The organism is Cognatundibacterium luofuense (assembly GCF_018139685.1).
Classification (GTDB): domain Bacteria; phylum Pseudomonadota; class Gammaproteobacteria; order Burkholderiales; family Burkholderiaceae_D; genus Undibacterium; species Undibacterium luofuense.
Genome location: NZ_JAGSPN010000007.1, coordinates 1 through 57,671, shown reverse-complemented (window position 1 = coordinate 57,671; position 57,671 = coordinate 1). Strand labels below are relative to the sequence as shown.

Sequence of the window (57,671 nt, the reverse complement as noted above, 5' to 3'; positions counted from 1 at the left end):
CTCCATTTTCCAGTTGATGGGCAATTGACGCCTCCATCGGAAACTCTTCTCCGTCTGAGCGACGGCCGGTAATGTAGAAGTCTTCATAGTGACTTCCCATTTTGCGTCGTGTGGAGCCGGTTTCGCCAAATTTCTTCAGATGAGTGCCATGTCCGGAACGATGACGTTCTGGGATGAGTAGTGTCAGACTTTTTCCAGGTAGAAAATCTGCGTCATAGCCGAAAATAGCTGCCGCTGCAGGATTAATCATCAGAATAGACTGATGTTCATCGACGGTAATGATGCCGTCAATAGCAGTATCGATCATGCGGTGCAAGCGTTCGCGCTGTGCAGCGAGTTCGCCTGCAGCACGTGCAATTTCAATCGTTTGTGTTGCCAGCCGGGTGTAAGGTTTGTGAATGTTAATTGCCACCATGCTGCGGTAAATGGCAACGGCAGCAGCTAGTTGCAAAAAGTGCCCTATAGCAACATTGACGTCACTGCGTTCCGCATACAGTGAAAAATAGACTTCCGAAATACCCATCAGCCAGCTCGCCAGAAACAGAGGAATGCGGGCAATTTCCAGACGATCTTCAACCTGTTGATCAGTACCTTTGACACCATCCCTCAAAAACAGTGCTGCAGATGCAATATTAATGACGATCAGAATAATTTCGCAGCCTATTTTGAAGTTAGTCTGGCCGCTTTCTGTGGAATACATCAGTGGTATCGCATGCGGGAAAAAGAAAATCACGCTGCAGATAATGGCAGTCAGCGCGAGGCCCACTCCCAGAAAGATATCGGACTGCTTTTGAGACAGGTTCGGATCTTTCGGGTTCAGTGACAAGCCGAGTAGCGTCATGGCGATGATCGCTCTGCACGCAATCCAGGCTGAAAACGACTTGTGCATGTCGGAGGGGCCAGTAAATTCCGGCATGCCCTGAAAACTGATCGCATGTACAAAACCCAGAATCGCAGCACTGAGAAAGGTGACTGCGAGAACGACACTGCTGCGGCTGCGGTGTCCGCCAAATGCGTTCCAGCAAACGATAAAGACGGAAACAAAAATGGTGATCGTAATCGTTTCCAGAAGCGTATGAACCAGCAAAGGCGACAGCATGAAGAAGCGCGAGACGTGTTGCTGGTTGGTCCATAAAATCAGGGATGCTATGAATGCAAAGGCTGCAGCTGTCATTGCCTGGCGCAGGGCAGGTGCAGTTGACCGGGGCGTGCTGGTCATATCGATGTTCCGGAAATCAAAAGTTTGCATTGTAGCGAAAAATTGTTATCAAAGCGCTTAGTTCGGCACGAGGGGGCTCATCGGAGCAGGATCATCTGTTCTCAGAGCCTGTTTTTGGGTTATTTGCGGTGTTCTGCATAGCGAAATGCCGCTCGTCGGCAGAAAGTCCGGCTCTCCGAAAAATGTAAATGCTGATTTCAGCACAATCTCTTTGTTCTGCCGCTGGTGGTAAGTTCGTTTTTTTGCAAAGGACTGGTTGCAGCGCTATTTTTTGTGTCGTAAAAAATAAAAGTCCGTTCACTGAAAATCAGTGAACGGCTCAATAAATACGCTTTGTTTTGTCAGCGCAGGGTCAGTGCGACATGAGTACCGGAATCGTCATACTTTCCAGAATGGTACGTGTTGCGCCACCCATAATCATTTCGCGGAAACGGGAATGTCCATAACCACCCATGACCAGTAAGTCGCTGTCCAGATCATGTGCCAGTGACAAAATGGCATTACCAATATCCGTTTTGGTTTTGTGAACGGACACTTCCACTTTGACGCCATGTCGGGCGAGGTAGGTTGCAATGTCGGCACCAGGCTGGTCACCGTGAGCATCCGGATCCGCTTTGACATTAAAGATCGCAACTTGCACCAGATCTGCTTCTTTCAGCAAAGGCAGTGCATCGGTCAATGCGCGGGTGGCGGCACGGCTTGCATCCCATGCAATCATCGGACGCTTGCCTATGGTCGGAAAGCTGCCTGCGTAAGGAATAACCAGTACCGGACGACCTGTGTTCAACACCAGATATTCTGGAAAATCCGGCAAAACGCTTGGCGATGGCTCATCACGGTTGGTTTGGCCAATGACCAGCAAGTCGCTGTAACGTGCCAGCAAACCCATGCCACCACCGGCTTCATCGTTGACAACCGCAAGCTCAGACGAGCGCACGCCCAGTGCATCAGTGCGCACGCGGAACTTTGCCGCTGCTGCTTCAGCACGTTCTTTCAGATAGTTCAGGTGCAACGACAGATTCGGATCTGCAGCGCCCAGGTTGCCGTCCTGATAGATAAATCGTGACACACCGGTAATCGCGGCGCCAATCAGATGAGATTCTGATTTTCTCGCGATATCGGCAGCAATATCAACACGCAACTGGCAACGCTCTGATTCATCGACGTGGACGAGGATGGTTTTGTAAGCCATGTTAATCTCCCGAAATTGCAGGTGACGGAAATGTACTCTTTTTTGCTTTAAATACCAGTATCAGGCTGCAACTGCGTCGCCACTCCATTGCGGCATCAGTTTTTTGCCGACCAGTGCCTGTACTTTATCTGTTACTTTTGCACGTGCTTTCGCAGGTGGCAGACGACGCAGTGTTTTCAGTGCATTCGTGTCCAGCAGGGTGATTTCGCGCTGATCAACCTGAATCAGCCCCATTTCATTAAACGCAGACAGTGTACGGCTGACGGTTTCCAGCGTCAGACCAAGATAGCTGCCGATTTCATGGCGGGTCATACGCAGGTTGAACGATTTGCCGGAATAGCCCAGCATACTAAAACGTTCACCCAGATTTGTCAGGAAGCGGGCAACTTTGGCTTCTGCACTCAGCGCACTCAGCATGCCAATCATAATCTGTTCGCGTACCAGTTCGCGGCTCAGCACAGAGAACATCGCATGTTCCAGCTCAGCATGGCTGCGGCCCAGCGCTGCAAATACTTTGTATGGAATCAGGATAATGTCACAATCAGATAATGCAACCGCTTCTGAAGCATGATGTTGCGAATGGATGCCATCGATGCCCAGCAAGTCACCTTTCATCGGGAAGCTCAACACTTGCTCATTGCCGTATTCATCGATCAGCACAGTTTTCAGGAACCCGGAGTTCACCAGATACAGCGTATCGAATGTCTGGCCGATAGTATGAACGCGCTGACCTGCTTTGAAACGTACGTGCTGAAACAGAACTTCGTCATCCTGACAGGCTACCGGAGCCTGAATATGCAACAGATCACATATTTCGCGCAGATTTGACCAGAGATTGCCGTGGCAGCGCCAGCCGGCTTCATTCGATCCGCCCATGCTGACCATACGTTTTGTTGTGCCGCCTTGGCTTTGAAATGCTGCAGTCGTCATTTTGAGTCTCCGCACGAAAAAGTTAGTTAATCTGAGAATTGAAATCCGGTCCTTGCCAGCGCATCAGATAAGCAGGGATTTCGCCGAAATCCCGGGACTTATCTAAAAAACCATCAGCGCCGGCACGTAATGCCTGTGCGCGGTAATCCTCAGTTGAATGATTGGTCAGTACGACAACTTTAATTTCCGGACGGGTTTTTTTGATTTCCCGCAGCAGAGTCAGACCACTTTCTTCACCAAGTTGCAGATCGAGAATCATGGCGTCAGTGTTGTGACGCATAACACCTTCATACGCAGAACGGATGTCAGCGCTTACGCCAACAACATGCATGCCAGGGATTTCTTCGATAAATCTGACAAGCCTGTTCTGAATCAGAATGGAGTCTTCAACGATAAATAAATTCATGATTTCTTGATACACATCACCGCTTGTTGCGTATGAGTATTATCAGGAAATGCAGGCTTGATTTAAATCAGGGGGATGCTGAATTGAAATGTCAGATTCCGCGTCGCTGTTATAGGAATATTCCTACAAGCGCAGAGTCAGGATTGCAGCAGGTTATGTGTGATTGCGTACTGAACCATGTCTGAAAGATTACTCATGTTCATCTTTTGCATGATACGCATTTTGTGTGTGCTGACCGTTTTTACGCTGAGATGCAGCATGTCACCAATTTCGGTAATCGATTTTCCTTTCACCAGATGGCAAAAGACTTCGAATTCACGGTCAGACAAGGCAGTGTGCGGCATATCGTCGCTTGCCGGCATAGCATTCATGGCCAGTTGCTCAGCGACTTCAATACTGATGTAAGGGCGGCCGGAAGCGACTTTGCGCAAGGCAGTCACCAGCTGCGTACCTGCACTCTCTTTCGTCAGATATCCGCGTGCACCGGCGCGAATGGCGCGGACTGCGTACTGTTCTTCCTCGTGCATTGTCAGAATCAGAATAGGCAGCTTGGGAAATTCATCTTTAATCTGGCGAATAAGGTCAACTCCGCTACGACCTGGCATGGATAAATCCATCAGCAGGACATCAAATTCATTGTGTCGTACCTTGTCCAGCGTATCAAATCCATCCACTGCTTCACCGATAACCTGAATATCTTCAATACCGTCCAGAATACGCTTAAGGCCTTCGCGCATAATGGTGTGGTCGTCAGCAATCAGAATTCGGATCATAGTCAGGCAGTCTACAAAGTACGGAGTCGAACAATACAGACGTGCATTGTATCGGGTTTATAAGAAGGAAAGAAGTTTTCTGACCGGAAAGATATTCATCATTTCATCATGTAAAAAAACAGCATGATGATGAGGCTGCTGGTTAACTTAACATTCGTGGGTAAGTCGATACTCAGAAGGTATACCGGCGCCGTAACGTATGCTTTCGCAACCATGCCATGACGCCATTTCCGTGAGTTTTTTGTGAACATCAGCAAATAAAGAAGCAGATTGCCGGATGCTTTGCTCAGGATGTAAAGACTTTATTTCGAAAATCTTTTGCTGGCGATGCGCTTTAGCATCAAGGCGGGCCACGAACTGACCATTTCTCAGAACGGGCAAACAAAAATAACCGTAACGACGTTTGTGCTCAGGCGTATAGCATTCGAGGCGGTAATCAAAACTGAATAATTCCTTCGCCCGGCGTCGGTCCCACACAACAGGATCAAATGGAGAAAGAATACGAGTCCCTTTCATTGTGCTTGAAAGAGCCGGCGGGTTGATTAAGAGGGAGGCGAATTGCTGATGGACGAAAAAACGACGCGTATCATCCTCAATTTTTACCGCAAGCAAATTACCTGAACTGACTTGCTCTTCAAGGAAGTTTTCCAGGTTAACGTGCTTCAGGCGCATCCTGAAATAGTCTGGTATCCACTCTGCGCATGCTATTCCGAGCGCTTCAATTGCTTTGTGCAGCAAGTGTTTTTCACTGTCTTTGGGAGAGTAGGGGTTGTCCGTGTCGCGCCAGTCTGGCAGTACGCGCGATGTAAGATCATACACGCGCTGAAACTGGTCGCGTTCCCGGATCATTAACTGCCCCGTTGTGAGCAGTACTTCAAGTGATTTTTTTTCAGGTTTCCAGTCCCACCAGCCGCTTGTACTATTCCTGCGATGTTCGAAGTCTTTTGATCGCATCGGGCCCGTCTCAGAGATTTTTTCTAAAACCTGACGAATGTTTTCTGACTGTTCGCTCAGCCATCGGTGATTAAAACGCCATCCAAGATGGGCGGGGTCAAGCATTTGGTGTCGGAAATGCGCAAATTCTTCAATAGGAAGAAAACTTGCCTCATGCGCCCAGTACTCAAAAAGCTTTGTTTCTGCCAATAACTCGTTCAGGAAATTCGGCTTGTAATTCCCGAGTCGTGACCAGAGTACCAGATACGGACTGCGTGCCACTACATTGATCGTGTCAATTTGAAGTACACCCATCTGGCGTATGCACGCCAGCACATGAGTCTTTTCAGGTTTTCCTTGCGGGTAGCGCAGCAGACCCTGCGCGTTCAGGTGCAGGAAACGGGCATGTTTTTGCGAAATTTCCTGCACCGTCATGGTCAGAAGTACTTCAGGCCAATTGCAGATTTCACTTCATCCGTCGTGCGCGCAGCAACTTCACGTGCACGCATTGTTCCCTGACGAAGTATTTCCATTACTTGCCCTTTATCTTTGGCAAATTCTTCACGTCGCTCACGAATCGGGCCAAGTAATTCTTGCATTATGCCTTCCAGACGCTTCTTAACAACGGAGTCACCCAGGCCGCCGCGTACGTAGTGATCCTTCATTGCCTGCAGGCCTTCTTTGTCAGGATCAAACGCATCCAGATACATAAATGCGACATTGCCTTCCAGATGGCCGGGGTCGCTGACTTTCAGATGCAGCGGGTCGGTGTAGATATTACGTACGGCAGCTGTTACTTCCTGTGCAGTGGAGCAGAGATTGATCGCATTACCCAGCGATTTACTCATTTTTGCCTTGCCGTCGATGCCTGGTAAGCGGCCAATTTCCGGAACAAACGCTTCACATTCAACCAGAATGTCTTTGTTCACCAGACGGTTAAAACGACGCACAATTTCGTTGGTTTGTTCGATCATCGGAATTTGATCTTCCCCGACAGGCACCAGTGATGCTTTGAATGCTGTGATATCAGCGGCCTGGCTGACCGGATAGGTCAGGAAACCAGCAGGGATATCGCGTTCAAAATTGCGCATGACGATCTCCTGTTTGATCGTCGGATTGCGTTCCAGGCGTGAAACCGTGACCAGATTCATATAGTAAAAGGTCAGTTCAGTCAGTTCCGGAATCTGAGACTGGATAAAGATGGTAGTTTTGGACGGATCGATACCAACCGCAAGATAATCGAGTGCAACTTCGAGCACGTTATTCAGTACCTTTGTCGGATTATCCATGTTATCGGTCAGTGCCTGTCCATCGGCAATCATGATGTACTGTTTGTACTGATGCTGGTAGCTGACACGGTTTCGCAAACTACCTACGTAATGACCAATGTGCAGTGGGCCGGTAGGGCGGTCGCCGGTCAGAATCAGGTGTTCTTTTTTTTCTGTTTGAATTGTTTCTTGCATAAAAATTATTGTGAGCAAAAATGCTCAGTCTCATTAAGTACAGTAAGTAAATCGACCGACGGTGCATACATTGATTATTATCGGAGCACACATCCACGCTGGTCTTTGATCTGCAAATTGCAAAACCTGTCTCAATTTTAACCTGAAACTTTGATCAAAACGGGGGGATTGTCAATGCTGCCAGTGTTAGAATGCGCCGCATCCGGTTTTATCCGACATTTGTTTTGATTTAGGAAGCCTATCTTGAATTTTTCCGTACCTGAAAAGCTCGTAATCGCATCGCGTGAAAGTCCGCTTGCAATGTGGCAAGCTGAACATGTCAGAGATCGCCTGAAAACTTTGTACCCGACATGTGATGTACAAATTTTAGGAATGACGACGCGTGGTGATCAGATTCTTGACCGCGCATTGTCAAAGGTTGGCGGTAAGGGCTTGTTTGTCAAAGAGCTTGAAGTGGCGATGAGTGAAGGGCGTGCAGATCTTGCTGTTCACTCGCTGAAAGATGTTCCGATGGAGCTGCCGGAAGGATTTGAGCTTGCAGCCATACTGGAGCGCGAGGATCCGCGCGACGCATTCGTATCTTCAGCTTTTGCGCATTTATCAAAATTACCTCCGGGCAGTGTCGTGGGCACCAGCAGCCTTCGTCGTCAGGCAATGATTGCACAACGCTATCCGCATTTAGAAATTCGTCCGCTGAGAGGTAATCTCGGTACCCGTTTGCGTAAGCTGGATGAAGGTGAATATGCGGCAATCATTCTGGCGGCAGCTGGTTTGAAACGATTGCGAATGCCGGAGCGTATTCGTGCAGTTCTGGATCCGGAGGATAGTTTGCCCGCAGCTGGGCAGGGTGCGATGGCAATTGAAATCCCTGCGGGACGTCCGGAACTTGCTGCTTTGCTGGCGCCGTTGAATCATACTGATACAGCAATCAGTGTTAATGCTGAACGCACTGTCTCCAGGGCTTTCGGAGGTAGTTGCCAGGTTCCGTTGGCTGCGCATGTGCAAATTGCAGATGGGAATGTACGTTTCAGAGCAATGATCGCTGATATTGACGGGGCAAGGGTTGCAAAGGCTGATTTGTCGGCCAGCGTTTCAGAAATAGATCAACTTACCAGTTCGGTTATTCGGTTACTGACCGAACAGGATGCTGCTGCAATTCTGGCGGCATGTCGTGCGGCAACTGAGTAAAAATAAAACAGCGCTGCACATGACTTCTTCAACAGTTATTGTGACACGACCGTTTGCGCAAGCGCAGGTCATGTGTGAATCGCTCTCTGCTGCCGGTTTCCGGGCAGTTGCTTTTCCAATGCTGGAAATTACGGCGTTAGAGGATAAATCTGAAATTGATTCTGTTTGGGCTGACCTGGAAAAATACGCTTTAGTTGTATTCGTCAGTCCAAATGCAGTCGATACTTTTTTCGATGGGCATGAAAGAACCTGGCCGCTGCAGACCGTTGCTGCTGCAGTTGGTTTTTCCGGAGCTGAGGCAATACGCAGGCATTTGCATGGGCAGGTTTTTGAGGTGATTGCACCGGGCGTTGAAGACAGGATGGATTCGGAGGCGCTGCTTGAATTGATCGATGCATCGCGTTTCGACGGTAAGAAAGCATTGATAGTGAGAGGGCAGACCGGACGTGAATTACTTTTCAGCCAGTTGACTGCCCGTGGTATGGAAGTGGTGTCGCTGATAGCGTATCACCGACAGCCGCCAGTGTTTGATATCACCCGCGCGAAATTGCTTGCCTCTTTGTTGTCAGAACAAAACGAATGGGTCATAACCAGCTCGGAATCACTGCGTTTCCTGATAAGCTTTGCGGAAAGACTCGGTGAAGATCGCGCATTCGTGGCAAAATTGCAATCGCAGCGGCTTTTTGTCCCGCATGTCAGAATTGCAGAAACTGCCAGGCAGCTCGGGTTTTCCCGAATTGAACTGACAGGCTCTGGTGATCAGAATTTAATGATCGCACTTTCAAGCATAGTATGAACGAACAGGAAAATCCAAACGGAGTATCAGCTCCGACTACCGCGTCTCCGGTTGCGACGCCAGCAATCGTCCACTCTCCGCAGGGTGGGTGGGTGCATCCGGCATATGTTGTGTCCGGTGTGCTGGCAATTCTTTTGGCAGCAAATTGGTGGACTTCTCAAAACCAGATTTCTTCGTTGCGGGAGGAAGTTGCACGTCGCTTGCAATCCTCTGATCTGAGCGGTAATGAAACCCGTGTGCTGGCTAAAAGCGCACAGGAAACCGTGAAAGAAATGCAAGCGAAAATCATTTTGCTTGAAGGAAAGCAAACAGAGGCGCAAAGCCAGCAGCTTGCACTAGAGCAGGTTTATCAGGATTTATCCCGTAATCGTGATGAGTGGGCGCTGGCTGAAATTGAACAGGTCCTTTCTACCGCAAGTCAGCAGCTTCAGCTTGCAGGCAATGTGCCGGGTGCACTGATTGCATTGCAAAATGCAGATAACCGATTGGCGAAATCAGAGAAACCGCAGTTTATTGCTATCCGGAGAGCCATCGCCAAAGATATTGAGCGGCTTAAATCTTTGCCAGCCCTGGATTTGCCCGGGATTGCACTGCGGCTTGATAGCGTAATTGCGCAAGTCGATCATATTCCTCTGTGGTCTGCAGAGAAGACTGTTCCGGTGGCTGCTGCACCTAAGGCACCACTGCGGGTGCTGCCGAAGTCGAACAGCATGAAATCAGGTAAGAATGAACAATCTGTGTCCGAAGAGCTGACTTTTTCAGCAAAATTGCAGGACGGGTGGCAGAGTTTTTCTACTGAAATGTGGGCTGAGTTAAAACAGTTGGTTCGCGTACGTAATGTTGAGCATCCTGATGCATTATTGCTTGCGCCGGAACAGGCATATTTCGCTCGCGAAAATCTGAAGTTGCGTTTGTTAAATGCGCGCCTTGCCCTTTTGTCGCGTAATGAGGGTGTTTTTCGTAATGACATTATCCTTGCACAGGATGTGCTTGGTAAATATTTCGATAGTCGTGCAAAACAAACGCAGACAGTGCAGACATTGTTAAGGCAAATTCAGGGCAGTAATTTATCGATTGAAATGCCAAACTTATCAGAGAGTCTGACTGCAGTTCGTAATTACAAAGTGAAGCCTTGAAATTATGCGTATTTTTATTCGCCTTCTGGTTTTATTCACTTTTGCTGTCGGATTGGCAATCGGAGCACGGTATAACCCGGGTAATATTGTTGTCTTTTTCCCTCCTTACAGGATAGACCTTTCATTGAATCTGGCGATAATTGCCTTATTACTGCTGTTTGTTGCGTTCCATTTAGCATTGAATGCAATCGAGTCCGCGCGGAGAATGCCGGCTAAAGTAGCTGAATACCGTCAGGGAAAAAGAGAGCGGGATGCAAACAAGGCTCTTCGTGAATCGATTCGTACTTTATTTGAAGGGCGGTTTGGTTATGCAGAGAAAGCTGCCAGCCGAGCAGCTGAGTTGCCTGAAAATGGCAGTATCGCATCGCTTATCGGTGCGCGTGCGGCCCATCATATGGGACAGTTTAGTCGTCGTGATCAATGGTTGGAGGATGCGGCGACAGACAATAGTCACAAGGTTGCCCGGCTTGTAACGGCGACGGAATTGCATGTTGATCAGCATGATTCAGAAAAAGCACTTGAATCGATTAAAGAACTCCAGGCAAACGGGAGTCGCCACATTCAAGTGCTTCGTTGGGCTCTCAAGGCAAATCAGCAGGCACGCCGTTGGCAAGATGTTTTAAAGCTGGTGAAGACCCTCGAGAAGCATCACGCAATTCATCCCGCGCTGGCAGCGCGCTTGAAAGACTTGTCATATGAAGATCTGCTGAAAGATCACGGTCATGATGGCGAATCATTGAAGCGCGTGTGGTTTGAGATTCCGTCATCGGAAAGAAAGCGGGTGTCGGTTGCATTGCATGCAGCAACCGCATTTAACGAACGCGGCTTATTTGATGAAGCTCGAGCGGTTGTTGAAAAAGCGATGGAAGAAAAATGGGATGAGCGCTTGCTGAAACCATATCGTGACGCAGCGGCTCCTGAGGGATCAGCAGCGCTTTTGGCGCAGATCGAGAATTGTGAGCGTTGGGTATCAGAGCATCCGTCAGATGCAGAGCTGGCATTGACGTTGGGGACTCTGTGCCATCGCCAAAAACTTTGGGGTAAGGCCCAACGACATTTTGAGCAGGCAATTGATGATGCAATTGCTGGTGATACGGTGCGTGAAGCGAATCTTAAGCTTGCTCAGTTATTTGATTCGCTTGGACAGGAAGAGGATGCTGCACGTTGCTATAAACGCTGCGCACTGGCGTCCACGCTGTAAAAGCTTTTGTTGCGATGCGCCAAATACACTTAAATCCCGATATAATCGTTAATTGTCTGTTTTGTTGACTAAAATTTTCTATCAGAAAGAATGCAATGAGTCTGAATAACGTTCCTGCAGGGCGCGATCTGCCAAATGACTTTAACGTCATTATCGAAATTCCGATGAACTCTGATCCAATCAAATATGAAGTGGATAAAGAGTCTGGCGCAATTTTCGTTGACCGTTTTATGGGTACAGCGATGCATTATCCGTGCAACTACGGATATGTTCCGCAAACTATTGCTGGCGATGGTGATCCTGTTGACGTACTGGTAATTACTCCATTCCCGTTGCTGCCAGGCGTTGTTGTTCGTTGTCGTGCAGTTGGTATGCTGCGTATGACTGATGAAGGCGGTTCCGATGCTAAAGTGTTGGCCGTTCCGGTTGATAAACTGCTGCCAATTTACAGCAACATTCAGAAACCTGAAGATCTCAATGAGCTGACTCTTCGTCAGATTCAGCATTTCTTCGAGCATTACAAAGACCTGGAAAAAGGTAAGTGGGTAAAAGTTGAAGGCTGGACTGGTGCAGAAGAGGCTAAGCAGGAAATTCTGGATGGTGTTAAGAATTTTGATGCTGCTGAGAAGTAATATATTCCTGCAATAATAAAAAAGCGCGATGATTAACTATCGCGCTTTTTTTATTTTACGGTGCCTGACGAGCTATCGAAGAATGTAGTAAGTTCCGATGCATGCAATGGCGATAACAATGGCGACAATACTAACCCACGGCAATGCAGGATTTTGCACTGGAGTTGTGCCACTCTCGCTGGTTTTACGCTTTCGCTTAAGTTTTTTATCGCGCTCTAAAAACAGCGTAAGTGCAGCAGACATTTCCCCTGCATTCTGATATCGCTGTTTTGGATCTTTTTGCATTGCTTTTACAATGATTCTGACCAATTGTTCCGGTACATTCGGGGCATAGTTTGCAATTGGTTTCGGTGATTTGTGGATAATTTGCTGAAGCAGTTTGTCCATGTCCTGACTTGGAAATGGTTTTACGCCTGCAACTAATTCATACAAAACGGCACCGAGGGAATATATGTCTGTTCTTTCGTCGACATTTCGTCCCATCGCTTGCTCTGGCGACATGTAGTTTGGTGTGCCCATAACATTGTTATGGAACAGCGTTGCGCCACCGGTATTTCCCGGCATATGGATACGGTTAGGTGCACGCGCAATTCCAAAATCCACGACTTTGGGCTGCCCATTTGGCAAAACAAAAATATTCCCCGGTTTGATATCCCTGTGAATAACACCATTCTGGTGTGCGAAAAACAGTGCGTCTGCAATTTTCTGAACAATGTTTGCTGCTTCGATGATATCGAATTTTTTGCCAGAGTTCAGTTCTCCGCGTAAATCGCGTCCCGGCAAAAATTCCATTGCAATAAATGTGGTCCCGTTTTCAACAGATGTATCGAAAATGGTCACAATATTCGGGTGCGATAATCGGCCAGCAGCACGGGCTTCATTAATAAATTGTTGCTCCCGTGACTTGCGTTCAGCGGGGTTTGCTGGTGGTGTCAGGATTTTGATTGCGACATCCCGGTCTATGACCGGATCATGCCCTTTGTAGACTGTGCCATCGGTCCCGCTTCCCAGCTTTTCAGTAAGCAGAAAGCGTCCGGCCCGTTTATTCAACGGAGTGAGGGAATTCGGGTCTTTTTCAAAGTTTGATTCTGATTGCATGTACGGAGGATGCACTGAAGCTTACAAAATTTCAAGTCTGCATGTGATTCAATATGTGATTTGTTAATTCAATGACACATGGTCGGGCATCTTTCTTCAAATTAGGAAGTAAAAAAGGCTGCCTCAGCATTCTGAATGGTCTCTCGAGCATGATTGCAGTCAGTGAGCCGCTTCTTTTCTAACGTCTTTTGTACACCTCGATTCAGCATGCGATAATGCCAGCTTCTTGCTGACCGGAATTTTTTGAATTAGTTATGAATTTGAAGATAGCAATTGCACAAATTAACAGCCTTGTTGGTGATTTGGCTGGAAACGCCGATAAGATATTTCAGGCAGCAATGCGAGCATCGGCATGTGGTGCGGATGTAGTAGTAACGCCCGAACTGAGTATTGCCGGTTATCCACCCGAAGATTTGCTGTTGCGGCCCGGTTTTTATAAACAAACGGAGCGACAGCTTGCCGATCTGGCTGGAAGATTAGCAGAGTTTTCAGACCTTCATGTGCTGGTAGGTTACCCTGCTGCTTTTGACGGTAATTACTTCAATGCAGTTTCCGTACTGGTGAATGGAGTAGTTAAATCTACCTACTTTAAGCGAAACTTGCCGAATAACATGGTATTCGATGAAGTACGCTATTTTTCTGCAGGCACAGCCGCGTGTGTTTTCGAAGTCAAAGGTGTAAAACTCGGGATCAATATTTGTGAAGATACGTGGTTTCCTGAAGCGCCAGCAATGGCAAAGGCAGCCGGTGCCGAAATTTTACTGGTTCCGAATGGCTCACCGTATCATATGGGTAAGCAATCGCAGCGCCTTGATGTGATGCGCAAGAATGTCTCCGAACAGGGGATGGCGTTGGTGTATTGCAACCTGATTGGTGGTCAGGACGAATTGGTCTTCGACGGGAATTCATTTGCGTTGAATGCGGAAGGTACGATCGTCTCGTCGCTCTCGCATTGTGCAGAGGATTTTGCTTTGATTGAATGGAATGGCCATTCGTTCAGCAGTGATGTGCCAAATTCACCTGCGCAGTCGCAAGAGGCTGAGATATACCAGGCACTGGTTTTGGGTGTGAAAGACTACGTACGCAAAAATGGCTTTCCCGGCGTTCTTTTGGGATTGTCCGGCGGAGTGGATTCTGCTTTAACACTCGCCATTGCATGCGATGCACTCGGAGCTGAAAAAGTCCGTGCTGTCATGATGCCTTCGCCTTACACCGCAGATATCTCGCTGACAGATTCGCGTGATATGGTTCAGCGACTGGGAGTTCGCTATGATGAAATTTCCATTAATCCTTGTTTTGAGGCATTTAATGCGACACTTGCGCAAGAGTTCGATGGTTTGAAGCCAGATACGACCGAGGAGAATATTCAGGCGCGAATCAGGGGTACGATCCTGATGGCGATGTCAAATAAATACGGCTCTATTGTTCTGACTACTGGCAATAAAAGTGAAATGGCAGTCGGATATTGCACCTTGTACGGGGATATGGCTGGTGGCTTTGCGGTGATTAAAGATATTGCAAAGACATTGGTGTATAAATTATGTCATTACAGAAATAGCTTATCCGATGTGATTCCTGAGCGGATTATTACGCGCCCGCCATCTGCTGAACTGCGACCTGATCAGAAAGATCAGGATTCCTTGCCGGAATACGAAATTCTTGACGCAATTATGCGTATGTATATGGAAGAAAATCAGTCGCGCGAAGACATTGTTGCGGCAGGCTTTACTTTCGAAGACGTCGAAAAAGTGACACGTCTGATTAAATTAAATGAATATAAACGACGTCAGGCGCCTGTTGGTATTCGTATTACCCACCGTGCGTTTGGACGTGACTGGCGCCATCCGATTACATCTAAATTCAGAGACTGAGTAGCGAAGGAGTGCAACATGAAACAAATTACAGCAATTATCAAGCCGTTTAAACTGGATGAGGTTCGTGAAGGGCTCGCAGAGGTCGGCGTCACTGGTTTAACTGTCACCGAAGTAAAAGGATTTGGCCGTCAGAAAGGGCATACAGAACTCTATCGGGGAGCCGAGTATGTCGTTGATTTTCTACCGAAAATCAAGGTTGAAATCGTTGTGGATGACAAAATTGCCGATCATGCTGTTGATGCAATCATTAAGGCAGCACACACTGGAAAAATTGGCGACGGTAAAATTTTTGTACAGAACGTTGAGCAAGTGATTCGCATCCGTACGGGTGAAACCGGTCCGGACGCCGTCTGATCCAGTATGTTTTCAGTCAGGCGTCAGCTATTCCGGACTATGCTGGCATTCGTGGTGCTACTGCCACGAATCGGCATTGGCGCGGATGTGCCCGGGGTGACGCCGACTCAAATTGTAGTGGGGCAATCTGCAGCGTTTTCAGGACCAGCTGCTGAACTGGGTACGCAATACCGCGCCGGTGCGCAGGCTTATTTTGACTATGTAAATACACTCGGTGGTATTCATAAACGTCAAATCCGGTTAATCACTCGTGATGATCAGTATGAAGCTGACTACGCCGCAGCAAATACACGTATCCTGATTAGTAAAGAAAATGTCTTTGCATTGTTCGGATACGTGGGAACGCCGACAAGCAATGCTGCAGTTCCCATTGTTAATTCGGCCCAGATTCCTTTTTTTGCTCCACTAACGGGCGCATCATCGATGCGCGAACCATTTAATCGTTATATTTTTAACATCCGTGCCGGATACAACGATGAAACAGAGTTTCTGATTGATCGCTCTGTTCGTATGGGCGTAAGGAAAATAGCTGTTTTTTATCAAAACGACGCGTATGGCAGAACGGGACTCAGTGGTATTGAAAGTGCTCTCAGAAAACGCAATCTGAGCATCATTGAAACAGCAACTGTTGAGCGCAACAGTACGGATGTGCGTGCAGCAGTGCAAAAGCTGGTTAACAAAAAACCCGAAGTAATTGTTCAGATCAGTGCTTACAGTTCATCTGCTGCATTGATACAACAAATGCGAGAACAAGGATACAGCGGACAGTTTTATAACGTGTCGTTTGTAGGTGGTCAGGCTTTAATGGATTTACTTGGAAAAGATGCACATGGCGTTGTGATATCTCAGGTAGTTCCATTTCCCTGGGGAACTTCGAATCCTTTGGTTGCTGAATGCGCGACCGTGATGAGGAAGGCCGGATATAACTCGCTGAACTTCTCCAGCCTCGAAGGGTACATTGCCGCAAAAGTGTTTGTGGAGGGTTTAAGGAGAGCAGGCCCTGGTCTTACCAGAGAGAAGTTTATTTCTGCACTTGAGACAATAAACACACGTACTTACACCTTGGGCGGGTTTGATATTCAGTTCTCGCACGCCAGTCATAACGGTTCAAAATTCGTTGAAATGACTGTTATCGGTAAGGACGGTAAGTTCAAAAACTAGTTTGAGAGTTGAAAGAGCGTAGCTGCGCTTTCAGACTTTCAGAGTCATTTGCAAACTGAGTTTTGAATCAGGACTGCAGTAACACAATCAGGGCGCCCGATCCGCCGTCGGCCGCAGTTGCCTGAGAAAATGCAAGCACCTCTTCCTTTTGTACCAGCCAGTTACGGACTTTGTGCTTCAGTACCGGTTCTTTATTCACCGATCCGTTACCTTTTCCGTGAATAATGCGGACGCAACGGGTTCCGTTTTTGCAGCATCTTCTTAAAAATTCACCCAGACTCTCTCTTGCCTGATCACGGCGCATGCCATGTAAATCCAGTTGCGCCTGAATCACCCAGTTTCCCTTGCGCAACTTACGAACGACATCGGGACCAACCCCCGGGCGGGCGTAGCTCAGTGACTCGTCCGTTTCCAGCAGAGATTCTGCGTCGAATTCATCAGAAAGCGACTCCATCAGCGCCGCTTGCTCGTCAGCAATATGCTGGAACGGAAGCGGAGCAGGGCGCAGTGCCTGTGGTACGTGCCGCTCTGCAGCACGTACCGGTGTTACGCCGGATAGGGCAGTTCTGAAAATATTGGCTTCCGCGGCTGCTTTGCGCAATTCTTCTTCACGTATCGCTTTTTCCCGCGCCTTTTTCTCACTTTCGGCTTTTAGTTGGGCAGAAAGTGATTTAAGGTCTGCAAAATTTTTCAGATTTGCCATAACTGCTTGCCGATATCAGTGTTCTTCCAGATAACGCTGCGCGTCCAGAGCCGCCATGCAACCTGTGCCAGCGCTGGTAATCGCCTGACGGTAAATATGGTCCTGCACGTCGCCGGCTGCAAATACGCCCGGAATATTGGTTGCAGTTGCCATGCCTTCATTGCCCATGCGTGTTTTGATATAGCCGTTCTGCATGTCCAGCTGGCCATCAAAAATGCCTGTATTCGGTTTGTGGCCGATTGCGATAAATACGCCGTGAACCGGAACCTCAGTCACTGCGGCTTCCGCGGAACGAATGTTGACGGAAGTTACGCCGCTGTTGTCACCTTTGACCTCATCCAGCGTGTGATTCCATTTTACTTCTACCTTGCCTTCTGCAACTTTTGCCATCAGGCGATCGATCAGAATGGCTTCAGCGCGGAATTTGTCGCGACGGTGAATAACAGTCACTTTGCTTGCAATATTCGACAAATACAGCGCTTCTTCAACGGCTGTATTGCCACCACCAACCACGGCAACTTCTTTGCCGCGATAGAAGAAACCGTCGCAAGTGGCGCATGCAGATACGCCTTTGCCCATAAACGCTTCTTCTGAAGGCAAACCCAGATACTGCGCAGACGCACCGGTTGCGATAATCAGAGAGTCGCATGTGTATTCACCTGCATCACCAATCAGACGAATTGGTTTTTCTGTCAGTTTTGCAGTGTGGATGTAGTCAAAAATCATTTCGGTATTGAAGCGCTCGGCATGCTGCAGAAAACGCTGCATCAGTTCCGGGCCCTGAACGCCGTTTGGATCTGCAGGCCAGTTTTCTACGTCAGTAGTCGTCATCAACTGACCACCTTGCTCAACACCGGTAATCAGAACCGGATTCAGATTTGCCCTGGCAGCGTAAATTGCGGCCGAGTAGCCCGCTGGGCCAGAACCTAAAATCAGGACACGTGCATGTTTCGTAGTCGCCATGGATAAACCTGTCAAAAATGAAAGTATAAAAAAGCCCGCTGCAGTTTTATTGTCACGGGCGTAAAGCACTGCGCCCAAACGGGCGGCGCTCAGCAGGCCGAATTATAGACCAAGCGGCAGCAAACCGCTGAGCGGGTTTGCTGCCGCACTGGCTTACATGCTATCTTGTCATTTTGCTGTTGCAGCATGCATTTCAGGTTTTTATGACATCAGGTAACGAAGCTTATAAACGTTCAGAGAAGACAACAGCATTGCCACCATTGCCCGGCAGGATGTTTGTTTTGCTGATGGAGGCGCGCTGGATTATTTTCGCGGCGCTGACCATTTGTCTGGTACTGATACTGGGCAGTTATTCAAAACTGGATCCGGGATGGTCACAGGCGCGTGATGTTTTGCGCGTCCATAACCTTGGCGGAAAGTTCGGAGCATGGCTGTCTGATGTACTGTTTTACGTATTCGGTGCTTCCGCATGGTGGTGGATTGTCGGTGGCATCAGGCAAGTGATGGTTTCATACAAAACCTTATCAGGACGTCTTGCCTTAAAGCCGGAACTGGAAGAGGACAAGGAAAACCTGTTGCACATTGTCGGCCGCAAGCTGGGGTTCGCGATGATTCTTACCGGTTCTATGGGTATTGAGTATCTGCGTTTGTATTCCCATAGGTTACCGTTACCGCTGGAACCAGGCGGTGTGCTCGGAAATATTGTTGGTAATCTGCTTCAGGGCATACTGGGTTTTACCGGTGCAACCTTATTGTTGTTGCTGATGCTGGCGCTGGGGCTGAGTCTTTATTTTCAAATGTCATGGCTCACCATTGCTGAGAAAATCGGCGCAGGTGTTGAGTGGATGTTCTCATCCGTGCAGGATCAGATTGCTGCAGCCGAGGATCGCAGGCTGGGACAGACTGCTGCAGTCAAGCGCGAGGAAGCGATAGTTCAGGAACGTGCCAAAATCATAGAAACACCACCAGTGCGCATAGAACCTCAGGTTGTTGCTGTTCAGAAATCTGAACGCGTTGAAAAAGAAAAGCAGGTGTCGCTGTTTAACGAACTGCCTGATACAAATTTGCCACCCCTGGGATTGCTGGATGACGCACCGCCAGCGCAGGAAACAGTGAGCGTGCAAACGCTGGAATTCACCAGCCGTCTGATAGAAAAGAAACTCTCCGATTTCGGCGTCGAAGCCAAGGTCGTCGCCGCCTATCCGGGACCCGTTATTACCCGTTATGAGATTGAGCCTGCCACGGGTGTGAAAGGTAGCCAGATTGTGAATCTGGCGCGTGATCTGGCCCGCTCTCTTGCACTGACTTCGATTCGTGTGGTTGAAACCATACCCGGAAAGAATTACATGGGTCTGGAGCTGCCGAATCCGAAACGCCAGATTGTTCGTCTGACAGAAATTCTCGGCTCTAAGGTATACAACGACAGTCAGTCTGCGCTGACAGTGGCATTGGGTAAGGATATTGCCGGCAATCCGGTTGTCGCTGATCTGGCCAAAATGCCGCATTTGCTGATTGCCGGTACGACTGGTTCCGGTAAATCGGTCGGTATTAATGCCACGATTTTGTCGCTGTTGTACAAATCTGATCCGAACGATGTGCGGATGATTCTGATTGATCCGAAAATGCTGGAAATGTCGGTCTATGAAGGCATCCCGCATTTGCTGGCGCCGGTGGTCACAGACATGCGTCAGGCAGGGCACGCACTGAACTGGGCAGTTTCAGAAATGGAGCGCCGCTATAAGCTGATGTCTAAGCTCGGTGTACGTAATCTGGCCGGATACAACGCAAAAATTGCGGAAGCTACCCGCAAAGAAGAGAAAATTCCGAATCCGTTCAGCCTGACACCGGATGCGCCGGAGCCGCTGGATAAACTGCCAACCATCGTCATTATTATTGATGAGCTGGCAGATCTGATGATGGTGGTCGGTAAAAAGGTTGAAGAGCTGATTGCCCGTATCGCGCAAAAAGCCCGTGCAGCAGGTATTCACTTAATTCTGGCTACGCAACGCCCGTCCGTCGATGTCATTACCGGTTTGATCAAAGCCAATATCCCGACTCGTATTGCGTTTCAGGTCAGTAGCAAGATTGATTCCCGGACCATTCTGGATCAGATGGGCGCGGAAGCCTTGCTGGGGATGGGTGATATGTTATACATGCCGCCGGGTACTGCATTACCGATTCGTGTGCACGGCGCGTTCGTGGCGGACGATGAAGTGCATCGTGTGGTTGAACATTTGAAAGAGCAGGGCGAACCGAATTACATCGAAGGCATACTTGAAGGCGGCACCTTGTCAGAAGAGGGTGGTGCAGCAGCGGGTGGTGGTGCGGAAGGCGGAACCGAGTCAGATGCCTTATACGATCAGGCTGTGGCGATTGTTCTCAAAAATCGCCGCGCGTCGATTTCGCTGGTGCAGCGCCATTTGCGGATTGGTTACAACCGCGCCGCGCGCTTACTGGAGCAAATGGAAGCTTCCGGCGTCGTTTCTTCTATGCAGTCGAACGGTAATCGCGAAATTCTTGTTCCTGCCGGAAATAATCAGGAATAAGCAAATTAAACAAAAAAATTAAGCAAAAAATTAAGCAGGAAGTTAAGTAAGTGCAAGACCAGCAAAATCGAAAGGAATTCTTTTGCGTCGTATGTTGATCAAAGCCGGTTTGCTGATGGCAACCGCATCGGGTTTATTGTTGTCGCAAGCAGCATTTGCTTCGGCTGTTGAACAGTTCCGTCAGTTTGCAGCACAAACAAAAAGTGCCAAAGGCGAGTTCGTGCAACAGCAGATTCGCATGACAAACGGCACACCGAAAATCACCAAAACACTCAGCGGCACTTTTGTTTTTGCGCGTCCGGGTAAATTTATCTGGGTTTATCAGAAGCCCTACGAGCAAGTGTTGCAGGCTGATGGCGAGAAACTTTTTTTATACGATAAAGATTTAAATCAGGTCACGATACGTGATCTGGGTAATTCACTCGGCTCCAGCCCCGCAGCGATTTTATTCGGGGTCTCCGGCGCTGCTGAGCTGGATAAAAACTTTACGCTGAAAGAAGCCGGTCAGAAGCAGGGAATGGAATGGCTGGATGCCATTCCTAAAGCCAAAGATTCGCAATTTGAGCATATTGGCGTCGGTATGAAAGATGGCTTGCCGTATGCGCTGGAATTGCGTGACAGCTTTGGACAAATCTCGCTGGTCACGCTGAAAAATATGGAAAAAAATCCTGCGCTGAAGCCGGATTATTTCAAATTTGTGGTGCCAGCCGGTGCCGATGTACTGCGCCCGTAATCTGGTATGAACGATTTGTTTTCGCAGGAACCGCAGGCGCCTTTAGCGGAAAGCCTGCGTCCAAAAAAATTGACTGATGTGGTCGGGCAAAGCCACTTGCTCGGCGAAGGTAAGCCATTGCGGCTGGCTTTTCAGTCCGGCAAACCGCATTCCATGATTTTCTGGGGACCGCCCGGTGTGGGGAAAACCACGCTGGCGCGTCTGACTGCGCATTCTTTCGACTGTGAATTTATTGCACTGTCGGCGGTGTTTTCCGGCGTCAAAGATATACGTGCAGCGATGGAGCAGGCTGAGCAATATCTGCAGCGTGGTCGCCGGACGATTCTGTTTGTTGATGAAATTCACCGTTTCAATAAGTCGCAACAGGATGCGCTGCTGCCTTATGCAGAAAGCGGCCTGATCACCTTCATCGGTGCAACCACCGAAAACCCTTCGTTTGAAGTCAATTCAGCGTTGCTGAGCCGTGCGCAGGTGTATGTGCTTAAGTCTCTGACGGATGACGAATTACGCCAGTTGCTCGAACGCGCACGTACGGAAGTGATTCACGATTTAGCGTTTGATGAACCTGCGATTCAGATTCTGATTGGCTATGCCGATGGCGATGCCAGACGCTTTCTGAATTTGCTGGAGCAAATCGCCTCCGCAGCGTCTGCTGCCGGAAAAACGCAGATTGATGCTGAGTTTCTGCAAAACGCACTGAGTCTGAACAGTCGCCGGTTTGATAAAGGTGGTGACAATTTCTATGATCAGATTTCGGCGTTGCATAAATCAGTGCGGGGTTCTGATCCGGATGCAGCATTGTACTGGCTGTGCCGTATGCTGGATGGCGGTGCGGATGCGCAGTATTTGTCGCGTCGTATCGTGCGGATGGCATGGGAAGACATCGGACTTGCTGATCCGCGTGCGATGCAAATTGCAAATGATGCGGCGACGACTTTTGAGAGGCTTGGCAGCCCCGAAGGTGAGCTGGCGCTGGCGCAGGCTGTGATTTATCTGGCGGTGGCGGCAAAAAGTAACGCGGGCTATATGGCGTATAAACAGGCGCGCGCTTTTGTGAAGCAGGATAAAAGCCGCGAAGTACCTGTTCATTTGCGCAATGCACCGACCAAGCTGATGAGTGAGCTTGGCTACGGCAAGGCTTATCGTTACGCACATGATGAGCCGCATGCTTATGCAGCTGGTGAGAATTATTTCCCTGAAGGCATCGCTAAACCCGACTGGTACCAGCCAGTGCCGCGCGGTCTGGAACTGAAGATCGCTGATAAGCTGGCATTTTTACGCAAGCTGGATCAGGACAGCGAGTAATTCAGCTATGCAGAGAGATGTATTTGCAGCCGTAGCCATAAATAATCATGGCAGTGTATTCTGAGTTCTCAGTGCAGAACTCAGAAGAAAAAATTTTTGCCTGATTGTTAAGTAATAAATTAAGATAAAAATCAAATTTCGACTTGACTAGTTTCGGGGGATACGAATGTTCATTATCTGGGGTAAGAAGCAAAAGCGCTTTCCGGAAGGTTATATCGCAAACTGGTGCTCTGTTTGTCACGATATACGTGAATTTAAAGTCACACGCATTCATCTCGCGAGTCATGTGTACTACATCAGTTTTTCCAAGGGCGAACCAGTCGGACACACATTTGCCTGTCAGCATTGTGGCGCGGAACATTACAGAAATATCGATCAGGCGTTTCATACAGCCAGCGAATCAAAGCCACTGGATTTGCTGATTGAAGAAACCAACCCGAACTGCATGGAAATCTGGCATGAAGATGTGGCGCTCAGTGAAAAAATGCGTCAGCGTCCGCAAGAGCTCACTCCCGCCGAGCGCCAGCATTTGCTGATTCAGCCTTTGTATCATTTGTCGTATCTGGCGGAAAAGCAGGGTTCTAATATCACGCTGACCGGACTGTTGACGGGTGCCGGGGCTATCGTACTTGGTGCGGCGATCAGCGGTTTGCTGATTCCTTTAGTCGATCATCCGCTCTGGGCGGCTGGTATCACAGGTGTGAGCATTGCGGGTTTGCTCTACCTGTCGGTCAGTTACAACCGCAATCGCTTCATGCGGCGCGAAGTGTATGCGCGTCTGAAACCCTTGTATCTCGCGCTTCAGCCGAGCGAAGCCGAACTCAATCAGACGAAAATCACACTGAAACCGACGAAGCTGAAAATAGGCGACTGGCTCAATGCCCGTGCTTTGCTGAAATTTCTCTCAGATTCACCGGCTGCCGCACAGCGCTGACCGGTTGTTTTGTCCGGGATAATCGTCCGCGGTATTGCAACGCAACACTAGGGATTTGGTGGTGGCCTTGCTACAATACCGGATTCGAGATTTTTAGTCGCTGATATCAGATCATCATGATAGACATTCAACTGTTACGCAAAGATATAGACAATGTTGCCGCGCGTCTGGCAACCCGTAAGTTCAAACTGGATACCGAAGCATTCAATGCGCTGGAGTCTGAGCGTAAGCAGATTCAGTCCCGCACCGAAGAATTGCAGGGCAAACGTAAAAATCTGTCCAAACAGATCGGCGTACTCAAAGGTAAGGGCGAAGACGTCAGTGCCGTGATGGCCGAAGTGGATGGCATTGGTGATGAACTGAAAACATCGGAAGTGCGTCTGGCCGAAGTGCAGGAAAAAATGCAGGCTTTCCTGCTGAATATCCCGAATCTGCCGCATGAATCCGTACCGGTTGGTCAGGATGAAACCGGTAACGTTGAAGTACGCCGTTTTGGCACGGTGCCAACCTTTGACTTTGAAGTCAAAGATCACGTCGATGTCGGCGCAGGTCTGGGTTTGGATTTTGATACTGCGACCAAGCTGACCGGTTCCCGTTTTGCTGTGATGAAAGGCGGCATCGCCCGTCTGCACCGCGCGCTGGCGCAATTCATGCTGGATCTGCAAACCGGCGAACACGGCTACACCGAAGTCTACACACCGTACATCGTGAATGCAGATTCCATGCGCGGTACCGGCCAGTTGCCGAAATTCGAAGAAGACCTGTTCGCGGTGAAAAAAGGCGGCCAGGAAGGTGACGGCGAAAACCTGTACCTGATTCCTACTGCTGAAGTGTCGCTGACCAACACAGTACGCGATGAAATTCTGCCAGCAGAAGCACTGCCGGTAAAACTGACTGCGCATACACCATGCTTCCGTTCCGAAGCTGGTAGCTATGGTCGTGATACCCGCGGCATGATCCGTCAGCATCAGTTCGACAAAGTAGAAATGGTGCAAATCGTGCAACCGGAAACCTCCATGCAAGCGCTGGATGAAATGGTGCAGCACGCAGAAGCGGTTCTGCAAAAACTGGGTCTGCCATACCGCGTCCTGTTGCTGTGTACCGGTGACATGGGCTTTGGCTCCACCAAAACCTTCGATCTGGAAGTGTGGCTGCCAGCGCAAAACGCTTACCGGGAAATCTCTTCCGTATCGAACATGGAAGCCTTCCAGGCGCGTCGTATGCAAGCCCGTTACCGCAACGCGGCTGGCAAACCGGAAGCCGTACACACACTGAACGGCTCCGGTCTGGCAGTCGGTCGTACCCTGGTTGCTGTACTGGAAAACTATCAGCAAGCCGATGGCTCTGTGATCATTCCGGAAGTACTGCGTCCTTATATGGGCGGTCTGGAAAAACTGACGCCAGCGGCTTAATTGCTGAAGCATTCCGGCTGAACTGCGCTTGATCCGGCGCAGTGCCCCCAAAAAAGCACCGTTTCTGCTACTGCAAAACGGTGCTTTTTGTTTGTGGTGTTAGTGATTCTGGCAGGGAAGGGTGACGGAGCAGCCTAGCAGCCGCCTGGCAGCCATTTTCAGGTCAAAAATGCCTCAAATGCGGAGTTTTGCATAGCGATCCGGCGGTCGTCGGCAGAAAGTCCGGCTCTCCGGAAATGTGAAATGACGATAGCTGCACAATAGCTGGCAACAAAAAGCCCGTCAGGCCGGAGCGAGACGGGCTTTTTGTATCCGCGAAACGACGGGCTAGTGCAGCTCGCTGATACGCAGACGAAGATGCTGCTCAGGTCTGCGAGCCATCCTGCCTGCGATCGACAAACAAACTGTTGCCGCGCACCTTCTTGGCTTGCTTCTTCGCATCCGCTGCCGCAATCGAAATCTGGTGATGGGTATAGAACTGACCCGGTCTGGCTTTCACCGCGCCGATCGACAAACTGATCAACGGGCAGAAAACCCGTGTGCCTTGCCGGTCTTCACTCAGATAACCACCACGCTCCAGATCTTCATGGCTGTAATAGTTCTGAATATCTTCCGCAAACTCCGTCAGAATCTGCTCGCAGCGTTGATGCCAGTCGTCGCTTTGAAACAAAATAATGAAGTCATCGCCGCCGATATGCCCGATAAAATCGCGCTTCGGATCGCAATGGCGCTTTAACAGGGCGCTGGTCATCTGAATGATGTCGTCACCGCGACGATAGCCGTACACATCATTGAATGGCTTGAAATGGTCCAGATCGCAATAACAGGCGCAGAACGCGATTTCCTTTTCCAGTAACTCGTCGATATGCTCATTGATCGGTACATTACCCGGCAATTCAGTCAGCGGATTCGCGTAACGCGCCGCGTTGATCTGCATTTGCGTGATTTCCCGCATCAGATCCGGGCCAGTGCAAATGCCGGCGTACTGGCCGTTTTCGGTGATGATAATGCCGTTAATCAGATGATCCGGATTCGCTTCAACGATGATCTGACTGACTTCCTGCATCGTCGTGCAGCGGTCAACAATCACAGGATTTTCATCCATAAAGATTTTGCAGGCTTTTTTGCCCTGAACTTCGCGCTGAAACGGACGTGCAAAACTGTCGATTAAGCGATAGCGATTGATAATGCCGACCGGAACGCCGTCATCCACCACCGGAATCAGTTGTAGCTTCGGGTTTTCCAGAAACATGGTCTCGACATCGCGGTTACGCATGGTGGACGGAATTGACGGCACGTCGCGCAGAATGCGTTCAATCAGCGTATGTTGCACTTTCGGCGTACTTTTACGTTGCGCCCACTGATTGGCAGACAGCACCTTTGCCACCTCCGCAGAGACAGAATGCGTAGGGCGCGGGTGAGGGCGGGCGATGTGATAACCCTGACCGCAAGCCACGCCGATATCGCGCAGCGTCAGCAATTCCTGATGTGATTCAATGCCTTCCGCAATCACGCGGGTACCGGATTTTTCTGCAATCGACTGTATCGAACGGACAAACTGCGCTTTCACCGGGTCCTGATGGATGCCCTGGATGAAGTGCATATCAATTTTGACGTAATCCGGTTTTAGCTCAGACCACAACCGCAGACTGGAAAAACCCTCGCCCAGATCATCAATCGCAATTTCAAAACCCATATCGCGGTAATGCATCACCGCATCCGCCAGCAGCGCATAATCGTGGGTTGGCTGATTTTCCGTCAGCTCAATAATCACAGAATCCGGTGCAATACCCAGATGATGAATGTATTCCAGCGTTTCGCCATAACGCGCATCACGCTGCATCAGGGTTTCCGGACTCACATTTAAAAACAGCTTGCCCGGCAGCTTTTGCGCGGCAAACTGCTCCATCACAATCTGGCGGCACAAATGTTCCACTGTCACCGTCATCTGAAAATCAGCTGCGGTTTTGAATAAATTGATCGGTGAATGCAAAGGCGAATCTGAAGGGCCGCGAATCAAACCCTCGTACCCCAGGATGGTACCGTCGCTCATCTCGATAATCGGCTGGAAGCGGGCGGTCAGCTGGCGGTGGTGAACGATATCTTTCAGATGCTGGTGCAGCGACGGTTGCGGCGGCGCGCTGACAATCGCCGCCGAATTCAGTAAATCCTGAAGCACACCACGGTCTTGTGCATACAATGTGCTTTCCATAAACAACCCCATCCGAAACTTGTTTCTCTGAGGTAAAACTATATGCAAGTTTTATGACCGCAATATTTCAGCAGCGGTTTCCGCACAGTCAAACGGAAAAAGACGCCTGAGATTGAATTGCCGGCAATGTCTTGCTATAATGCGAGGCTTCGCAAAAGCGAACAACCCAAGCCGGAGAGGTGGCAGAGTGGTTGAATGTACCTGACTCGAAATCAGGCGTAGGGTAACACCTATCGGGGGTTCGAATCCCCCCCTCTCCGCCAAGATAATGCAATAAGCCCTTGATTTTCAAGGGCTTTTTTGTTTCTCGAGTTGATTGGTATGCCGCTTGGTATGCCACTTGGTATGCCATTGATGTGGCGGGACAAGACCAGCGCTGAACGTTCTGCTCGGATTGTTAAAGAAAATGCTCCTATCGAGTGCATTGTTCCCGGTTAGTTCTAGACTAACGACCTCTTGAGTTCAGCTCATCCCTCCAAAAATTTTAAACCTGTACCTGTTCATGTGCAGGAAAACACTTCCTCCCTCAAATAATGCATTGACATGCGCCGTGATTTATTTTTATTTCACTCCACATAGTGAAATATAGTAAGGATATTTCTTCGAAAGATAATTATCCATTATTTTTAATTTTTTGTTACTAATGGTTTGTCTTTGAGAGATATGTTGCTAGAAAGTGTTAGAAAAATTCAATTGTGAGCTCTTAGTGTAAATGTCAAGAAGTCTTTCATGCCACCAAGATCTTAGTGCTTTAATTTGATGGCGATAAAATTCGTGGTCATGCCCAAAAATTTTTCCGCCAAATTGATTTTTTTGGAAAATTGAATTGATGAATTCGTCAGTGAATCCGCTGTGATAAATTAAGTAATTATGAAAAATATTTGGAAGGCTATTGAAGTCTAGTTTTGTATTTGGGCAGATAGTTGAAATGTAATTGTTTAATTCGGCATGAATTTCTTTTTCGCTTTTATCTTTCATGTTCGGGAAAAAATAAATTCCATCGTCTTCATTGTTACGATAAATATTATTTAAACTAATTAGTACGTTTTTTAGGCAATCTCGAACATCTGCGCCATTTGAATTTGTTGCAATTATTGATTTTGTTTTGAAATCCAGGATGTCGTCAATATAATCATACTCATGTTTCTGTAATACTGTCCGAATAAATGGTGGGCATTTAAAAAGATCCTTCTGCATTCTTAGTGTTTCGATGCCATATTCCGGAAAATGTAATATTAAATAAATTGCTGCGTTTATCTCTAGTTCGTAATAATTTTTTATTTTTTCAATGTTTTTTATTAGGGCGAAAAATATTTTGCTTAATTTTTGAATCTCATTTTCATTTGATTTTTCAATTTCTAATTTTTTTGATTTATTCTTTATATTTTGCCTAAATTTCAATTTTGCGGAATTCCCCTTTTCTTCTAGTAGCTCTTTTTTTAGCTCGTCTGCGTTTGATCTTGCTTCATCAAAACTTATCGTTGGATATTTTCCAATTGGTGATGTGCTTCCTGAGCCATGTATGCAGTAGATGAAATAAAATTTCATTATTTTATTTTTGCTTACATGTAAGCTTAATCCATCACCTAAATTTAATTTGGATCCGGCCTTCGAGTTCTCATACTTTTTTGTATCTAAAAATTGGTTGAGTGCCAACTCGAATTGTTCTTTTGATTCAATTCTCGCTATTCTTTTTTTCTCCCTTTTTTCTTCGATAACGATTCTTTTTGGAATGTATGGTAATCCATCAGGTTTTATCATAATTTATTAATTAAAATTGGTTGGGTAAATTTTATACCATGATATGACTGGAGTTTATTATCTCTATTGTAACATGTGCTAAAAATCTGCCTAGAAAAATCTAAAAATATACAAAAAAATCTTAATACTTACCAAAAAAATACCAAATTTTATCTATGGAAAACATAAATTTTACCTTAAGTAATACTTAAAAATTGGAGGTTTTCAAGCATGTAAACTAACTCAGTTCACCATGCAATCTATGGTGGTTCTGGTTCATTAGCGCTCGTTGCGAAGATAGATGATTTGGATCACATATTTGGGTGATGCATCTAAGGAAGTTCTGATTAACTTAGTTTTTTATGAAGTGTGTCACAACGGTATGTATTTTTATTGGTTGAGTTATTGTGCTATGCGAATAAAACGGTACATGGACAAGTGAAAGCATGTTTGAGTTGCATAGGGAGGAAAGTTTAAGCATGATTTTTTACTTTGTATTAATTATGAATTTCATCGCGTTTTACAATTGTTTTTGAGGGGGCAAGGTGGTGCGATATTTTTGATGGTTTTTTGGGTGTCGTAAAGTTTAAGTGGCGTTGGGTTGATTTTTTTGAATGGTTTTTATCTGTTAAATAAAAATATCGAGATTGATGTTGTGACGATAATTTTTTCGTCTTTACAATTTTCAATTCTTAGGAGTTTTCATGAGTTCATCTTCCCAAATTCGATTGCTTAGGCGTGTTCAAGTAGAAGCACTGACTGGTTTGAAAAGAAGCAGTATTTACGGTCGACTGAATCCAAACTGTAAACAATTTGATAAAACATTTCCAAGGCCAATTTCATTATCGCCAACGAATCGTGGCAGCGTTGCATGGTTAGAGGTGGAGGTAATGGCCTGGATTCAAGGACGAATCATTGCATCCAGAGGCGATGTTTTTAATTGAATCTTATGTGCTAACTCTGTATGTCGATAAATTTTGATTTAATGTGTTAATTCGAATGAGAGAAGATAAATTTCATTTGTATTTGTCGATAAAGTGTAATCGTTATTTTCGGTTATTTATGTTATTAAAAATTTGAGTTGGATTATCTATGTTGCTAATATAGCTTCGTATTTAAAGTATTGAAATATATTCGCTGATTAACTTTGCTGGTTGAAGCGGTACTGCTTAGCAGGCCTCTAGAAGTAAATTGCGATATTCTTAAGTTTCTATTTCCCTATCTCGCTTACATCTGAGCTCACAAATTAGCTATTAGTAAGCATCCAAATCTATAAAATATTTCATTTAACCAATCATGAAGAAGATTCGGTGAAGGAAGGTTTTTTCCTATTGGAATTCGTTGAAGAAATGAAATTTAATGGTGGATTTTATTAACTAAAAAGGTGAAAAATGTTTCTCGAAAATAAAGTTATGCATATCAATCTTATTGAGGAATTGTTGGGGATTGATACTCAGAATAATGAACCACAGCAAATGGCAGCGTCTCTCTCGGAAGTCGAACAATTTTTATCTCATTTATCTGCTCTGAAAGATGAGGATTTGCAAAATAGAAAGTGTCAGCAATGGGTTAGTTCTCAATACCAGGAATTTTCTAAGTACTTACGCCTTGTTGCAGGATTGCCAAACAAATATGTATATTCCCCCCAACTCAACGTGTTGATTGATCTATGCCGTGATTTAGGTGTGTTCAAAGTGTATTCGATGATGTCGGGGCCTGGTCGTGAGATATTGCGGAGCTACGAATTTGTTGAAAACTCGCTGAATCAGGAAATGTATCATCAGCTTGTGTGGTCGCTGAACTGTAGGTTTCAGACTCGATCGTTCAAGGCGCTCTTATCGGCACGACAACGTGAAAGCAGAGTGCGCTATCAAGACTATGCTAAATACATCAATACCCTATTTGAGCATAACGATCGTTTGATCGTTATCCGGATCGATCTGGGGTATGCAGTTAAACAAGCTGTGGCGCTAAATCTTGACAGGGCGTCGTCAGATTTAGACCATTTGCTTGCTAATCGTCGCTCGAACAAACTGTTTGACGGGATGAAAGGTTACATCGTTAAAACAGAATTAGGGGTCATGAAAGATATTCATTTTCATGCCTTGCTCTTCTTTAACGGTTCAGAACGACATGGCGGGTCACACGTCTATCTGGCGAAGGAAATTGGTGAATATTGGAAAAATGAAATTACTAAGGGCGCGGGGGTGTATTGGAACTCCAATGCACACATCCAAGATTTTGTTCAGCAAGGAACTTGCGGAATTGGACTTATACATTGGTCTGATCAAGAAATGCGCAAGAACCTGTTGGAGAAGGTCCTGAATTACTTATTGAAAAATGATCAATTTTTTAAGCCGAAGGGGGCGGAAAGGTACAAGTTATTACGTCGTGGACAGTGTGCTCCGATGGTCACCAAGAAAGGGCGACCACGCCAACTGACGTAAATGGGTCAAAAAATTGCGAGCCGATAGGGTAGTGCCTGTCCGCACTTATCGGCTCGCAAAAATACAGGAAAAAATAGTTTGCTATTGATAGAAGCTTTTGGATTGATTATTTCTTCCCAAACATGATCAGAAGAATCACACCCGATACAATCGCGATTGTAGAGACAACATTACCCAGTTCTGGAAAAAGTTTTGCTGGCCAAAATAGGGAACCACCCAAGTTGTAAAAAAAACCTTTGTGACTGGTGGCGCCGAACGAAGAGCTGTATATCGCGAATAGCCCTGCAATGACCAGATAGGCGGATACAAATTTTTGTTTAAGATTCAAGGTTTATCCTTTTTTGTAAAGACTGCAGTAGCTTATCGATTGCGATACTTCACGATTTCAGCATATGCGTGGTTGATTTTTTGTACCTGCTCATTAGCAAATTGCAACAATTCATCTGCTAGCGCTTTGGATTGCAATTTGTCAGGGTGAAGTGAGGATACTTTCCGACGATATGCCATTCGAAGTTCATCATCTGTGCAATTTGGATTGCAGCCGAGTAAAGCAAAATAACTCGCATGTAAGTCGGAGGTGTTTTGAGTCTGGCGCGATTGGGTTTTGTTCTCCGAGCTTTGTATGCCCAGAAACTGTTTGGATGCATTGTGATAAACAGACATCGGAAGGCCGAGCATGTTAGGCAGCTCTTGTAGTAGTGCATGTTTGATAGCACTTAACTTACCATCAACCATCGCAAGCTCCCAGTGTGTTACGTACAGTGAGAGGAGCATGTCTTGGCTCTCTGCGGGTTCTGAGCAAGGAATGTTCGAAATCAAATGTTCGAGTACTTCATTAATGTCAACTTGCTCATCCTTCGATTTATTAAAAATAGTGATGAGCATCGACTTGGTCGATGGGTCTCCACCACTGAGCTCATCGAATGTTTCTTCAATGTATTCAATCTCATTTTGTGTAATAGCGCCGTCGATCTTAGCGAATTTAGCGAGAAGTACGGCGATCGCACCAATGAAAATTAAATATTGCTCATCAAGTTGCTGATCCTCATTTTGGACAGGTTGCGATTCAGTTTGTCGAGAGAGCAAGTCGATGATTGCTAAACATAGTTGAATAAACGCGGCTGGTGTCATTGAACAGCCGGCCATACCAAAACGTATGCCAGGATAAAATTCAATGTCTGAATTTACGGCGCGTAACGTATTCTCACACTGAAGTAATTGATCCCAGGTTAGCGAAGTCTGATGCGTCTCTGTGGCCCAATCGTTTTTCCAGATGAATCCGTCAAGTGTAATTGCCAAACCAACCTTGCACGAACCGAAGACGGTGCAGTCAATGAGGCCGACAATTACGGATTGACGGGGTATCGGAAAATAGGCCACCGCATTCTGCAATTTTTGCGGTGGGAATCGGTCTGCGATATACATGTCCGACGTCTGGTAACGTTGTAATAAAGTCACCAGTGCTTGTTTTGAAAAATATGAATTCACGAGATTGTGCGCTGCTGAATTTAAAGGAGAAATGATTGATAGAGCGACCTGGTGAAATGTGATGCAAATGCAAGTGTTGCTTACATTGGTTTTCCATCTTCACTCAAGACACCACCTTCTAAGGTATAGATGACCTTCTTTTTGGCGGCCTGTTGCTGCGCACTTTCCGGCTCGTAAGGTCCGGTAAAGCCGGGTAGGGTGAGCGTCAGTTTGCCTCCAACTTGCTCTAGCTGATAAAGATCTGAGCAGGTACCAAATTCCTTCGATAATTTGGCACCTGCAGCAGACAATTGAACAAACGTAAAAGTCGCCGGACAAGCAGTACCACCAGTGTTTTGCACCAATATCACGCTTTGACCATTTAACGACTTTTTATCCAGAAAACTCAGGTTGCTATTACCCTCAAGGACTGGATCAGTGGGAACACCGTTAAACAGCAATTTCTTTTCATCGCTGATGGAGAGGGTGCCAAAAGGGGTTGTTACACTCTGCGAACTGTCCGTATTTTTTGCAGCCTGTTGTGCCAAATATAACCTTTCGACAAATGGCAAATTTGACTGCCCATTCGAGGAATTTTGAGCGGATGAAACGTTAAGGGCGATTTGCGCTAATTTACTGACTAATGGCGTATTGTCGTTCAATTGCAGCACCCAACCAGGCGGACCAGAGTCTTCGGTCGACTGGTTGGAGAACGAGATCTTTTCAGATGGGAGATCGGGTATACCACTTCCAGAAATGTTGATTTTTGTTTGACAGCTATATTTTTTTGCTTCAGCGTTGTAGCCATCAGAAGTAATCTCACTCAGAGTGATCTTTATACCAGCCAAAAAAATTTGAAAATTTTGATTGGTCGCCAGGTGCTCCCCAAAAGGTAACTGAGACGCCTTCTTTTCAATTTCCTCGATAATCGCTTTGCGCAATTCGGTTTGCGTGGATTCATCTCCGCAAGTAGGTGGTTTGGACTGGCATGCCGTGATGGTCAATATGGTGAAAAAGCCGAGAATAGGTGCGAGAACTAGACGATGCATGAAAGTGATCTTCCGGGAAAAATTGTCGTTGAATGCATTATGTTGGACGCTGATTGGTCAAGATTTGTTGGCGACGCAGAACTTCAGGGATATCGTTAATGCAGTAGTTGATGTAGAACAACGTGAAAAGGACGGTATAAACGGGCGACATTCTGAGATCGATCTTGAGTGTATTTAACGCGTACTCCTGTAATGCGCGCTTTGCACGAAATGCCAATACCAAGTAGAGAATTACAGTAAGAAGATAAGTTGCTAAAAAAACTAAAATGCCAGTTTGGTTTCGTGTACCGTTTAATGCGAGACTAATGCCAATACAAATTGCTAAAAAAACAATTATCGGCATACTTACTGTCTGTTTCTTTGTGACTTTGTTAAAAATTTCATGATGACGGGTTAGCCATAGCAGCGGATAGATGCCGACCGTAGCAGCGGTGAGCAGCACGAAATGCCATGTCTTGGTATTGATTTGGTCTTTCAGTTCGGCTGCATTGGGCTCAGTGTCGTGCCTTATTTTTGCCATCGGCTTTGACTCTGATTGGTTTACGCTGCTTGTTGAACGCCCATCGGGGTGGTCGATTTCGATAGTCGTCGTTTCGCCAGAGCCCATCGATGGCGATAAATCCACTGGTATATGCTGAAGTTGCTGGATCTCGGGTTGAATTTCGCAAACACCTCCGGCAGCTTCAATCGCTTGTCGATAGCTTTGCGCTATCCCCTCTGATACAGACTTTTTGATCATAAATCCCTGAAGCGCCACCAAGCTTGCGACTTGTTCAACGGGGATTTTGAATAAGCTAGCCAATCTGATTGTTGCTTGAGAAGCGTCTACGTCTTGCCGCAGTCCTGTAAAGTGAATGTTGAAGGTCGCTGAAGAGACGGATGTACTATCTGACTTTGGCGTATGAATATCTGAGTGCATGATTTTTAAATGTGAAATTTATACGGTTAACGATTTTGTTTAAACGTGATTCGATCTATCGCTAGACGGTAAAGTTTGATCATGTGGCTGTATCGCCTGCGGATATTGAAGGTGGATTTAGAAAGTAAATTTGAAATTGCCTTCTTCTGTGTCGACCTCAATTTCTTTCACATCGCAGCTATATCCGTTGACTTCGAATTTTGCATGTTCCCCAAAATTCAATAATTTTCCTTGCCCATTTGCCTTGCAATTCCCGCGGTTAACGACAATTGAATTCACTTTGATCGAATCTACTTGGGCGGACACATGAATTTCTGTTGTTAATGCATCGCCCATTGGCGGGTAATGCGTAACGCGAGATTTTAGTTCTACGCCTATGGGAGGTTCCGAAGAGCATCCTGAAATCAATGTTGCAATAAATGTGATTGTTATAGCAAGTTTGATCATTATTGAAATTCCTTGAAGGTGATGTTTTTTAAATATTATATGTGGAATATAAACGACAAGTAAACGTAGAATATATTCCGTCGTGTGTTGAGGGGCAGATGGGCATCATTACTGCCCATGGATGCTGCGAACAAGAAAGAAACTGCTGATAAACGTAATGTTGTTTGTACGGCGATAGGTCAAAACCTTAAAAAGGTTCGGATTGCGGCTAACAAGTCGCAGGAAGTGTTGGCGTTTGATGCGGAAGTGGATAGAACTTACATTTCTCAGATCGAACGAGGTGTCGGAAATCCTTCAGTTTTAACTTTGGCAAATTTATGCTTCGCGCTTGGTATAACTTTGTCGGAGCTATTCGAACCTGTAAATGTTTCCCTGAAGCCTGATGGGATATCTCGTAAGAATAATTCCTCAAAATCTGTTCAGAAAATTCCGAAGTCCCGTTTAAGATAACTTCTTTCGTCGATAGAATCCCCAGCCAGTCTTTAGCCTTCCCCAATTGCTAAAGTCTTGAAATAAAGTAAAAAGATCTTACAGTCAGAAAGTTGATGCTATTGCATCAATTAACTCATCATTTTAGAGGTGAGCAAACGGTTGCAAATGAACGAATTTCAGAAAACTTTATTTGTGAAGGAAGTTGGGGAGGCAATCGCGTCCCGAAGAGTAACTGTTGGACTTTCTCAAGAAAGAGTCGCTGAAATTCTGGGTGTGAGTAGAGAAGCCGTTTCGAGAATGGAAACAGGTGCCTCTGTTCCATCAATTGTACGGTTGGCTGAGTTGGCTGAAATATTTGAGTGTGGGACCGAGGAATTGTTGACTAAAGGTTCAAGTCGTCAACTTGATCAACTACGTCATCTAGCTGCTTTACTTGAAGGAGTTCCTCAACATCAACGATCAATACTATTGAAAACACTTGAAAATTTGATTGATGGGCTTGGCCTCAAAAATAAAAACTAAAGTTTGGTACCGACCCATACCATTTTAATCAAAAGCATGCAGTTGACTGTTGTGTTAAAGTTAATATTCATCTGGCAAAATTAAGGTTGTTGTACATCTGTCAGCTTCTGTTATTACCCACAATAACTGATCCGATGGCTGCAGGTGATAGCTCGAGATTATGCGAGCACCCGTAAGTACAGCTTTATCGTTAGCAAGTCGATCTTCATCGTGTACGATGCCCCAATCACCAGATTGATGCCTAAGTAGTAATTGCATAATTATGGCTTCATCATGCTGAATCGCCGATAACGCATCGCGAGTTGCAACTATTTTTCCTAGTGGAAATTTGATTGATACAAATTTTGAATCGCGTTTGGTTTGTTCGTTCGATTTTTGATCTAATATTTGAAGTAGTGTGCACATTGTTGCCATGATGTTCTCCTTGATATGAATGGTGGTTACGTTTAGAACTAAGAGAATAAAAATGCCCGGCATGGCTGCCGGGCAATGACGAGTGTTTGCAGTTTTTTGTGCCCCAAATACACTAAAAGACACTTGTTCGAGATAGCCTTTTGCGGCTATACGTCCTTCTTTGCTATTCGACTAATTGCCAAACTTGATCGAATGCTTTTTGCTTCAGATTCGCGCCTTGTCCGAACCATGCGGAATCTCGCCGGTAATCATCATTTCTTGCACGTCGTTCATGATCAACAAATTGAGTGACAGCATTCAAAAGTCCAAACGCGGTTGACTTTGACGAGCTCAGTTCAGCACCTTTACCGTGGCCTTCATATAGCGTCTGTACACTTTTCATTGCGCGCGCATTCTTTTGCTTTTCGCTGGCGCTGTTTGCATCGGAAAAAATACGCTCTAACAGCTTGTCCGCTTCAGATATCTTTAATTGTCTGTTTGAGAGCACTTTCATGCGATGCATAAAGTTATCCCAAGAAGGAATCGATATGTCGAGCTGCTGTTTGACGGCAGCAGCGTTAAAGCGCGTGTTGTGAGGTACTTTAATTGCGTTTTCACCTTCATCAAGTGAAATGGCGAGCGTGTTATTGCAAACGACTCGGATACTCGTAAACTGTGCTGTGGTTGCTAATGTTCCATCACATCCAGTTGCCAGCAGTAAATAGGCATGCATAAGGTCATTACCTTTGACGGATGATGACTGATGTGTCCGTGCGAGTGCCCATAATTTGCGCCCACCCTTCATGACCCCTGCTGTTTCGAGTTCAAAACCGGCGATTTCAGTTAAATCACGATAGAATTCAAGAATTTCACTCGGCTGAACGATTTGGTATCTTGCTGAAACAATTGAGAGCGGGGCACCAGTATCGGATCGATATAAGACTTTTTGCTCTGGGAACGAAGAGACAGCTTCGTGTCCGGTAAGGTTCGTTGAAAATTGAACCGGGGCGTCCTTGATCGTAAAATTCATTCCTGATTGTTTCTGCCATACCTCAATAGGTTGATTGGTTGATAATTCGACTCCTAGATTATGCCAAGGTTTGGCATTGACGTAAGCCATGGTTTCAATTTCGTGTGCCATTGATAGGTCCTTAAAATAGGCAATGGATACAGTTCGCCGGAACGCCAGTTGAGGGGCATCCGGCGAGCTTTAACTAAGATAAGTAAGGAGATTTAAGCAACATAACGAAGCAAATAACATTGCTTCGTTATGAGTAAATTGAAGGTATAGAACTACTGCTTATTGAATGGATTGGTCTGTAACGGGAATATGAAACTGGTGATGGCAGTCATGGCATTCGTAATTGTTTATAACGTGACCATCAACAACATCGCCGACTTTAGCTCCAGCAATACAACCACTTGAGCCACCTAACAATCCGCCAAGTAAAGCGCCGGCAATGCCACCGACGAGCGCACCTGCTGGCCCGGCTATCAGACCAAGGCTAGCGCCGAGTTCCGCTCCCCCAGCTGCACTAGCAGCGCCAACTGCAGCGCCAGCGACTGCTCCTGTTGCGCCGCCGACTTTACGGCCAATATGGCGTGCTTCGATCAATGTGGATTTGCATTTTGGGCATTGATGATTCATGGTTTTCCTCAGGTTAGAGTAATTAAAGATACCGGCTTGTGGTATCCACAGATAGCAATTTTCTATCTGCTCAACTTGGGGATATGTGGTTGAAAAAATTTAATTTTTGCGTACGAGGAGGGTAAATTTGCACAAAATGTGCATATTTGAATTAAATATGCCACCCAGTGGCGTCTAAAAATACCACTCATTCTCATTTCACCTGTACCACCCAACCGCATTAAAAAAGTTACCTGCTGGGTATTCCGGTTCAACGTGACCAGCAATTCGATATCACGAATAAAATATTGCCGCAGTAAATAAAACAGCCAAAAATGAAAAGCGAAAAATCTGCCAAAAATTGTTTATCCCTCACAAAAACGTTACCCGATCTGAATAGCCTTGCCAATGATTTGCGGACTCAAGTACCTAATATCCTCGATAATATTGCGCTTCCAGACACTGTTATCGCCAGTAGTTTGAAACTGCCGCCATCGGCGATTCAGCAAGCTCAAGAGTTGAGCGAAAAATGGGCTGAACTTGGAAATACTATGGAGCAATTAAAGCAAAGTTTTCAATTGCCTCTTGCTGTCAATGCGCTATCCAGTTCGCTTGGTTTAACGAACGTTATTTCCAACCATTCTTCAAAATTTTCCGATGTCATTCTGCCCAAACTAAAGCTCAACCTACCCACATTTGACATTGACTGGGATGCAATTAATGCTCGCGACGAACGCGCATTACGTTTTGCGGCTCAGCATAACTGGTTTATTCAACCAGAGACTAGTTGCACTTTTGCCGCAGAGATTGACAAATGTGACGGTGATCCAGCTTTGTTAGACCAGATGTTTAGTGCAATGATTCGTTCATTTAAATCAGAGATTATGGAGCGCCTAACGTGCAGCCACACGGCACATGCGCCCCTCATCGCAGAAATGAGCAAACTGCATGATGAACAACGCTATTTGGCGGCCATTCCTCTGGCATTGATTGCGGCTGAAGGAATCGCCCATAAGGTCACAGAAAAGTCGATTTTTAACATTAAGCAAAATCGTCCAGAAATTGCGAAATGGTTGGATGACCAGGATATTTCTAAGCTAACCAAAGCATTTCTGGTTTCACTCACCGAACAGCATCCGATGAGCAAACCTCGCCCCGGAAAACTGAGTCGACATCGTGTTTTGCATGGGACCGACCCTGATTATGGTTGCGAACTATTCTCTTTGCAAGCAATCTCTTTACTCGGATTTGTCGGATGGGCTTTCGCACCGGACGGTCTATTGAAGAGTAAATCGCAGGAAAGCTTCGTCAAAGAAACTTTGACATGAGCGAAGCATAACTTCAGGGTGCCAAGCACGCTTCCTCAAACATCCCCGAGTTCATTTTCACCTAAAAATGGGCCACATAGACTAGCGCAAAACCTCCTAATGGCGTGCGGAAATTGGTCGTTTTCTGCTGATACAACCGTGCAGCTATCCATTGAACGTCGCCGTCATAGGCATACGCCCGCAAATCGAATTTCTGGATTTGCGCTGGATCCTCTTCAGAAATTGTCCGCTCTCCCGGCAAATCGATAGCTGGTTGTAGACTAAATCGATGACCATCTCATGGTCCCATGGAAGCGAGCAGTGCATCCATGTGCAGTTTGTCCGTCTCGGTGATGGCATTTATCAAGTCTTTGACCGCATGCTCCAGGTCAAAGATCAGTTCGTTGTTTCCCGCAAGCCGATCTAACGTGTTGCCGTGGCTAAAGTAGTGGAAGATTTTGAGGATTCGCTTGGCACGTTCGACACCGAACAAAATTTCGGCACGCTCGTCTACCTGTTCCGAGCCCTTCGGCCCAGGAAGCCTGGAGTAAGTGTAAAGTTCGATGAAGCGCCTCATGGCGTTTGGCAGCAGCATCAGCACTTCATGGACAGTCTTGTCGGGAGCCTTGTAAAAACGATGGATGACTTCGAATAGGAAGTGATATTCAGACTGATAGCGCGCGAGCGAGTTCGGCATGTTTTCTAGTGTTGATGACGTATCGCTGATCCTTCTGATCAAGTATAACTCCGCTCCCTTGTCGCTCGCCACCGGCTTGATTTCTCTAAGCAGGTTGAAGAACTCAAAGTTGTGCGTGGAAATGAACAGTTGCTTGCAAGTGGTCTGCCAAGGTGCATTCTTGTTCTGTTGCTTGAAAAATAGTGCTCGGATGGCGGCCGTTACCTGAAAGATGTGATTGGCATCTAGGCTTGAGATGGGATCGTCGATGTAGACGATAGTCTCCTTGAATTCTTTGGGCTTGATCTCTTGCAGCTTGGTCAAAAAGTATGAAAAGGCAACGGCTGTTCGCTCGCCGTCGCTCAAGTTCTTCGCAATAGCTCCTGACTTCCGGATCAGCTGAAAACGATCTTGGCCTTCCGTATCCTTGACGACTTGAATCTGGACGGCCTCGGTACCCAGCATAGATGCCAGGCGTTCGTTGATCTTTTCTCGTCCTTGTTGTGCCTGACTGATCTTGGCCTGAAGGTTACTTATCTCCGGCCGCAATTTTGCGGTGTATGCCTTCAGAAGGTTGGATCGATTGGTCAAGCGCGTAATCTGTTGCTCTTGGCCTGTAGCAGCCTGTTCGTCTAAGAATTGCTGTACATAGTGGTATCGGGCCTGCCTAGCAGCATCGGCTTTGGCCTGCGTGAAGTTCTTGGCTAAACCATTGTTTTGCTTGATTACGAGATTAACAGCGTCGACTGCATCCATAATCGCATTTTCCAGACCACCGGATAATGGTGTAGGCGCCATGGCCTTGCGAGAATCGTCCACCTTAAGTTGGACTTCAGCCGCGAGCTTTCTCACCGCTTGGTTGAATGCGTCAATAGAGGTGGGTAGCGCTTCGATGGCGGTGGTGTAGCTTTCGCGAAACTGGGGATTGAGTTCAGCGACCTTGGGTAAGCTCACGCTAAAAATGGCCGCCTTTACACGTGTAAGAAGTCCTTCGACCCGCTCTTTATGCTCCGCTAAATCCTTTGAAAAGTGTGCGCGAAATGCTTCAAGGCGATCCTGAGGCAAGTCGTTTCCACAAAACTCGCACGTCCCGGCAACAGGATGCAGGGCCAGACCGCCTTGGACCCAGCGTTCGACGGCAGGGTTATCCTCAAGATGCTTGATCGTATTGGAGAAGCTTGGCGTCGCTGCGAGCACCTCGAAGGCTTCTTCGTAAAGATCCTGGATCGATGGAACTGCATGCAATTCCTCAACTCTGCTGGGCTTTTTAGAGTCAGGCGTCAGCGCAAGTTCGATAGTATCTGAGAGTTCCTTCTCCGCCAAGAGTTGGGACTCAAGAACGCCGACCCTGATGAGATCTTGTCCGAGATGTGAGGCGGTATAGGGATCAACCTTCAGGTGTTGCCGAATGAATTTGGCTTTATCAGTCTTAGCCTGCGCCATTTGCGTCTTTATTGCTTCGAGCTTTCCGTTCAGTTCGCGTTGGACTTTGTCGGAGCGCTTGATTCGCTCATTCAACTGATCGATCCTACGTTGCGCTTCCTCGGATTCCTGACCAAGCAACAGGATGGGGTTGAAGCTTCCACCGTCGAAGTGCAGATTGGTGCGGACAAAATCCGAATTGAAGACCCGAACTGACAGACTGCACCTACTGAAGTTCTTCTCTGTGATCGAATCGTCAGTTGTTTCAAGTATGAATTCGCAGCCAGACAAATCAGGATTGACTGATTTGGTCTCAAGCTGAGCGAACAACCGAGAAAGAGTGGTCTTTCCCGAGTAGTTCCAGCCGTAAATGAGATTCTTGATCCCGAAATCTTGAGTACCTGCAGGCTTGTTGTAGCTTTGATAGACGCCGAGCCCCTTGATTTTAGCGATACTCTTCAGCATGTCTCCCCCCCCCACACAATTCTTGACATAATATTATCGCAAAATTAGCGCCTCCTGCGTTTCGTCCGCTAAAGACTTCAGGATGAGACAGAAAGTGACCATTAAACTCATCGAAAATAGTGTCCTTTTACTGGTCTCAGGTAATCATAACCAAATTCAGAAACAAAAATGCCCAAACTTGAGATTCCAAATTCGGGCATTTTTTAAGGATTTTTAGATTGCGCCATTAATGACCACTCTGCAATTTTAGTTGTTCGGAACGTCAATTTACATATTTTGACATGCCAGATCAAACACCTAAATCCCAGATAAATTTTAATTCTGACAGAGCTATGTCAATCTTTTTTATCTTGTGTCAAACTTTTTTCTCTAATGTCAGCCAGAATAACCAAATTCTTCTTCGCGATCATTTACAGACATTTCCCTCACTTTTGTACAGGAGGTCCACACCATGTCCGTAGAAACAATACCTCACCGGCGCATTCTCAAGACCCGATTGGCATTGCGTGATGCCCTGACCATCGCCACTGCAACTGATGGAACCCACAGCAACCATTTGCTTTTTTGTCTGGTTTACTAGCGCATATGGAAGAAAATTGCCTGGTATTCAGAAATGTCGTCGGACGCCGCAGTGGTTTTGGCGTCGAGCGTAGGTTCATGGAGATGGTTTTTCAGCTAGTAGAGCAAGACTTGGCAAAACAGAACATCGCTGAAGACCAGCGACCTATGCTGGCACGCTGGCTTACAGTCAGCATTGTTGGCCTCATGGCATGTTGGGTGGACACAACTGATGCACCGGCGATGGCGGTACTGGAGCAGTTTATGCTATCCAGCAGTCTGCTAAAAATATCCAAATAATCACTCCTCTCTGTTTTCACATCTCCTCATTTTTGGCAACGCTTGCCATGCTTTAACACGGCCGTAGGGTGCCCGAAATCAACGCTATCGTTCGCGTAAAGTCGATTACAATTATTTGTAGTAAAAATTACATACGTGTAGAATAATCTACTATATGAAATGGATGTTACTAATTATCAGCCTGCCCACAGAGAACGCTACCGTCAGGATGCGTGCGTGGCGGGCCTTGAAAGCCACTGGTGCCGTGGTCTTGCGCGACGGTGTGTATTTAATGCCGGAATGTGGTTCCTGCCGGGAAAACATGGAGGCTATTGCCGCAGATGTACTGTCGGCGGGAGGCACATCCATGCTTTTGCGTGTGGAAGAGCCGGAACAGGTGAATTTCGCTTCGCTGTTTGACCGCAATGAAGACTATGCGCGCCTGCTGACGGAAGTTGCCCAGACCATCCAGGCCTTGTCTGCTGACACGCTGCAAGACGGGATCAAACAGGCCCGCAAACTGCGTAAGGCATTTGCTACCGTTGCAGAGATAGATTTTTTCCCCGGTGAAGCGCAACGTCAGGCTGATGTCGCCTTGCACGAACTGGAATTAAAGATTGCCCGCATGCTGGCACCTGATGAGCCGCACCCGGTTTCTGCGCAAATTAACAAACTTTCTGTGGCTGCTTACCAAGGCCGGATATGGGCGACTCGTGCTAGACCCTGGGTGGACAGGCTGGCCTGTTCCTGGCTGATACGCCGCTTCATTGATGCAAATGCAACGATTTTGTGGCTGGCCTCACCGGGTGATCGTCCAGCAGATGCGCTGGGCTTTGATTTCGATGGGGCGAGTTTCAGTCATACAGGCAACCGCGTCAGTTTTGAAGTGCTAATGGAAAGTTTTGCGTTAGAGACGCCTGCACTGAAACGACTCGGCGCACTGGTGCATTACCTGGATGTGGGCGGTGTGCAGCCTCCTGAATCAACTGGAATAGAAAGCGTATTGGCTGGCATGCGCACTGCCATTACAGACGATGATCAGCTCTTGCTGGCAGCCAGTGCCGTGTTTGATGGCTTGCTTGCTTCTTTTCAAAAAACTAAACCATAAAGGGAGCACACCATGACAGAAACCCCGACTACCAACTACACGCTCTGGCAACTCATCTTGTATTTCTTACGTCTGGGTACGCTGGGCTTTGGTGGTCCGGTTGCCTTGGTCGGTTATATGCATCGTGACCTGGTGGGTGAACGTTCCTGGATCAGTGAAGCTGATTATAAAGAAGGTCTGGCGCTGGCCCAGCTCGCCCCTGGCCCATTGGCTGCGCAACTGGCAATCTATCTGGGCTATGTTCATTACCGGATTGTGGGCGCGACGCTGGTCGGCATTGCCTTTGTGGTGCCGTCTTTCTTGATGGTCGTTGCACTAGGGTGGGCCTATATGCATTTTGGCGGTTTGCCGTGGATGCAGTCTGTGTTCTATGGCGTGGGTGCTGCCGTCATTGGCATCATCGTCATGAGTACCCAGAAACTGACTCAAAAAAGCGTGGGCAAAGACAAGCTGCTGTGGGCAATTTTCCTGCTGCTGGCTGCTGTCACTGTGATTACAGAGTCAGAAGTTGCCTGGCTGTTTATTGCCGCTGGTGTGCTTGTGTGGTTCTTGCGTGCGCCGCCCAAGTTCCCGGGCAAGAACACGGTGAATTCTGTCGGTGCTTCCATGCCGCTGATGGCGGACCTGTTTGGCAATCTGGACGTGACACTGCTGACCCAGATAGGCATCTTCTTCACCAAGGCAGGTGCTTTCGTGTTTGGCTCAGGTCTGGCGATTGTGCCGTTTCTGTATGGCGGCGTGGTGACGGAACATCACTGGCTCACTGATAAACAATTTGTTGATGCTGTCGCTGTGGCCATGATCACACCTGGGCCGGTTGTGATCACGGTTGGGTTTATTGGTTACCTGGTGGCCGGCTTGCCTGGCGCCAGCGTGGCCGCGCTGGCCACATTCTTACCATGTTACCTGTTCACGGTCATACCTGCACCTTACTTCAAGAAATACGGCAAAGTTCCTGGTGTGCTGGCCTTTGTTGACGGCATTACCGCAGCAGCCATAGGTGCGATTGCCGGTTCTGTTATCGTGATTGCCAAGAGATCGATTATCGACATCCCGACCGCTGTGATTGCCCTGATAAGTATAGGACTGCTTTGGAAGTTCAAGAAATTGCATGAACCGATAATTGTGGCGGCAGCTGCTTTAATCGGCTTATTGACCTACCCACTCATCTCACATGCATAACGGTCTCATTTACGCCTTGCTGGCGGCGGCACTATTTGGTGCCAGCATACCACTTGCACACCTAATGCGTCACGTCTGATCAGCGAGTTGTACGGTTTGTACGCCTAGCGGTGAACTGATCACATCGAGCCACTAACTGAAAGTCCGCATTCGGAGGTTAAGTTGCCATTTACGCGGAAATCACCGTGTTGGCTCATCGTCCAGAGCAATCACTTAGAGCCCGATTTTCGATTTCTGCGTTTGTATTGGCTGCGACCGTAAAGTATCTAGAGAGGATGGGGCGATTCTTACACATGTTGAGCTCCGATTGTTCCGCCGGTCTCAAAACTCTGGTAAGACCTGGCACTGATTGGGGGGGCAATACAAATGGAACATTTGCAGCGTATTTATTCGAACCAATATGCTCATTTTCTAATCTTTTTTGATGAGTTGCGTTGGGTAAACATGTAAAATATTGATGATATAAAAACATGTCGGAACTAGATTGAAACCCACTTTCTGCTAGTAGAAGTGGTGCAGCTCGGTTTGGAGTGAGCTTCCAAATAGCGTATAGCTTGAGATATCCATGCACACGCAAATTTTACAAATTCAAAACTTCGATTCAAAAATCTCAAGAAAGAGTCTCGTTAGCTTAACAAGCTTGTTTGTCATATTCGTTTGTATTTCTATCTTGGGAATCGATGCTTGGAGAAGCTGGTCTGCTCGTGCAATTCAACTTCGTGAAGCAGAAATTGCCACAGCAAATATGTCTAAGGCGATCGCTCAGCATGCTGACGATACCATCAAATCGGCCGAAATAACTATTTCGGGTATTGTGGAGAGGGTGGAGCGCGATGGGGTAAATAAGAGATCACTCGAAAGGTTACATCTTGTCTTTCAAAGTCGTGTTGAGGAACTTCCTCAAATCAAAGGGCTATTTGTCTTTGATAAAAATGGAAATTGGCTTGTTACTTCTCTTTCTAATCCACCGTTGAATTTGAATAATTCGGATCGAGGCTACTTTATTTATCACAGGGATAATCACAATGATTCAACATATATCGGAGATCCTATTCAAAGCCGTTCAAGTGGTTCCTGGGTAATTACTGTCTCAAGAAGAATTAATAACCCTGATGGGAGTTTCGCAGGAGTTGTTCTTGCCACATTGGATATTAACTATTTTAATAGATTTTATGATAGTTTTAATATTGGCGAAAACGGTGCAATCGTTCTGGTATTAAATCGGGGAATTATGTTGACTCGTCGGCCAGTTCTGGCTGACTCCATTGGTAAGAATATGTTGACTACCACGGTCTTTAAAGAAAGCAGTGTCAATCCAAAGGGGACATTTGTCGTAAAATCGGCACAAGATGGCGTTGTCCGTTTGAATGGATTTCAGCGTCTTAGCAAATATCCATTGTTTGTTTCAGTCGCGCTTTCAAAAGATGAGGTTTTGAAAGAATGGCTTAATGACACATATTTGCATTTAGTAACTGTTGCAATGCTAATTTCCGTCCTGGCTGCATTTGGTTATTATGTTGTTAAGCAAATGAAGCTGCGTTTAAGCGCTGAAGTGGAAATGCTTAGAAGTCAGGCGGCGTTACAAGCATTGAATCAGACCTTAGAGCGTCTTTCGTTACAGGACGGATTAACAGAACTTGCTAATCGGCGGAACTTTGATATCACCCTAGAAGAGGAATTTAGCAGGGCTATTCGAAATTCCACTTCATTGGCACTGGTTATGATAGACGTCGACCATTTTAAACAGTACAACGACCTATATGGACATGCACAAGGCGATGTTTGCTTAAAAAAAATTAGCGCTGCAATTAAATCGTGTCAAAGCCGCGCTGGTGATTTAGCTGCTCGATATGGAGGTGAAGAGCTAGCGGTCATTCTTCCAACCACTGATATTGACGGAGCAGTTGCAGTTGCGGAGAAATTTCGACTAGCAATTAAGAATTTAGGGCTTTTGCATTCTGGAAACGAAGCAGGGATCGTAACAGTAAGTGCTGGTGTTCAAGCCATGATACCTATTAAAGACTTAAATAGTCCAAGTGAGTTGATTCGGGCAGCTGATCAAGCACTGTATGCGGCGAAACATTCCGGGCGAGATCAAGTTTGCGCTGCAACCAGACCAACATGACAAAAAGTAAGGCTAAGTTTTTTGATTCCGGCCACAAACTATGTGAAGATAAATCACCAGAGGTAAAAACAAGCCGCAAATAGCATGTAGCCACGACCAAACCTGTCGGCTGTTTTCTGCTGCCAGATAATACAGACCATAGGCACTGAGGCTGACAATCAGCAACAGGCTGATCAGCGTCCAGCCGCTGCGCCGGTTACGCTGTGCCTGATGGGCGCGGCGTATATGCTGCAACAATAAACTGCCCCACAAAAACAGCCAGAACCACAGTAAGGCGCCGTGCAGTTGCATCAGCGGATGTTCGGCTGGATGCGGCACTTCGCCGAATTCGGTGACTGTGCGTAACAGATAACGCACGAACAGCCAGACGGCGCCACTGATCCACAAGCCGGCCAGCAAAGCGTACAAGCTGTAGCGGTGCCAGCGTTCGATCCGGAAGCGCGGCTGTGCGCGCTGGGCTGAAGAATGCAGACTGGTTTTATGGTGACGCATGGCAGGTGAAGGACGACAAAGCGCGGCTGGCAAAACTCAGATTATAAACGCCTGCGCCTGCATCTCTGCCAGCAAAGGATGCTGCGCATCGCCGCTGATTGCCACTACCTTGGTCAGCGCATCCGCAACCATGGCGCTGTTCGCTACCACGGTCACACTGCGGCCATCCGGCTTAACCAGCTGACCTTGCGGAGTCACCAGCGGCTGCCGCCAGCCTTCAGCGGTTTCGCGGGCTGAAAAATACGCTGCCGACGTCGCCAGCGCCTGATCGCTCAGGGCCAGCTGATACGCAATCTGATCCGGCTGCTGCGGATGACGCAGATAAAAGGTTTGCGTACCCAGGCAACGTGCATCGCCACCGGCATTCACAATCGCGTTCTGCACACCGGTTTGCTGCAGTACGCTGATTGCACAATCGACTGCATAGCCCTTGGCGATGCCACCGAGATCCAGCCAGTGCGCACGGGTCTTTTGCAGGGTCTGTGCATCCAGCCAGCGCCAGCCACAATCGCTGAGCGACATCAGTGGCGGCATTGCTGTCTGTGGCAGCGCCGGTAAAAATCCGTGTCTGACCAGTTGTGCCGCGATGCTGGCATCGAACAAGCCCTGACTGCGCTCAAACAGCAGACCAGCCAGTTGCAACACCGCAGCCAGATGTGGCCCGGCAAGGTGGCAGGCACCGGCGGCTAAGCGGTTCCAGCACGATAATTCACTGGCCGCATCATGAAAACTCAGATCACGCTGCACCTCCGCAATAACGGTAAAGGCGGCAGCGCTGAGCCGGGCAAAGTCCGTTTCAGCGATATCGGGGATAGAAATGTCGACCAGTGTGCCCAGCCAGGGCTGAGCACGGCGCCTCATTTGCGCAACGCGACCTGTACAACTGCCGCGATGCGACGCACGCCATCGGTCACGTGGGTACAGGACAAGGTGGCACCACTGATATTCGCGATGCCGTCACCGACGCTGAGACCGCCTGCCGCCGTTTTACCGGCAAACTGCTTACGCCAGTTGGCATTGCGGATTTCAAAGCCGTGACTTTCGCGGTAAGTCAGAATCTCAATCTGACGCACGGTCGCATCCGGCTGCAGCGCCACCGCGTAAGAGATCAGTTCAAATTTGCCGATTACATCATCCAGCACCACGTAGCCGAGTAATTTCTCGTCTTTGTACGCCGCGACCACGCGCCAGTTCACTGAACGGGCGGGCACACCAGCCAGCTTTTCCACCTGTTTCATTTGTTCGCCATTCAGTTGCAGCGGCTGAGCGCGGAACTGATTAGCTTCCGGAAACATTTGCTGTTGCGCCTGTTCCGGCGTCAGATACTGGGTGGCGAACGCGGAACCCGCCACGCCGGCCAGCGCCAGCGCGGTAACGGGTAATAAAACCGGTGTCAGTCGGAGTGTCATCAGAAGGAATAACCTACGCCAAGATTGAAACGATCGCGGCTGTTATCCTGATTAAACTTCTGGTAATCGGCTTTCAGCACCACGCCATCCGTGATTTTAAAGCTCAGGCCCAGTGTCGTCACGGTTTCTGTTGCCAGCGGAGCGATACCAAAGCCTGTCACCAGACCTTCATAGGATTTAGCGGTGTTGAAGCGCTCATAACGCAGGAAAGGCAATACGGTGTAATCGCCCTGTTTCCACAACTGATACGCTGCCTGTACATACCAGCCGTCAAAGCTGGACGGCACCGGTGCCGGCTGACCCGCCAGCGTCTGATTCAGCACAGCGGTATTGCTGATACTGCCGCGTGAAAACAGTGCGCTGAGATCCAGCTTGCCCGGATTGTAGCGACCGTGAATTTCCCACAGCGTCAGGCGTGCATCATTGCCTGGGAAATCAGCAGTACCGTGACCCAGCTTGCCGGTAAATACCGAACCACCGACCAGTACACCCGGAATGCCACGGTAATTCAGCGCGCCGTGCACACTCAGATCACGCGACTTGGCTTGCTGACCTTCCTGATGAATCGACGCCAGCGGCGATTCGCGTCCCTCAGTTTTGGTCGCATCCCATTTATTCAGATTAAAGCCGGTCGTCAGGCCCGCATCCCAGCTCAGGCCATTGTCCAGCTGACCGGATAAACCGAAACCGGCTTCACGCCAGGTGGTCGGAATAATCGTGGTTTCAACAAGATTACGGTGCACGCCAAAATAAGCGGTCGGCTCATGGCTGGTATTCATAAAGCCAACCGGCATCAGGAATAAACCGGCTTTGGCTTGCAGGCCCGGCATCAGTTCGTGTTCGACATAAGCCTGCTCAACCGCGACTTCGCCGCTGTCATCTTTGGAAGTGACTGCATGCTCAACTTCCAGTTCCGCCACCATTTTGATTTTTTCATTGAAACGGTGCGTTGCACCCAGTACCACCCGCGCAACATCGGTTTGCGCCTGATCGGATGCGTTTTTCGGACGGGTGTACGCGACTTCACCGTAGCTGCTGAGGCGGGTTTGCTGCACGGTCTGGCGCAATGCGGCAACCTGCTCGACGACATTATCCGGATTCGCTGCAGCCACTTGTGCACGGCTGACCTGCGCTGCCGTATCACTGGCGGCTTTCGCTTCCGTCTGTGCTTTCTCAGCTTTGGCGCGGGTAGCAGCCAGCTCAGCTTTGATCGCTTCCAGTTCCGCTGCCAGCTTATCAATTCTTTGTAACAGTTCTGCTTCGCCTGCGTGGGCTGGCATGCAGATACCGGCAGCCAGCATCGCCGCCAGCAGGGTTTTATTCAGTGTACGAAAGTTCATGTTCAGATTCCCTGAGAATATTTTATTAACGTATATTTATTTTATCGTTTCATGCTTACGGCTTATAGCCATCATTCAGCGTCGCAAGAAAGACCAGTACATCGTCCACTTCCTGCGGTGATAATGCCGGTGCCATCCCGCGTTTGCGGTTGTAAGGCACTTCGCTGGTGTTTACATTGGCGGCATACAGCGCCGGTACATCGTTGAATTTGATCACGCTGCCGTCAGCCATCAGCGGGAACCAGTTTTCCGGATTCGTATCGCGGGTCACATAAAAATTCACGGCATCGCGCAGGCTGGTGATCACACCATTATGGAAAAACACTTTGCGGGTCGCGACATTGCGCAGCGTCGGCACTTTGAATTTACCGCACAGCGCCGTATTTGCAGCCAGATCCTGACGGTTCGGGCCGCATAACCCTAAATCATAAAAATTTGCATCGGCATTTGCAGCCAGTTTCAGATTACGCGGCACACCCAGATTATCGTAGGTGTAATCGGTGAATACCGGCAGGCTGCCGTCGCTGCCACGTGCACTGACATGGCAAGCGGCACAATTCCCTTTTTGCGGATTATTAAACAGTGCCAGTCCGCGCAGCTCTGCATCGCTGAATTTGGCTTTACCGGCCATGAAGTAATCGAATTTCGAATCATAAGGATGGAAATCCGGATCTTCTTTCTGATACTGCTGCAGCGCGAACAGGATACGTTCAAACGCAGCATCGGTCTGACTGAAGATCTGATTACCGAATACGGCTTTAAATTCTGCAGCGTACGCAGCGCGCTGCAGCTTGGCTACCACATCGGCGCGATCGGTATTCGCCATTTCGTTAGCTGCCAGCAAAGGCGCTTCCGCCTGCTTTGCCAGCGTATCGGCGCGGCCGTCATGGGTGAAACCTCCGACAAAATCGCCTTCGGCATTTTTACCGAATGCCGGTGTCAGATGCAGATAGCGCAGTGAAGGCACGGCGCGCAAACCCTGCTGATCCAGATTCGGCCCACCGAGCTGCACCGCCAGATTGTTGGTTTGCGCATACGCTGCTGAGGGATCATGGCAGCTCGCGCAGGACATTTTTCCTGAGGCAGACAGCGACGGGTCTTTAAAGATTTTTTCACCAAGACGCGCAGCAGCGCTCATGTTGTCCGCATCACCGGCTGCAACTTGGCTAGGCGCACTTCCGCCTCCGCAGCCTGTAACCAGCATTATTAAAACGAAGCTAAAAATTGAATTTTTGAAGTTGGGTTTATAGGTTGGCACTCTGCTTGAAAAAGTGTAATTTTTTTGATCGGCCATTATTAGGGGAAATTGTTGTTGAAATTCAGTTAATGCGAATGATTATCATTTTAATCCCTAATGGCAAGCGCGACAATCATTTTCAACTCGTGCTTGTTTGATTGAGCTCAATTTGAGTAAGAGTGATTCGCAGCTTAAACAACGGAATATAAAAAATGTCGCGTTTGCTAAATGGATTCGGCGAGAAAGTCGATTTGCGAAAATAATCTTCGTTGAGGTACTGATAGGAAATATAAAACGATGCAATATTTGAGGATATGTGATGTTCGAATATTATCTGCGACGGATCTCTTTAGAGATGTGAATTAAAAATTAGGCCGATAATTGCGTCTGGTGCGTAATTTAACGATAAACAGTTTTTGATCAAATTCATGATCTTCGGCCTGACAGAATAAGTATCGGTCAAGAGTGAATGGCTGGGCACCATGACCGGTTTTTAGGTGATCATAGTAATCGCCCGATATTCCCAGTAAATGGCTTTTGGAAAGTAGGCGGCTCCATTATTTGAGGAAAAGAAGCTGAGAGTGGGTCATGATGCTTTTCCGAAGCCCTCAGATTTTCAACTTGGTTCGCTAGGAGGGCTGGGAGCGTAATAGCTGTGATTTAATCCCCCTGTCTGTTGTAGGGGATGACGTGCTTCGCCGCTGGCTATGTCAGCAGGAAACAGAAATATACTATTGTTTATCTAAAAGGATTGTGAGGGGCTTGGCGGCTGGTCTTTGCATCATGTAGGCATATTTAAATGTTCGACCAGAAGTGTAAGTTCGACATTACTTTATGTTTCTGTGTCTCGGGATTTTACAGCGATTAATTTGGTCAAGTAATCCATAAGCCACCAGATAATTGCAGCTCCAACCAGAAGCGTTGCTCCAAACACGATAACCACTTGCAAGATATATGCGCGCGTTGGCTTAGCGCTTTCTTCAAGCGGTATGCCGATGACAACATTCCAGTGGCATAGGGGGGATTTGCTAAATGCAGTCATAACTAGAATGCCATCAAGCGTAATGTCGTCAAACGCGCCTTCGCTATTTGAATGTAATTGATCCTTTAATTTCGGCAACACTGTACGTCCTGTAAAGTGTGCAGCTTCATGTGTACGTGTCACAATGCGCCCCTGATCATCAATAATGGCAGCTCGCCATCCAGCAGGTAGGCGCTGCGATCTAAGAATCTCATTCAGTGCATCAGGCGTATAAATCGCGCTCAGGGAATAGACTACTTCTCCGTCTATTCGTATTGGAACGGATAATGCGTAAATAAACTGGCGGTCAATCGGGCTTACAAACAAGCTGGAGACGCCCGGGAGCCCGGTTGTAAATGTACGTTCTAATAACGGCGCATTACTAAACAAGGGGAGGGTGGTACCGTAAGGACGTTTCGTCGATAAAACCATTTTTCCGTTACTTTTTAGCAGGACAACCGTACTCGCCCCCAAATCTCGGGCGGACATTCCAGCTCTACTGTGGAAATCTGCTAAATTTTGATCATCCCCCAACCCTTGATTTGCCAGTGTCTTCAACACTGCATGGGTCCGCATAAATTCCCGATCAATTACCGCCATGATGGTACGAGCCTGAATAATTGCTGTTGTACGGACATGCCGATCTTGCTCTCGGAGCATGTGGGAAAAAAGTAACGTTATTCCCGTGATCAAGGGCAATAGCGCTACTAGCATAAGAACTACGAGAAGTGTTCGCAGTTTTGAGAGTTTGGATGAAAAAAGATTCAACGGAACCACCACTAAAGTCATTGACGCTAGTTACTCATACCACTTTCTGCATTAAAGTGTAGCAGAGTATATATGCCAAACGAAAATAGTTATTAAAATGAAAATTTCGTATTTTTATCGATTCAGCTTTCGAACTCAGCTCGCAATAACCTTTGGTATCGTCACTTTTGTTGTACTGGTCACCGCAAGCTTGATATTTGGATTCTGGTTTGTTCGACTACATCAAGCATCTATCCAAAACGAGTTACAAGCGCGAGTTCATGCGGCGTCTGAGCTAGTAATGCAGAGTCTCAAAGACCGAACTGCTGAAATTATTGATCTCTCTCGTACTCCGGACCTCCTCAAATCCGAGGATGCAATTGCTCAGTTGCAAGATCGGATGAACAATAAACGGGCTCTCAAATCGGAATATGCTTGGATGGGAGTTGCTAATCCAGATGGCAAAGTCATTACTGCCGCGGGGAAAATGTTACTTGGGAAAGATGTAACGAGCCGCGATTGGTTTAAGGTGGGGCGGACTGCCACTTGGTTAGGCGACGTACATGAAGCAGTCCTGTTAAGCCGCTTGCTTCCCCGCGAAAATGAAAACGAGCCGTTGCGTTTTATTGACATTGCTGCTCCTGTACAAAATACAAAGGGTGAGCTTATAGGTGTATTGGGGGCGCACCTTCATTGGAGTTGGGTCACGACATTAGCCGAATCGGTGCTTCCTGAAGATGCTTCTGTACGTGAAATCCAGGTATATATCCTTAGTCGTGACGGCGTGACGCTATACCCCTTTGCTGACACAGGAAAGATTTCATTCCGCCAGAATGAAGATCTCAAGAACTCTGCCACTGAAATCGTGTGGAGTGACAGCAAAGCCTATGTCACGGCACAGATTGGTTTGCCACAAACGCCAGAGCAGCATTTGGGATGGCGTGTTGTACTTCGCCAGCCTGTAGAGGTTGCTTACGCGCCATTGAAAACCCTGGCGTTGCAGATGATCGTCCTGACTTTGGCTATGGCGATTTGTGCAGCGTGGCTTGCCTATCGAGTAGCCGCTTTTGTCAATGCTCCAATTGCTTTGCTCGTTCAGGCGGTTCAACGATTGGGGGTAGATACAAACCAAGTTGATGTGCCAAAACGTTTACCGCAAGAATTACGCACACTAGCCGATGCCATCCAGATAGCATCCACAGATTTGACTGCCAGCCGGCAGGAACTCGTTGAAGCCAACGAGATGTTGGAAAGGCGTGTTGAAGAGCGTACCAGAGAGTTAGAACTGGCAAATGATGCATTGGCACGTCAAGCTATGACGGACGGTTTAACCAATGTTGCAAACAGACGCGCATTCGATATGAAACAGTCTGAGTTGCACGCGCTATCAGCGCGAACTGGGCAAGCCTATGGTTTATTGATTATTGATGTTGATCACTTTAAACAGGTTAATGATAACTACGGGCATCACGTGGGCGACCAGGTGCTAGCAGCAATTGCCTCAAAAATTACCGCATCAATACGTACGACGGATTTCGTAGCAAGATATGGTGGCGAAGAGTTTGCAGTAATGTTCTACCCAGTAACCACTCCCGATGAACTTGCAGAAGTCGCTGAGAAGTTGCGTAAAAATGTTTCCCAGTTCACTTTTTCCACAGTGGGACATGTCACGATCAGCCTTGGTGGTTGCATGATTTCCGGTGGTTCTATTGATCGAGAGTCCGGACTGAAATTTGCTGATGGAGCTTTGTACCAGTCGAAATTGGCAGGCCGTAACCGATATACATTAGCATGAAAAAAGCACTCTTGATCTTATTCGAAAAAGTATATTTATCAAGGAGTGCTTGGTAAACTTGAGTTTCAAAAGTGTTCTTGAACACTTAACTTGAAATGGTAGTGGTCTTAGATATTGCTTTTGTTATATTATTGCGAGTATTGAAAATGGCGACTGTTTGAAGTAGCTCAGAAGCTTGTGCACTTAGGCTGAGTGTTGCTGCAGCCATTTCTTCTACCAGTGCGGCATTTTGCTGTGTCGTTTGATCCATTTCCGTTACTGCCCGATCAACCTGAGCTACACCCATAGCCTGTTCTTTACTGGCGGTGCTGATTTCCGAAATTAATGCGCTAACGCCCTTGATTGAATCTACAATTTCGGCCATGGTCTTACCAGCATCATTGATCATGATACTACCTTGTTCAACACGTGCCATATTGGCATTAATCAGGTCTTTAATTTCTTTTGCCGCCGATGCACTACGGGCAGCTAATGATCTAACTTCGCTTGCGACAACTGCAAATCCACGTCCTTGCTCGCCAGCACGTGCGGCCTCTACAGCGGCATTTAGCGCAAGAATATTAGTTTGAAAGGTGATGCCATCAATCACGCCGATAATGTCCGCAATTTTTTTGGATGAAAGATTGATTTCATCCATTGTGCCAATAGCTCGACTGACAACCTCTCCACCTCTGGCTGCAACAACCGAGGCATTGCTTACCAGTGAGTCTGCTTGTTGGGCGTTTTCGGCATTATGACTGACTTGGGAATTGAGTTGCTCCATTGATGCAGCGGTTTCTTCTAATGATCCGGCCTGACTTTCTGTTCGCGCGGACAGGTCCTGATTTCCTTGAGCAATCTCTCTGCTTGATGTCGCAACATTTTCAGCGCCGTGCCGGACTTGTGAGACAACATGCGCCATACGATCTTGCATTTCTGCAATCGAATTAAGGATGCTATTGGAACTCAGTAGTTTGGAGCTGTCAATTGCTTGTAGATCACCATGAGCGATGCGGCCAAGAAGCTCATTTATCAACTCAGGTTCTTCACCAAGTGTTTGGCGTATGTTCCTGAAAAGCATTAATCCGAGCAATGCGGACAAAGTCAGAGAAAAGAAAGCAGTTAAAGCTAGGATCAATTTTTCCGTGTTTGCCGTTGATGTTGCTTCATTGATAAATAATTTGATTCTTTCGTCAGTAATGCTTTCGTAGTCATTGATCGCTTGCGTCAGCTCGGAAAGGGTTGGTGTACAAATTTCTTGAATTTTTTTTACAGCCTCAACTTTTCTACCGCCTTGAAGGTCGTCAACTATTTCTTTTGCGACGGGTCTGTATCTGGTTTCGACCGCTTTAATTCGTTCAATACTGTCAATTACATTTTTGGGAAGTTGAGCAGCCTTCGCAGCAGCATCTAAAGCTTCTAAATTTTGCTTCGTGTCAGCTTGGTATTTTTCAAATTCTCTGAATGCAACTAATAATTGTGCTTTATCCTCTAATATTGTAGCGTTTCTGACTGCGATCGCTCGTCCATCTGCGGATCGTTTTAGGTCGCTGGCGATTTCGAGCCTATGTAAAATACCTTGAGTAAATAGAGTTAGTTTGTCATTAATAGAGCTGAGAAAAAAATAGGAAGATGTCCCAAGCAGGATCACGCAGAAGTTACTAATGACAAGTGTACCGAGCAAACGAGATTTGAATTTCATTTTCACAACAAGCCTCCTTAAAGAATTCGAATCGGATATCTGGTGAATTCTGGAGCCCGTTTGAAATAGTAGGTTCCAAGTGATATTGGCATATTTTACTACTAACGTACAGGTAATACGCTGTGAGCTTCCCCTGAAATTTAGCTCCCCAAAGGTAACGTAAAATCAACGAAACTTTGGAAAGACAAATGATGAACAGGATACTCAAAAAAGCTTATACGACCATGTTTAAAGAGCTAGCCGTCAAAAGTGTAATTGACGGTTAAGCGGTCACAGTCGTCGTCAAAGAACTGGGCTTAAGTGACCAAACACTGCGTAAGTGGCTCAAAGCTGCATCGAAAGTTAAATTGAAGGGTGCATGTAAACCTCCCCTAATCAGTGCCAGGTATTACCAGAGTTTTGAGGCTGATGGAACAGTCGGTATTCAACAGGTTTCATCCCGTTGAGTGAATCATACGGGCATTGCTCGTTGTAATCGGTCATTCATTGTTCTGTTCGCTCTTTCACCTCCTGCAAACTCCTGAACACGTACATATCCAGCACACCTTGCCGGTAACTGCAGTTTAAACGTTCAATGAAACCATTTTGCATTGGCATGCCCGGCTCAATAAATTCCAGAT

The 57,671-nt window shown here is 47.2% G+C and carries 51 protein-coding genes, 1 tRNA gene and 1 pseudogene (1 of these 53 running past the window's edge); 24 read left to right on the top strand and 29 right to left on the bottom strand.

The features are described from left to right. From KDM89_RS10780 to trpS, 7 genes are all read right to left on the bottom strand, one after another. Positions 1-1,219, bottom strand: the 5' portion of a protein-coding gene (locus KDM89_RS10780) for an MASE3 domain-containing protein (protein WP_212687944.1). 731 nt of this gene lie to the left of the window's left edge; the window shows 1,219 of its 1,950 coding nt (coding positions 1-1,219); its start codon is at positions 1,217-1,219; its stop codon lies beyond the left edge, outside the window. A gap of 352 nt (positions 1,220-1,571) precedes the next feature. Beyond that, the gene (locus KDM89_RS10775) at positions 1,572-2,411 is read right to left on the bottom strand and encodes a universal stress protein (protein ID WP_212687943.1); all 840 of its coding nucleotides are present in this window, start codon (positions 2,409-2,411) and stop codon (positions 1,572-1,574) included. 60 nt (positions 2,412-2,471) lie between these two features. Then, entirely contained in the window at positions 2,472-3,287 is an 816-nt protein-coding gene (locus tag KDM89_RS10770; RefSeq protein ID WP_212688074.1) for a Crp/Fnr family transcriptional regulator, read from the bottom strand. Positions 3,288-3,363: 76 nt separating this feature from the next. Beyond that, positions 3,364-3,747, bottom strand: coding sequence for a response regulator (locus KDM89_RS10765; RefSeq protein ID WP_212687942.1), 384 nt, complete (start codon positions 3,745-3,747; stop codon positions 3,364-3,366). Positions 3,748-3,884: 137 nt separating this feature from the next. Further along, complete coding sequence (locus tag KDM89_RS10760; protein ID WP_212687941.1) at positions 3,885-4,520, bottom strand: response regulator; 636 nt, start codon at positions 4,518-4,520, stop codon at positions 3,885-3,887. A gap of 147 nt (positions 4,521-4,667) precedes the next feature. After that, a complete protein-coding gene (locus tag KDM89_RS10755) occupies positions 4,668-5,888 on the bottom strand; it encodes a winged helix-turn-helix domain-containing protein (protein ID WP_212687940.1) in 1,221 nt (406 codons plus the stop codon). A gap of 2 nt (positions 5,889-5,890) precedes the next feature. Further along, complete coding sequence (trpS, locus tag KDM89_RS10750; protein WP_212687939.1) at positions 5,891-6,916, bottom strand: tryptophan--tRNA ligase; 1,026 nt, start codon at positions 6,914-6,916, stop codon at positions 5,891-5,893. 243 nt (positions 6,917-7,159) lie between these two features. Between trpS and hemC the strand changes: the two genes are divergently transcribed. The 5 genes from hemC to ppa all read left to right on the top strand — a co-directional run bounded on the left by hemC (position 7,160) and on the right by ppa (position 11,869). Further along, entirely contained in the window at positions 7,160-8,104 is a 945-nt protein-coding gene (gene hemC / locus KDM89_RS10745) for a hydroxymethylbilane synthase (protein WP_212687938.1), read from the top strand. Further along, complete coding sequence (locus KDM89_RS10740; protein ID WP_212687937.1) at positions 8,061-8,900, top strand: uroporphyrinogen-III synthase; 840 nt, start codon at positions 8,061-8,063, stop codon at positions 8,898-8,900. The genes hemC and KDM89_RS10740 overlap by 44 nt, the downstream gene beginning before the upstream one ends. Further along, complete coding sequence (locus tag KDM89_RS10735) at positions 8,897-10,036, top strand: uroporphyrinogen-III C-methyltransferase (protein WP_212687936.1); 1,140 nt, start codon at positions 8,897-8,899, stop codon at positions 10,034-10,036. Before KDM89_RS10740 ends, KDM89_RS10735 begins: the two co-directional genes overlap by 4 nt. A gap of 4 nt (positions 10,037-10,040) precedes the next feature. Next, positions 10,041-11,237 (top strand): heme biosynthesis protein HemY, encoded by a 1,197-nt coding sequence (locus tag KDM89_RS10730; RefSeq protein WP_212687935.1) that lies wholly within the window; start codon positions 10,041-10,043, stop codon positions 11,235-11,237. A 95-nt stretch (positions 11,238-11,332) separates the two neighbouring features. Further along, positions 11,333-11,869: an inorganic diphosphatase gene (gene ppa / locus KDM89_RS10725; RefSeq protein ID WP_212687934.1), complete on the top strand. Its 537-nt coding sequence runs from the start codon at positions 11,333-11,335 to the stop codon at positions 11,867-11,869. A gap of 72 nt (positions 11,870-11,941) precedes the next feature. Here the strand turns inward: ppa and KDM89_RS10720 are convergent, their stop codons facing one another. Further along, a complete protein-coding gene (locus KDM89_RS10720; protein ID WP_212687933.1) occupies positions 11,942-12,967 on the bottom strand; it encodes a serine/threonine protein kinase in 1,026 nt (341 codons plus the stop codon). 254 nt (positions 12,968-13,221) lie between these two features. Here KDM89_RS10720 and KDM89_RS10715 point away from each other — a divergent pair, with 254 nt between their 5' ends. The 3 genes from KDM89_RS10715 to KDM89_RS10705 are packed head-to-tail and all read left to right on the top strand — an operon-like array spanning position 13,222 to position 16,356. Further along, positions 13,222-14,838 carry an NAD+ synthase gene (locus KDM89_RS10715; protein WP_212687932.1) on the top strand — a complete coding sequence of 539 codons (1,617 nt, stop codon included), beginning with the start codon at positions 13,222-13,224 and terminating at the stop codon, positions 14,836-14,838. Positions 14,839-14,856: 18 nt separating this feature from the next. Further along, positions 14,857-15,195 (top strand): P-II family nitrogen regulator, encoded by a 339-nt coding sequence (locus tag KDM89_RS10710; RefSeq protein WP_212687931.1) that lies wholly within the window; start codon positions 14,857-14,859, stop codon positions 15,193-15,195. A gap of 39 nt (positions 15,196-15,234) precedes the next feature. Then, positions 15,235-16,356 carry an ABC transporter substrate-binding protein gene (locus KDM89_RS10705; protein WP_212687930.1) on the top strand — a complete coding sequence of 374 codons (1,122 nt, stop codon included), beginning with the start codon at positions 15,235-15,237 and terminating at the stop codon, positions 16,354-16,356. A 67-nt stretch (positions 16,357-16,423) separates the two neighbouring features. On the opposite strand, the gene KDM89_RS10700 is transcribed toward KDM89_RS10705, so the two are convergent. Continuing rightward, positions 16,424-17,059, bottom strand: a complete 636-nt coding sequence (locus tag KDM89_RS10700; RefSeq protein WP_212687929.1) for a Smr/MutS family protein — start codon at positions 17,057-17,059, stop codon at positions 16,424-16,426. A gap of 15 nt (positions 17,060-17,074) precedes the next feature. Then, positions 17,075-18,022: a thioredoxin-disulfide reductase gene (trxB, locus tag KDM89_RS10695; protein ID WP_212687928.1), complete on the bottom strand. Its 948-nt coding sequence runs from the start codon at positions 18,020-18,022 to the stop codon at positions 17,075-17,077. Positions 18,023-18,225: 203 nt separating this feature from the next. Between trxB and KDM89_RS10690 the strand changes: the two genes are divergently transcribed. The 5 genes from KDM89_RS10690 to serS all read left to right on the top strand — a co-directional run bounded on the left by KDM89_RS10690 (position 18,226) and on the right by serS (position 24,952). After that, positions 18,226-20,568 (top strand): DNA translocase FtsK, encoded by a 2,343-nt coding sequence (locus KDM89_RS10690; RefSeq protein ID WP_212687927.1) that lies wholly within the window; start codon positions 18,226-18,228, stop codon positions 20,566-20,568. A gap of 91 nt (positions 20,569-20,659) precedes the next feature. Then, positions 20,660-21,301 carry an outer membrane lipoprotein chaperone LolA gene (gene lolA / locus KDM89_RS10685; RefSeq protein ID WP_212688073.1) on the top strand — a complete coding sequence of 214 codons (642 nt, stop codon included), beginning with the start codon at positions 20,660-20,662 and terminating at the stop codon, positions 21,299-21,301. 6 nt (positions 21,302-21,307) lie between these two features. Next, positions 21,308-22,606, top strand: a complete 1,299-nt coding sequence (locus KDM89_RS10680; RefSeq protein WP_212687926.1) for a replication-associated recombination protein A — start codon at positions 21,308-21,310, stop codon at positions 22,604-22,606. Positions 22,607-22,772: 166 nt separating this feature from the next. Beyond that, positions 22,773-23,540 (top strand): hypothetical protein, encoded by a 768-nt coding sequence (locus tag KDM89_RS10675; protein ID WP_212687925.1) that lies wholly within the window; start codon positions 22,773-22,775, stop codon positions 23,538-23,540. Between the two features lie 116 nt (positions 23,541-23,656). Then, positions 23,657-24,952 carry a serine--tRNA ligase gene (serS, locus tag KDM89_RS10670; RefSeq protein ID WP_212687924.1) on the top strand — a complete coding sequence of 432 codons (1,296 nt, stop codon included), beginning with the start codon at positions 23,657-23,659 and terminating at the stop codon, positions 24,950-24,952. Positions 24,953-25,316: 364 nt separating this feature from the next. Here serS and KDM89_RS10665 read toward each other — a convergent pair whose 3' ends face one another. Continuing rightward, positions 25,317-27,164 carry a GGDEF domain-containing protein gene (locus tag KDM89_RS10665; RefSeq protein ID WP_212687923.1) on the bottom strand — a complete coding sequence of 616 codons (1,848 nt, stop codon included), beginning with the start codon at positions 27,162-27,164 and terminating at the stop codon, positions 25,317-25,319. 173 nt (positions 27,165-27,337) lie between these two features. Between KDM89_RS10665 and KDM89_RS10660 the strand changes: the two genes are divergently transcribed. Beyond that, a tRNA-Ser gene (locus KDM89_RS10660) sits at positions 27,338-27,427 on the top strand. 406 nt (positions 27,428-27,833) lie between these two features. Here KDM89_RS10660 and KDM89_RS10655 read toward each other — a convergent pair. Then, positions 27,834-28,925, bottom strand: a complete 1,092-nt coding sequence (locus KDM89_RS10655; RefSeq protein WP_212687922.1) for an Arm DNA-binding domain-containing protein — start codon at positions 28,923-28,925, stop codon at positions 27,834-27,836. A 683-nt stretch (positions 28,926-29,608) separates the two neighbouring features. Here KDM89_RS10655 and KDM89_RS10650 point away from each other — a divergent pair. Next, a complete protein-coding gene (locus KDM89_RS10650) occupies positions 29,609-29,848 on the top strand; it encodes a helix-turn-helix transcriptional regulator (protein WP_212687921.1) in 240 nt (79 codons plus the stop codon). A 447-nt stretch (positions 29,849-30,295) separates the two neighbouring features. Continuing rightward, positions 30,296-31,351, top strand: coding sequence for a YagK/YfjJ domain-containing protein (locus KDM89_RS10645; protein WP_212687920.1), 1,056 nt, complete (start codon positions 30,296-30,298; stop codon positions 31,349-31,351). 106 nt (positions 31,352-31,457) lie between these two features. Here the strand turns inward: KDM89_RS10645 and KDM89_RS10640 are convergent, their stop codons facing one another. The 5 genes from KDM89_RS10640 to KDM89_RS10620 all read right to left on the bottom strand — a co-directional run bounded on the left by KDM89_RS10640 (position 31,458) and on the right by KDM89_RS10620 (position 35,233). Next, complete coding sequence (locus KDM89_RS10640) at positions 31,458-31,679, bottom strand: hypothetical protein (RefSeq protein WP_212687919.1); 222 nt, start codon at positions 31,677-31,679, stop codon at positions 31,458-31,460. A gap of 32 nt (positions 31,680-31,711) precedes the next feature. Next, the gene (locus KDM89_RS10635) at positions 31,712-32,839 is read right to left on the bottom strand and encodes a TerB family tellurite resistance protein (RefSeq protein WP_212687918.1); all 1,128 of its coding nucleotides are present in this window, start codon (positions 32,837-32,839) and stop codon (positions 31,712-31,714) included. Positions 32,840-32,919: 80 nt separating this feature from the next. Continuing rightward, entirely contained in the window at positions 32,920-33,867 is a 948-nt protein-coding gene (locus KDM89_RS10630) for a hypothetical protein (RefSeq protein WP_212687917.1), read from the bottom strand. Between the two features lie 37 nt (positions 33,868-33,904). Next, on the bottom strand, positions 33,905-34,669 hold the full coding sequence (locus KDM89_RS10625; RefSeq protein WP_212687916.1) for a DUF4234 domain-containing protein: 765 nt from the start codon (positions 34,667-34,669) through the stop codon (positions 33,905-33,907). Between the two features lie 234 nt (positions 34,670-34,903). After that, positions 34,904-35,233 carry a hypothetical protein gene (locus KDM89_RS10620; protein ID WP_212687915.1) on the bottom strand — a complete coding sequence of 110 codons (330 nt, stop codon included), beginning with the start codon at positions 35,231-35,233 and terminating at the stop codon, positions 34,904-34,906. 117 nt (positions 35,234-35,350) lie between these two features. Between KDM89_RS10620 and KDM89_RS10615 the strand changes: the two genes are divergently transcribed. Together KDM89_RS10615 and KDM89_RS10610 are read left to right on the top strand one after the other, a co-directional pair. Continuing rightward, positions 35,351-35,683 carry a helix-turn-helix domain-containing protein gene (locus tag KDM89_RS10615; protein WP_212687914.1) on the top strand — a complete coding sequence of 111 codons (333 nt, stop codon included), beginning with the start codon at positions 35,351-35,353 and terminating at the stop codon, positions 35,681-35,683. 147 nt (positions 35,684-35,830) lie between these two features. Then, entirely contained in the window at positions 35,831-36,187 is a 357-nt protein-coding gene (locus KDM89_RS10610; RefSeq protein WP_212687913.1) for a helix-turn-helix domain-containing protein, read from the top strand. Positions 36,188-36,247: 60 nt separating this feature from the next. On the opposite strand, the gene KDM89_RS10605 is transcribed toward KDM89_RS10610, so the two are convergent. From KDM89_RS10605 to KDM89_RS10595, 3 genes are all read right to left on the bottom strand, one after another. Further along, positions 36,248-36,601, bottom strand: a complete 354-nt coding sequence (locus tag KDM89_RS10605) for a hypothetical protein (RefSeq protein ID WP_230427806.1) — start codon at positions 36,599-36,601, stop codon at positions 36,248-36,250. Between the two features lie 163 nt (positions 36,602-36,764). Continuing rightward, positions 36,765-37,721, bottom strand: a complete 957-nt coding sequence (locus tag KDM89_RS10600) for a DUF932 domain-containing protein (RefSeq protein ID WP_212687912.1) — start codon at positions 37,719-37,721, stop codon at positions 36,765-36,767. 159 nt (positions 37,722-37,880) lie between these two features. Further along, on the bottom strand, positions 37,881-38,228 hold the full coding sequence (locus tag KDM89_RS10595; protein WP_212687911.1) for a hypothetical protein: 348 nt from the start codon (positions 38,226-38,228) through the stop codon (positions 37,881-37,883). Between the two features lie 314 nt (positions 38,229-38,542). Here KDM89_RS10595 and KDM89_RS10590 point away from each other — a divergent pair, with 314 nt between their 5' ends. Beyond that, positions 38,543-39,535, top strand: coding sequence for a hypothetical protein (locus KDM89_RS10590; protein ID WP_212687910.1), 993 nt, complete (start codon positions 38,543-38,545; stop codon positions 39,533-39,535). Positions 39,536-39,812: 277 nt separating this feature from the next. Here KDM89_RS10590 and KDM89_RS10585 read toward each other — a convergent pair whose 3' ends face one another. Continuing rightward, positions 39,813-42,077 carry an AAA family ATPase gene (locus tag KDM89_RS10585; RefSeq protein WP_212687909.1) on the bottom strand — a complete coding sequence of 755 codons (2,265 nt, stop codon included), beginning with the start codon at positions 42,075-42,077 and terminating at the stop codon, positions 39,813-39,815. Between the two features lie 564 nt (positions 42,078-42,641). On the opposite strand from KDM89_RS10585, the gene KDM89_RS10580 reads away from it, so the two are divergent. The 4 genes from KDM89_RS10580 (at position 42,642) to KDM89_RS10565 (ending at position 47,329) form a co-directional block, all read left to right on the top strand. After that, on the top strand, positions 42,642-42,935 hold the full coding sequence (locus tag KDM89_RS10580; protein ID WP_212687908.1) for a TetR-like C-terminal domain-containing protein: 294 nt from the start codon (positions 42,642-42,644) through the stop codon (positions 42,933-42,935). Between the two features lie 154 nt (positions 42,936-43,089). After that, positions 43,090-44,022, top strand: a complete 933-nt coding sequence (locus KDM89_RS10575) for a chromate resistance protein ChrB domain-containing protein (RefSeq protein ID WP_212687907.1) — start codon at positions 43,090-43,092, stop codon at positions 44,020-44,022. A gap of 12 nt (positions 44,023-44,034) precedes the next feature. Next, positions 44,035-45,204, top strand: coding sequence for a chromate transporter (locus tag KDM89_RS10570; RefSeq protein WP_212687906.1), 1,170 nt, complete (start codon positions 44,035-44,037; stop codon positions 45,202-45,204). A 565-nt stretch (positions 45,205-45,769) separates the two neighbouring features. Beyond that, positions 45,770-47,329 carry a sensor domain-containing diguanylate cyclase gene (locus KDM89_RS10565; protein ID WP_212687905.1) on the top strand — a complete coding sequence of 520 codons (1,560 nt, stop codon included), beginning with the start codon at positions 45,770-45,772 and terminating at the stop codon, positions 47,327-47,329. A 12-nt stretch (positions 47,330-47,341) separates the two neighbouring features. Here KDM89_RS10565 and KDM89_RS10560 read toward each other — a convergent pair whose 3' ends face one another. The 6 genes from KDM89_RS10560 to KDM89_RS10535 all read right to left on the bottom strand — a co-directional run bounded on the left by KDM89_RS10560 (position 47,342) and on the right by KDM89_RS10535 (position 53,617). Continuing rightward, complete coding sequence (locus KDM89_RS10560; protein ID WP_212687904.1) at positions 47,342-47,821, bottom strand: DUF4405 domain-containing protein; 480 nt, start codon at positions 47,819-47,821, stop codon at positions 47,342-47,344. 36 nt (positions 47,822-47,857) lie between these two features. Then, positions 47,858-48,682 (bottom strand): FAD:protein FMN transferase, encoded by an 825-nt coding sequence (locus tag KDM89_RS10555; protein ID WP_212687903.1) that lies wholly within the window; start codon positions 48,680-48,682, stop codon positions 47,858-47,860. Next, positions 48,679-49,230, bottom strand: a complete 552-nt coding sequence (locus KDM89_RS10550; protein WP_212687902.1) for an FMN-binding protein — start codon at positions 49,228-49,230, stop codon at positions 48,679-48,681. Before KDM89_RS10550 ends, KDM89_RS10555 begins: the two co-directional genes overlap by 4 nt. Next, entirely contained in the window at positions 49,230-50,570 is a 1,341-nt protein-coding gene (locus tag KDM89_RS10545; RefSeq protein WP_212687901.1) for a hypothetical protein, read from the bottom strand. Before KDM89_RS10545 ends, KDM89_RS10550 begins: the two co-directional genes overlap by 1 nt. 55 nt (positions 50,571-50,625) lie before the next feature. Then, a complete protein-coding gene (locus KDM89_RS10540; RefSeq protein WP_230427805.1) occupies positions 50,626-51,708 on the bottom strand; it encodes a cytochrome-c peroxidase in 1,083 nt (360 codons plus the stop codon). Positions 51,709-52,639: 931 nt separating this feature from the next. Continuing rightward, positions 52,640-53,617 (bottom strand): cache domain-containing protein, encoded by a 978-nt coding sequence (locus KDM89_RS10535; RefSeq protein WP_212687899.1) that lies wholly within the window; start codon positions 53,615-53,617, stop codon positions 52,640-52,642. Between the two features lie 76 nt (positions 53,618-53,693). Here KDM89_RS10535 and KDM89_RS10530 point away from each other — a divergent pair, with 76 nt between their 5' ends. Beyond that, positions 53,694-55,370: a sensor domain-containing diguanylate cyclase gene (locus KDM89_RS10530; protein ID WP_212687898.1), complete on the top strand. Its 1,677-nt coding sequence runs from the start codon at positions 53,694-53,696 to the stop codon at positions 55,368-55,370. 85 nt (positions 55,371-55,455) lie between these two features. Here KDM89_RS10530 and KDM89_RS10525 read toward each other — a convergent pair whose 3' ends face one another. After that, positions 55,456-57,051 (bottom strand): methyl-accepting chemotaxis protein, encoded by a 1,596-nt coding sequence (locus KDM89_RS10525; RefSeq protein WP_230427815.1) that lies wholly within the window; start codon positions 57,049-57,051, stop codon positions 55,456-55,458. A 375-nt stretch (positions 57,052-57,426) separates the two neighbouring features. Next, positions 57,427-57,671 (bottom strand): annotated as a pseudogene (locus KDM89_RS22475) (integrase core domain-containing protein); the annotation flags it as partial.

Excerpts from the sequence above, each read along its gene's own strand:
- KDM89_RS10775 (WP_212687943.1), bottom strand. The coding sequence starts at position 2,411 with ATGGCTTACAAAACCATCCTCGTCCACGTCGATGAATCAGAGCGTTGC.
- KDM89_RS10770 (WP_212688074.1), bottom strand. The coding sequence starts at position 3,287 with ATGGGCGGATCGAATGAAGCCGGCTGGCGCTGCCACGGCAATCTCTGG.
- KDM89_RS10765 (WP_212687942.1), bottom strand. The coding sequence starts at position 3,747 with ATGAATTTATTTATCGTTGAAGACTCCATTCTGATTCAGAACAGGCTT.
- KDM89_RS10760 (WP_212687941.1), bottom strand. The coding sequence starts at position 4,520 with ATGATCCGAATTCTGATTGCTGACGACCACACCATTATGCGCGAAGGC.
- KDM89_RS10755 (WP_212687940.1), bottom strand. The coding sequence starts at position 5,888 with ATGACGGTGCAGGAAATTTCGCAAAAACATGCCCGTTTCCTGCACCTG.
- trpS (WP_212687939.1), bottom strand. The coding sequence starts at position 6,916 with ATGCAAGAAACAATTCAAACAGAAAAAAAAGAACACCTGATTCTGACC.
- KDM89_RS10740 (WP_212687937.1), top strand. The coding sequence starts at position 8,061 with ATGCTGCTGCAATTCTGGCGGCATGTCGTGCGGCAACTGAGTAAAAAT.
- KDM89_RS10735 (WP_212687936.1), top strand. The coding sequence starts at position 8,897 with ATGAACGAACAGGAAAATCCAAACGGAGTATCAGCTCCGACTACCGCG.
- KDM89_RS10730 (WP_212687935.1), top strand. The coding sequence starts at position 10,041 with ATGCGTATTTTTATTCGCCTTCTGGTTTTATTCACTTTTGCTGTCGGA.
- ppa (WP_212687934.1), top strand. The coding sequence starts at position 11,333 with ATGAGTCTGAATAACGTTCCTGCAGGGCGCGATCTGCCAAATGACTTT.
- KDM89_RS10720 (WP_212687933.1), bottom strand. The coding sequence starts at position 12,967 with ATGCAATCAGAATCAAACTTTGAAAAAGACCCGAATTCCCTCACTCCG.
- KDM89_RS10715 (WP_212687932.1), top strand. The coding sequence starts at position 13,222 with ATGAATTTGAAGATAGCAATTGCACAAATTAACAGCCTTGTTGGTGAT.
- KDM89_RS10710 (WP_212687931.1), top strand. The coding sequence starts at position 14,857 with ATGAAACAAATTACAGCAATTATCAAGCCGTTTAAACTGGATGAGGTT.
- KDM89_RS10705 (WP_212687930.1), top strand. The coding sequence starts at position 15,235 with ATGCTGGCATTCGTGGTGCTACTGCCACGAATCGGCATTGGCGCGGAT.
- KDM89_RS10700 (WP_212687929.1), bottom strand. The coding sequence starts at position 17,059 with ATGGCAAATCTGAAAAATTTTGCAGACCTTAAATCACTTTCTGCCCAA.
- trxB (WP_212687928.1), bottom strand. The coding sequence starts at position 18,022 with ATGGCGACTACGAAACATGCACGTGTCCTGATTTTAGGTTCTGGCCCA.
- KDM89_RS10690 (WP_212687927.1), top strand. The coding sequence starts at position 18,226 with ATGACATCAGGTAACGAAGCTTATAAACGTTCAGAGAAGACAACAGCA.
- lolA (WP_212688073.1), top strand. The coding sequence starts at position 20,660 with ATGTTGATCAAAGCCGGTTTGCTGATGGCAACCGCATCGGGTTTATTG.
- KDM89_RS10680 (WP_212687926.1), top strand. The coding sequence starts at position 21,308 with ATGAACGATTTGTTTTCGCAGGAACCGCAGGCGCCTTTAGCGGAAAGC.
- KDM89_RS10675 (WP_212687925.1), top strand. The coding sequence starts at position 22,773 with ATGTTCATTATCTGGGGTAAGAAGCAAAAGCGCTTTCCGGAAGGTTAT.
- serS (WP_212687924.1), top strand. The coding sequence starts at position 23,657 with ATGATAGACATTCAACTGTTACGCAAAGATATAGACAATGTTGCCGCG.
- KDM89_RS10665 (WP_212687923.1), bottom strand. The coding sequence starts at position 27,164 with ATGGAAAGCACATTGTATGCACAAGACCGTGGTGTGCTTCAGGATTTA.
- KDM89_RS10655 (WP_212687922.1), bottom strand. The coding sequence starts at position 28,925 with ATGATAAAACCTGATGGATTACCATACATTCCAAAAAGAATCGTTATC.
- KDM89_RS10650 (WP_212687921.1), top strand. The coding sequence starts at position 29,609 with ATGAGTTCATCTTCCCAAATTCGATTGCTTAGGCGTGTTCAAGTAGAA.
- KDM89_RS10645 (WP_212687920.1), top strand. The coding sequence starts at position 30,296 with ATGTTTCTCGAAAATAAAGTTATGCATATCAATCTTATTGAGGAATTG.
- KDM89_RS10630 (WP_212687917.1), bottom strand. The coding sequence starts at position 33,867 with ATGCATCGTCTAGTTCTCGCACCTATTCTCGGCTTTTTCACCATATTG.
- KDM89_RS10620 (WP_212687915.1), bottom strand. The coding sequence starts at position 35,233 with ATGATCAAACTTGCTATAACAATCACATTTATTGCAACATTGATTTCA.
- KDM89_RS10615 (WP_212687914.1), top strand. The coding sequence starts at position 35,351 with ATGGATGCTGCGAACAAGAAAGAAACTGCTGATAAACGTAATGTTGTT.
- KDM89_RS10610 (WP_212687913.1), top strand. The coding sequence starts at position 35,831 with ATGAACGAATTTCAGAAAACTTTATTTGTGAAGGAAGTTGGGGAGGCA.
- KDM89_RS10605 (WP_230427806.1), bottom strand. The coding sequence starts at position 36,601 with ATGGCAACAATGTGCACACTACTTCAAATATTAGATCAAAAATCGAAC.
- KDM89_RS10600 (WP_212687912.1), bottom strand. The coding sequence starts at position 37,721 with ATGGCACACGAAATTGAAACCATGGCTTACGTCAATGCCAAACCTTGG.
- KDM89_RS10595 (WP_212687911.1), bottom strand. The coding sequence starts at position 38,228 with ATGAATCATCAATGCCCAAAATGCAAATCCACATTGATCGAAGCACGC.
- KDM89_RS10590 (WP_212687910.1), top strand. The coding sequence starts at position 38,543 with ATGAAAAGCGAAAAATCTGCCAAAAATTGTTTATCCCTCACAAAAACG.
- KDM89_RS10585 (WP_212687909.1), bottom strand. The coding sequence starts at position 42,077 with ATGCTGAAGAGTATCGCTAAAATCAAGGGGCTCGGCGTCTATCAAAGC.
- KDM89_RS10575 (WP_212687907.1), top strand. The coding sequence starts at position 43,090 with ATGAAATGGATGTTACTAATTATCAGCCTGCCCACAGAGAACGCTACC.
- KDM89_RS10570 (WP_212687906.1), top strand. The coding sequence starts at position 44,035 with ATGACAGAAACCCCGACTACCAACTACACGCTCTGGCAACTCATCTTG.
- KDM89_RS10565 (WP_212687905.1), top strand. The coding sequence starts at position 45,770 with ATGCACACGCAAATTTTACAAATTCAAAACTTCGATTCAAAAATCTCA.
- KDM89_RS10560 (WP_212687904.1), bottom strand. The coding sequence starts at position 47,821 with ATGCGTCACCATAAAACCAGTCTGCATTCTTCAGCCCAGCGCGCACAG.
- KDM89_RS10555 (WP_212687903.1), bottom strand. The coding sequence starts at position 48,682 with ATGAGGCGCCGTGCTCAGCCCTGGCTGGGCACACTGGTCGACATTTCT.
- KDM89_RS10550 (WP_212687902.1), bottom strand. The coding sequence starts at position 49,230 with ATGACACTCCGACTGACACCGGTTTTATTACCCGTTACCGCGCTGGCG.
- KDM89_RS10545 (WP_212687901.1), bottom strand. The coding sequence starts at position 50,570 with ATGAACTTTCGTACACTGAATAAAACCCTGCTGGCGGCGATGCTGGCT.
- KDM89_RS10540 (WP_230427805.1), bottom strand. The coding sequence starts at position 51,708 with ATGAGCGCTGCTGCGCGTCTTGGTGAAAAAATCTTTAAAGACCCGTCG.
- KDM89_RS10535 (WP_212687899.1), bottom strand. The coding sequence starts at position 53,617 with ATGACTTTAGTGGTGGTTCCGTTGAATCTTTTTTCATCCAAACTCTCA.
- KDM89_RS10530 (WP_212687898.1), top strand. The coding sequence starts at position 53,694 with ATGAAAATTTCGTATTTTTATCGATTCAGCTTTCGAACTCAGCTCGCA.
- KDM89_RS10525 (WP_230427815.1), bottom strand. The coding sequence starts at position 57,051 with ATGAAATTCAAATCTCGTTTGCTCGGTACACTTGTCATTAGTAACTTC.